The 57,671-nt window shown below is 66.1% G+C and carries 54 protein-coding genes and 2 tRNA genes (2 of these 56 running past the window's edge); 16 read left to right on the plus strand and 40 right to left on the minus strand.

What is annotated here, in order from left to right:
- Positions 1-35, minus strand: partial view of an MmcB family DNA repair protein gene (locus ACM9HJ_RS16085; protein WP_416572767.1) — the 5' portion only. Its footprint begins 475 nt before the window's first position; 35 of the gene's 510 nt are visible here — the first part of the coding sequence; the start codon lies at positions 33-35; the stop codon falls past the left edge of the window.
- Between the two features lie 54 nt (positions 36-89).
- Positions 90-374 (minus strand): hypothetical protein, encoded by a 285-nt coding sequence (locus ACM9HJ_RS16090; RefSeq protein WP_416572768.1) that lies wholly within the window; start codon positions 372-374, stop codon positions 90-92.
- A 169-nt stretch (positions 375-543) separates the two neighbouring features.
- Between ACM9HJ_RS16090 and ACM9HJ_RS16095 the strand changes: the two genes are divergently transcribed.
- Both ACM9HJ_RS16095 and ACM9HJ_RS16100 read left to right on the plus strand, forming a co-directional pair.
- On the plus strand, positions 544-1,056 hold the full coding sequence (locus tag ACM9HJ_RS16095; protein ID WP_416572769.1) for a VanZ family protein: 513 nt from the start codon (positions 544-546) through the stop codon (positions 1,054-1,056).
- A 45-nt stretch (positions 1,057-1,101) separates the two neighbouring features.
- Complete coding sequence (locus ACM9HJ_RS16100; RefSeq protein ID WP_416572919.1) at positions 1,102-2,844, plus strand: tetratricopeptide repeat protein; 1,743 nt, start codon at positions 1,102-1,104, stop codon at positions 2,842-2,844.
- A gap of 58 nt (positions 2,845-2,902) precedes the next feature.
- On the opposite strand, the gene ACM9HJ_RS16105 is transcribed toward ACM9HJ_RS16100, so the two are convergent.
- From ACM9HJ_RS16105 to ACM9HJ_RS16195, 19 genes are all read right to left on the minus strand, one after another.
- Positions 2,903-3,124, minus strand: a complete 222-nt coding sequence (locus tag ACM9HJ_RS16105) for a PIN domain-containing protein (RefSeq protein ID WP_416572770.1) — start codon at positions 3,122-3,124, stop codon at positions 2,903-2,905.
- A complete protein-coding gene (locus ACM9HJ_RS16110) occupies positions 3,018-3,251 on the minus strand; it encodes a hypothetical protein (protein ID WP_416572920.1) in 234 nt (77 codons plus the stop codon). Before ACM9HJ_RS16110 ends, ACM9HJ_RS16105 begins: the two co-directional genes overlap by 107 nt.
- Positions 3,252-3,307: 56 nt before the next feature.
- Complete coding sequence (locus ACM9HJ_RS16115; RefSeq protein ID WP_416572771.1) at positions 3,308-3,541, minus strand: antitoxin; 234 nt, start codon at positions 3,539-3,541, stop codon at positions 3,308-3,310.
- A gap of 30 nt (positions 3,542-3,571) precedes the next feature.
- Complete coding sequence (gene lpxB / locus ACM9HJ_RS16120) at positions 3,572-4,753, minus strand: lipid-A-disaccharide synthase (protein ID WP_416572772.1); 1,182 nt, start codon at positions 4,751-4,753, stop codon at positions 3,572-3,574.
- Positions 4,750-5,568: an LpxI family protein gene (locus tag ACM9HJ_RS16125; RefSeq protein ID WP_416572773.1), complete on the minus strand. Its 819-nt coding sequence runs from the start codon at positions 5,566-5,568 to the stop codon at positions 4,750-4,752. The genes lpxB and ACM9HJ_RS16125 overlap by 4 nt, the downstream gene beginning before the upstream one ends.
- A gap of 7 nt (positions 5,569-5,575) precedes the next feature.
- Positions 5,576-6,364, minus strand: coding sequence for an acyl-ACP--UDP-N-acetylglucosamine O-acyltransferase (lpxA, locus tag ACM9HJ_RS16130; protein ID WP_416572774.1), 789 nt, complete (start codon positions 6,362-6,364; stop codon positions 5,576-5,578).
- A gap of 125 nt (positions 6,365-6,489) precedes the next feature.
- Positions 6,490-6,963: a 3-hydroxyacyl-ACP dehydratase FabZ gene (fabZ, locus tag ACM9HJ_RS16135; RefSeq protein ID WP_416572775.1), complete on the minus strand. Its 474-nt coding sequence runs from the start codon at positions 6,961-6,963 to the stop codon at positions 6,490-6,492.
- Positions 6,941-7,990: a UDP-3-O-(3-hydroxymyristoyl)glucosamine N-acyltransferase gene (gene lpxD / locus ACM9HJ_RS16140; protein ID WP_416572776.1), complete on the minus strand. Its 1,050-nt coding sequence runs from the start codon at positions 7,988-7,990 to the stop codon at positions 6,941-6,943. Before lpxD ends, fabZ begins: the two co-directional genes overlap by 23 nt.
- A gap of 108 nt (positions 7,991-8,098) precedes the next feature.
- Complete coding sequence (locus ACM9HJ_RS16145) at positions 8,099-8,704, minus strand: OmpH family outer membrane protein (protein ID WP_416572777.1); 606 nt, start codon at positions 8,702-8,704, stop codon at positions 8,099-8,101.
- A gap of 14 nt (positions 8,705-8,718) precedes the next feature.
- The gene (bamA, locus tag ACM9HJ_RS16150; protein WP_416572778.1) at positions 8,719-11,046 is read right to left on the minus strand and encodes an outer membrane protein assembly factor BamA; all 2,328 of its coding nucleotides are present in this window, start codon (positions 11,044-11,046) and stop codon (positions 8,719-8,721) included.
- Between the two features lie 17 nt (positions 11,047-11,063).
- Positions 11,064-12,215 (minus strand): RIP metalloprotease RseP, encoded by a 1,152-nt coding sequence (gene rseP / locus ACM9HJ_RS16155; protein ID WP_416572779.1) that lies wholly within the window; start codon positions 12,213-12,215, stop codon positions 11,064-11,066.
- Positions 12,216-12,240: 25 nt separating this feature from the next.
- Complete coding sequence (locus tag ACM9HJ_RS16160; protein ID WP_416572780.1) at positions 12,241-13,419, minus strand: 1-deoxy-D-xylulose-5-phosphate reductoisomerase; 1,179 nt, start codon at positions 13,417-13,419, stop codon at positions 12,241-12,243.
- Entirely contained in the window at positions 13,419-14,330 is a 912-nt protein-coding gene (locus ACM9HJ_RS16165; RefSeq protein WP_416572781.1) for a phosphatidate cytidylyltransferase, read from the minus strand. The genes ACM9HJ_RS16160 and ACM9HJ_RS16165 overlap by 1 nt, the downstream gene beginning before the upstream one ends.
- Positions 14,331-14,334: 4 nt before the next feature.
- Positions 14,335-15,075: an isoprenyl transferase gene (locus tag ACM9HJ_RS16170; protein WP_416572782.1), complete on the minus strand. Its 741-nt coding sequence runs from the start codon at positions 15,073-15,075 to the stop codon at positions 14,335-14,337.
- Positions 15,076-15,115: 40 nt separating this feature from the next.
- The gene (frr, locus tag ACM9HJ_RS16175) at positions 15,116-15,676 is read right to left on the minus strand and encodes a ribosome recycling factor (protein WP_416572783.1); all 561 of its coding nucleotides are present in this window, start codon (positions 15,674-15,676) and stop codon (positions 15,116-15,118) included.
- A 1-nt stretch (position 15,677) separates the two neighbouring features.
- Positions 15,678-16,400: a UMP kinase gene (gene pyrH, locus ACM9HJ_RS16180; protein ID WP_416572784.1), complete on the minus strand. Its 723-nt coding sequence runs from the start codon at positions 16,398-16,400 to the stop codon at positions 15,678-15,680.
- Between the two features lie 114 nt (positions 16,401-16,514).
- The gene (tsf, locus tag ACM9HJ_RS16185; RefSeq protein WP_416572785.1) at positions 16,515-17,438 is read right to left on the minus strand and encodes a translation elongation factor Ts; all 924 of its coding nucleotides are present in this window, start codon (positions 17,436-17,438) and stop codon (positions 16,515-16,517) included.
- Positions 17,439-17,575: 137 nt separating this feature from the next.
- The gene (gene rpsB / locus ACM9HJ_RS16190; protein ID WP_416572786.1) at positions 17,576-18,349 is read right to left on the minus strand and encodes a 30S ribosomal protein S2; all 774 of its coding nucleotides are present in this window, start codon (positions 18,347-18,349) and stop codon (positions 17,576-17,578) included.
- A gap of 366 nt (positions 18,350-18,715) precedes the next feature.
- On the minus strand, positions 18,716-19,696 hold the full coding sequence (locus ACM9HJ_RS16195; RefSeq protein ID WP_416572787.1) for a tetratricopeptide repeat protein: 981 nt from the start codon (positions 19,694-19,696) through the stop codon (positions 18,716-18,718).
- 319 nt (positions 19,697-20,015) lie between these two features.
- On the opposite strand from ACM9HJ_RS16195, the gene ACM9HJ_RS16200 reads away from it, so the two are divergent.
- Entirely contained in the window at positions 20,016-20,585 is a 570-nt protein-coding gene (locus tag ACM9HJ_RS16200; protein ID WP_416572788.1) for a hypothetical protein, read from the plus strand.
- Positions 20,586-20,701: 116 nt separating this feature from the next.
- Here ACM9HJ_RS16200 and ACM9HJ_RS16205 read toward each other — a convergent pair whose 3' ends face one another.
- The 4 genes from ACM9HJ_RS16205 to dnaE all read right to left on the minus strand — a co-directional run bounded on the left by ACM9HJ_RS16205 (position 20,702) and on the right by dnaE (position 28,151).
- The gene (locus ACM9HJ_RS16205; protein ID WP_416572789.1) at positions 20,702-21,325 is read right to left on the minus strand and encodes a hypothetical protein; all 624 of its coding nucleotides are present in this window, start codon (positions 21,323-21,325) and stop codon (positions 20,702-20,704) included.
- A 144-nt stretch (positions 21,326-21,469) separates the two neighbouring features.
- Positions 21,470-23,041 carry a calcium-binding protein gene (locus ACM9HJ_RS16210; protein ID WP_416572790.1) on the minus strand — a complete coding sequence of 524 codons (1,572 nt, stop codon included), beginning with the start codon at positions 23,039-23,041 and terminating at the stop codon, positions 21,470-21,472.
- A 145-nt stretch (positions 23,042-23,186) separates the two neighbouring features.
- A complete protein-coding gene (locus tag ACM9HJ_RS16215; RefSeq protein WP_416572791.1) occupies positions 23,187-24,656 on the minus strand; it encodes a hypothetical protein in 1,470 nt (489 codons plus the stop codon).
- 3 nt (positions 24,657-24,659) lie between these two features.
- The gene (dnaE, locus tag ACM9HJ_RS16220) at positions 24,660-28,151 is read right to left on the minus strand and encodes a DNA polymerase III subunit alpha (RefSeq protein ID WP_416572792.1); all 3,492 of its coding nucleotides are present in this window, start codon (positions 28,149-28,151) and stop codon (positions 24,660-24,662) included.
- Positions 28,152-28,300: 149 nt separating this feature from the next.
- Between dnaE and ACM9HJ_RS16225 the strand changes: the two genes are divergently transcribed.
- The 11 genes from ACM9HJ_RS16225 to ACM9HJ_RS16275 all read left to right on the plus strand — a co-directional run bounded on the left by ACM9HJ_RS16225 (position 28,301) and on the right by ACM9HJ_RS16275 (position 43,440).
- Positions 28,301-29,176 (plus strand): helix-turn-helix domain-containing protein, encoded by an 876-nt coding sequence (locus tag ACM9HJ_RS16225; protein WP_416572793.1) that lies wholly within the window; start codon positions 28,301-28,303, stop codon positions 29,174-29,176.
- Positions 29,177-29,403: 227 nt separating this feature from the next.
- Complete coding sequence (gene fliF, locus ACM9HJ_RS16230) at positions 29,404-31,059, plus strand: flagellar basal-body MS-ring/collar protein FliF (RefSeq protein ID WP_416572794.1); 1,656 nt, start codon at positions 29,404-29,406, stop codon at positions 31,057-31,059.
- A gap of 12 nt (positions 31,060-31,071) precedes the next feature.
- A complete protein-coding gene (locus tag ACM9HJ_RS16235; protein WP_416572795.1) occupies positions 31,072-31,821 on the plus strand; it encodes a hypothetical protein in 750 nt (249 codons plus the stop codon).
- Positions 31,822-31,857: 36 nt separating this feature from the next.
- The gene (gene fliN / locus ACM9HJ_RS16240; RefSeq protein WP_416572796.1) at positions 31,858-32,184 is read left to right on the plus strand and encodes a flagellar motor switch protein FliN; all 327 of its coding nucleotides are present in this window, start codon (positions 31,858-31,860) and stop codon (positions 32,182-32,184) included.
- A gap of 4 nt (positions 32,185-32,188) precedes the next feature.
- Positions 32,189-33,088, plus strand: coding sequence for a motility protein A (locus ACM9HJ_RS16245; protein WP_416572797.1), 900 nt, complete (start codon positions 32,189-32,191; stop codon positions 33,086-33,088).
- A 50-nt stretch (positions 33,089-33,138) separates the two neighbouring features.
- Positions 33,139-34,683: a sigma-54-dependent transcriptional regulator gene (locus tag ACM9HJ_RS16250; RefSeq protein ID WP_416572798.1), complete on the plus strand. Its 1,545-nt coding sequence runs from the start codon at positions 33,139-33,141 to the stop codon at positions 34,681-34,683.
- Positions 34,684-34,743: 60 nt separating this feature from the next.
- Positions 34,744-36,858 carry a flagellar biosynthesis protein FlhA gene (flhA, locus tag ACM9HJ_RS16255; protein WP_416572799.1) on the plus strand — a complete coding sequence of 705 codons (2,115 nt, stop codon included), beginning with the start codon at positions 34,744-34,746 and terminating at the stop codon, positions 36,856-36,858.
- 202 nt (positions 36,859-37,060) lie between these two features.
- Positions 37,061-38,068, plus strand: a complete 1,008-nt coding sequence (locus tag ACM9HJ_RS16260; protein ID WP_416572800.1) for a GTPase — start codon at positions 37,061-37,063, stop codon at positions 38,066-38,068.
- Positions 38,065-38,859: a MinD/ParA family protein gene (locus tag ACM9HJ_RS16265; RefSeq protein WP_416572801.1), complete on the plus strand. Its 795-nt coding sequence runs from the start codon at positions 38,065-38,067 to the stop codon at positions 38,857-38,859. Before ACM9HJ_RS16260 ends, ACM9HJ_RS16265 begins: the two co-directional genes overlap by 4 nt.
- Before the next feature lie 22 nt (positions 38,860-38,881).
- Entirely contained in the window at positions 38,882-42,067 is a 3,186-nt protein-coding gene (locus ACM9HJ_RS16270; RefSeq protein ID WP_416572802.1) for a hypothetical protein, read from the plus strand.
- Positions 42,068-42,144: 77 nt separating this feature from the next.
- Positions 42,145-43,440: a DUF3422 family protein gene (locus ACM9HJ_RS16275; protein ID WP_416572803.1), complete on the plus strand. Its 1,296-nt coding sequence runs from the start codon at positions 42,145-42,147 to the stop codon at positions 43,438-43,440.
- A 6-nt stretch (positions 43,441-43,446) separates the two neighbouring features.
- On the opposite strand, the gene ACM9HJ_RS16280 is transcribed toward ACM9HJ_RS16275, so the two are convergent.
- The 12 genes from ACM9HJ_RS16280 to ACM9HJ_RS16335 form a co-directional block, all read right to left on the minus strand.
- Entirely contained in the window at positions 43,447-44,268 is an 822-nt protein-coding gene (locus ACM9HJ_RS16280; protein ID WP_416572804.1) for a hypothetical protein, read from the minus strand.
- A 6-nt stretch (positions 44,269-44,274) separates the two neighbouring features.
- Positions 44,275-44,853 carry a tyrosine phosphatase family protein gene (locus ACM9HJ_RS16285; RefSeq protein WP_416572805.1) on the minus strand — a complete coding sequence of 193 codons (579 nt, stop codon included), beginning with the start codon at positions 44,851-44,853 and terminating at the stop codon, positions 44,275-44,277.
- A gap of 1 nt (position 44,854) precedes the next feature.
- Entirely contained in the window at positions 44,855-45,235 is a 381-nt protein-coding gene (locus ACM9HJ_RS16290) for a hypothetical protein (protein ID WP_416572806.1), read from the minus strand.
- Between the two features lie 66 nt (positions 45,236-45,301).
- A complete protein-coding gene (locus tag ACM9HJ_RS16295) occupies positions 45,302-45,652 on the minus strand; it encodes a hypothetical protein (RefSeq protein WP_416572807.1) in 351 nt (116 codons plus the stop codon).
- A gap of 125 nt (positions 45,653-45,777) precedes the next feature.
- Positions 45,778-45,853, minus strand: a tRNA-Lys gene (locus ACM9HJ_RS16300).
- Positions 45,854-45,881: 28 nt separating this feature from the next.
- Positions 45,882-45,957, minus strand: a tRNA-Lys gene (locus ACM9HJ_RS16305).
- A gap of 145 nt (positions 45,958-46,102) precedes the next feature.
- Complete coding sequence (rodA, locus tag ACM9HJ_RS16310) at positions 46,103-47,254, minus strand: rod shape-determining protein RodA (protein ID WP_416572808.1); 1,152 nt, start codon at positions 47,252-47,254, stop codon at positions 46,103-46,105.
- Complete coding sequence (mrdA, locus tag ACM9HJ_RS16315; protein WP_416572809.1) at positions 47,251-49,161, minus strand: penicillin-binding protein 2; 1,911 nt, start codon at positions 49,159-49,161, stop codon at positions 47,251-47,253. The genes rodA and mrdA overlap by 4 nt, the downstream gene beginning before the upstream one ends.
- Positions 49,162-49,172: 11 nt before the next feature.
- On the minus strand, positions 49,173-49,670 hold the full coding sequence (gene mreD, locus ACM9HJ_RS16320; RefSeq protein ID WP_416572810.1) for a rod shape-determining protein MreD: 498 nt from the start codon (positions 49,668-49,670) through the stop codon (positions 49,173-49,175).
- A 23-nt stretch (positions 49,671-49,693) separates the two neighbouring features.
- On the minus strand, positions 49,694-50,572 hold the full coding sequence (gene mreC, locus ACM9HJ_RS16325) for a rod shape-determining protein MreC (RefSeq protein WP_416572811.1): 879 nt from the start codon (positions 50,570-50,572) through the stop codon (positions 49,694-49,696).
- 113 nt (positions 50,573-50,685) lie between these two features.
- On the minus strand, positions 50,686-51,723 hold the full coding sequence (locus ACM9HJ_RS16330; RefSeq protein ID WP_054167055.1) for a rod shape-determining protein: 1,038 nt from the start codon (positions 51,721-51,723) through the stop codon (positions 50,686-50,688).
- Positions 51,724-52,025: 302 nt separating this feature from the next.
- The gene (locus ACM9HJ_RS16335; protein ID WP_416572812.1) at positions 52,026-53,588 is read right to left on the minus strand and encodes a 2-isopropylmalate synthase; all 1,563 of its coding nucleotides are present in this window, start codon (positions 53,586-53,588) and stop codon (positions 52,026-52,028) included.
- A 534-nt stretch (positions 53,589-54,122) separates the two neighbouring features.
- Between ACM9HJ_RS16335 and ACM9HJ_RS16340 the strand changes: the two genes are divergently transcribed.
- Both ACM9HJ_RS16340 and ACM9HJ_RS16345 read left to right on the plus strand, forming a co-directional pair.
- A complete protein-coding gene (locus tag ACM9HJ_RS16340) occupies positions 54,123-54,893 on the plus strand; it encodes an MlaE family ABC transporter permease (protein ID WP_416572813.1) in 771 nt (256 codons plus the stop codon).
- Entirely contained in the window at positions 54,890-55,699 is an 810-nt protein-coding gene (locus ACM9HJ_RS16345) for an ABC transporter ATP-binding protein (RefSeq protein WP_416572814.1), read from the plus strand. The genes ACM9HJ_RS16340 and ACM9HJ_RS16345 overlap by 4 nt, the downstream gene beginning before the upstream one ends.
- Before the next feature lie 115 nt (positions 55,700-55,814).
- On the opposite strand, the gene ACM9HJ_RS16350 is transcribed toward ACM9HJ_RS16345, so the two are convergent.
- The 3 genes from ACM9HJ_RS16350 to ACM9HJ_RS16360 all read right to left on the minus strand — a co-directional run.
- The gene (locus tag ACM9HJ_RS16350; RefSeq protein ID WP_416572815.1) at positions 55,815-57,020 is read right to left on the minus strand and encodes a DUF2336 domain-containing protein; all 1,206 of its coding nucleotides are present in this window, start codon (positions 57,018-57,020) and stop codon (positions 55,815-55,817) included.
- 14 nt (positions 57,021-57,034) lie between these two features.
- Entirely contained in the window at positions 57,035-57,541 is a 507-nt protein-coding gene (locus tag ACM9HJ_RS16355; protein ID WP_416572816.1) for a MarR family transcriptional regulator, read from the minus strand.
- A 125-nt stretch (positions 57,542-57,666) separates the two neighbouring features.
- On the minus strand, positions 57,667-57,671 hold the final stretch of the coding sequence (locus ACM9HJ_RS16360) for a twin-arginine translocase TatA/TatE family subunit (RefSeq protein ID WP_416572817.1). Its footprint extends 199 nt past the window's final position; the window shows 5 of its 204 coding nt (coding positions 200-204); its start codon lies off the right edge, out of view; the stop codon is at positions 57,667-57,669.

Consider the following 57,671-nt stretch of genomic DNA (forward strand, 5'->3'; position numbering starts at 1 on the left):
GGATCAACAGCAACGGGTTCGGGCGAATTGTTCATGAGTACGGATCATGAACAATTCTACCCGTCCGGGCAAGTCGGATCAGATCGCTGTTAGCAGCGGACCGACAGGACCGAGACACCGCCCATGCTGGAGGCACGGACAACCGGCGTCAGCCCCGCCATCAGCAGGCGATTGCGGACCCCTTCCACCGTTTCGGTGGGACGGGTCAGGGTGATGCGGGTATCACGGTGGCCCAGCGCCCGGCTGCGCTCAACAGCAGCCAGGATCTGGTCGGTCAGCACATCGACCCCGTCGAACACGGGATCATTGGCCGGAGGCGGCGTCGAGGCCGCATTCGTTTCGAAGGACGGGGTGGACAGAGAGGCAGCCACCATGCCATTTGCCGGATTGAGGGCTCCGGTCGCCACTGCGGGATACATGCAAGGTCCCTGGGTTCGAGCGGCTGACGACTTCGCCGTCAGCAGGCCCTTTATTACAATGATATTTGTTAAAAAATAGGCAAGAGGCTGCTGCAAATTTGCGCGACGAGATTGCAAAATATGCATGCATGCCGCACTACTCCATCCGGCTCGCGACAGGCGCGGAATTCCGCTATTCTCTGGGCCGTTTCGCCGCCGGGACGATCGGAGTCTGACCCTGCCCGCCAATCTGCTGAACCCGCCGGCCCCGATACGGCACCTGATCGGTGCCCTGATCCTGGGCATCGCCATGCTGCTCCTGCCCTGGATGGCGGTGCAACCAGCGCTGGCCCCCCCCGGCGACGGGTTTTCCGATAAGATGATGCATGCCGCCTGCTTCGCCGGGCTGGCCGTCATCGGCCATTGGGCCTTCCGTGGTCGCGCCGCACGTCTGGCGGTGATGCTCGCCCTACTATCCCTGGGGATAGGAATTGAATGGGCCCAATCCCTGGTACCGGGACGGGAAGCGAGTTTTGTCGACGTGGCTGCAGATGTCACAGGTTTGATCCTGGCAAATATCCTTTTGCAGCGCTGGTCGCTGGCACGCGATATGCTATCTCCAGACCACCCGGCAGAATCGGGATCGGCAGGCGATTGACCCGCCCTTCATGCGGGCATGGAAGGATGGTGCTGAGTGGTTGCTATGGGTTTCCGGTCGCCGAAGGCGGCCCTGAATGCGATGGTGCTGGTGCTGGCCCTGACGGGTGCCGCCTCGGCCCAACAATCCTCCACTCCAGCCCAAGCCCCCAGCAGCAGCCATCAGGCCAACAGCAGCGCCGTCGCCCGTTACCTGATGGGCCGCATTGCGCAGAATGCCGGTGCCTGGGATATCGCCAGCGCCAATCTGGGGGCCGCCCTGAAGCAGGACCCGGAGAACCCCTCCCTGCTGCGCCGCACCTTCCTGCTGTCGCTGGGCGAGGGCAAGGAGGATGAGGCGCTGGCCCTGGCCCGCCGTCAGGTCGCCATGGAACAGGGCGGCAGCTTCGTGGCCCATGCCCTGCTGGTCGCCGACGATCTGCGCGCCGGCCGCACCAAGGAAGCCGCCGCCCGCGTCGCCAAACTGCCCACCGACGGCATGTCCCCCTATCTGGCTCCCCTGCTGGCCAGCTGGATCGCCGTGGCGGAGAAGGACTATGACCGCGCCGTGACGCTGCTGGACCCGCTGGGCAGCCATGACGGGTTCAAGACCATCCGCACCCAGCAGCTGGCCCTGATCGCCGACATGCGCGGCGACCGCGACGCGGCCTTCCAGTCCTATTCGGAAGTGGCCAAACAGGGCATGCCGCTGCGCCTGGCCTTGCTGATCGGCAATTTCCAGGAACGCTCCGGTGCGGCCGACGCGGCCCGCAAGCTCTACCGCTCATATCTGGACGCCAATCCCGACAGCATGGCGATGGAAGACGCGCTGGCCCGGCTGGACAAGGGCGGCACCCCCGCCCCGCTGGTCGGCACCGCCGCCGCCGGCCTGGGGGAGGCCCTGTTCCAGCTGTCATCCGCCCTGCACCAGGAAGGGGCCGCCGAAATGGCCCTGCTCTATGGCCGCGTGGCCCTGCGCCTTGACCCCGGCCAGCCACTGGCCCGCATGCTGGTCGGCGACATCCTGATGACCCGCGACCGGGACGAGACGGCACTGGCCGAATTCCGCACCACCACCGGCAGCCCCGGCATGCTGTGGATGGCCCGCCTGCGCCAGGTCGAGGTGCTGCGCCAGCTGGACCGCGAGGACGAGGCGGCGGCCTTGCTGCAGAAGATGGCGGTGGAACGCCCCACCCGTACCGACGCGCTGCTGCGCCTGGGCGACATGTACCGCGTCACCAAGCGCTTCGACGAGGCCCTGACCGCTTATGATGCGGCACTGGCCCGGGTGAAGGAACTCCGTCCGAGGGACTGGACGCTGCAATATGCCCGCGCCATGACCCTGGATTCCAAGGGCGACTGGCCGGCGGCGGAAACGGCGCTGAATGCGGCGCTGGCCTTGCAGCCGGACCAGCCCAGCCTGTTGAACTATCTGGGCTATTCCTATGTCGATCGCGGCCAGCGCCTGGAAGAGGGCAAGGCCATGATCGAAAAGGCGGTGGCCCAGCGTCCCCGCGACGGCTTCTTCACCGACAGCCTGGGCTGGGCCCTGTTCAAGCTGGGCAAGGTGGAACAGGCCGTGGAGACCCTGGAGAAGGCGCTGGAACTGGAACCGGCCGACCCGTCGATCAACGATCATCTGGGAGACGCCTACTGGGCCGCGGGCCGCAAGGACGAGGCCCGCTTCCAATGGTCCCGCGCCGCCCATCAGGCCGACAAGGATGACGGCCTGCGCCGCTCCGCCCAGGCCAAGCTGAAGAACGGCCTGGTGGCGACGGTGAAGGCGGAGAATATTCCGGCGGCGCCGTGAGGGGTCCAACCCGGCCTGCGATGGGCAATCCCGTTGCAGGCCGGCACCCCATGCCCGATCAGTCGGGCCGCAGCCAGTTCTCATATCGCAGATTTGGCACCCGACTGAATTCACCGACATTATCTGTGACAAGGATCGCCTCAATCGAAAGGGCATGGGCCGCGATCCAAAGATCATTGGCACCGATGATTTGCCCTCGCCGCTCCAGTTCGGCCCGAATATGTCCGTAGATAGTCTCGACTGGCGGTGACAGAGACAGGGTATCGATGGAAGAGAGCACCGCATTCACTTGGGGCAGTCAGGCGGGGCGAATCCTTCCGTAGGGCACCGAACCGTATCTCGCCCGCCACGATGACGCTGGTCACCACCTTCCCATCACCAAGCTGCAAAAGCCGTTGGGCCGCCATTCCCGCCGGATGGCGGATAATGTCGGACAGGATGTTGGTGTCCAGGAGATAGAGGCTCACAGATCAACCGGCTCGGGCGCTGGGTCTGCGATTTCACCGATCCCTTCATCAAGATCGGACAATGTCGCCAGCACGACAGCCAGGGATGGACGCGCCAGCGGCTCGATGACCAGACGGTTGCCCTCCTTGCGCAAAACCGCCTCCGTCCCGGGAAGCTCGAATTCCCGTGGAATAGGTATCGCCTGCTCGTGGCCGGTGCGCAAAAGTTTGACGTGGCGTTCGGCCCGCATCGTGCGACCTCCTGTCGGGGACAGAGAAGTTCAGGATAGGCCCGACCGCCCATTGCCGTCCACCACCCCCAGCACCGCCGCCGCGGCCCGCTCGCTGGGCGTCCTCTCCCCGCCCTGGCCCAGCCATTGCGCCACCTGAGCCACACCCTCCACCTGTTCGCGGCGGGCGTCTGGATCGGTCAGCAGCACCGACACGGCATCGGCCAGCTTGTCCGGCGTGCACTCATCCTGCAGCTTTTCCGGCACCAGCATGCGATCCAGCATGATATTGACCAGATTGGCATATTTCACTTTGATCAGGCGGCGGTAGAGCCGGTAGGTCAGCGGGTGGATGCGATAGGCGATGACCGAGGGCAGGCGGGACAGCGCCAGTTCCAGCGCCACGGTGCCGCTGGCCGCCAGCCCGACATCGGCCGCTGCCATGGCGTCATACTTGTCCACGTCCCCTTGCACCACCAGCGCCAGCACCGGCCAGGTCGCCGCAGCCTCAGTCACCGCCCGCGCCACCTTGCCCAATGTCGGCACCACCACCCGCAATCCCGGATGCCGATCCTTCAATAGGGCCAGCGTGGCGGCGAAGTCTGGCAGCAGCACCTTGATCTCGCTGCGCCGGCTGCCGGGCAGCACGCAGAGCAGCGGCGTATCGGGGGCGATGCCATGACGGGCGCGGAAGGTCGCGCCGTCGCCCTTCTCCACCCCCGCCTCCACGATGGAATGGCCGACAAAGGTGGCGGGCAGGCCCACCGCCTCGAAATAGGGCGGCTCGAACGGCAACAGCACCAGCAGATGGTCCAGAAACGACGCGATCTTCTTCGCCCGACCGGGACGCCAGGCCCAGACGGTGGGCGCCACATAATGGATCAGCTTGATGCCGGCATTGGCGCGCCGCACCTTCTTCAGCACCCGGAAACAGAAATCCGGCGCGTCGATGGTAACCACCGCATCGGGCTTCAGCGACAGGATGTTGTCGGCCGTCTGGCCGATACGACGGATCAGACCCGGCAGCTTGGGCAGCAGTTCGGCCAGCCCGAACAGCGTCAGTTCCTCCATCGGGAACAGGCTGTCCAGCCCCTCTTCGATCATCCGTTCCCCACCGACCCCGGCAAACCGCACCTGCCCGCCCGTCGCCTGCTTCAGCGCCGCCATCAGCCGGGCGCCCAGCACGTCGCCGGACGGCTCCCCGGCGATCAGGAAAATCAGGGGGGCGGTCATGGTGCCACCCCCTTGATCCACAGCCCAACCGCATCCGCCGCCGCCACACCCGCCTCACGCCCCACGAACAGCGTCCCCCCGGCCTCCACCGCGATCCCGGCATAACCGCCGGCCACGCAGGCGGCCACCGTATCCGGACCGATGGTGGGCAGGTCCAGGCGCCGATCCTGGCCCGGCTTGGCGCATTTCACCAGCACGGGCCCCGGCCCCTCCCGCCTCAGCGCCGCACAGCGCGCGATCAGCGCATCCGTGCCCTCGATCGCCTCCACCCCCAGCACCAGCCCCTGCTGCACCACCACCGCCTGCCCCACATCGACCACCCCCAGCGCACGGGCCACGGACAGGCCGTGGGCAATGTCAGCCAGCCCCTGCTCATCGGGAACTGTAGAGGTCAGCACACCGTCGGGCGTCAGCAGGTCGGCGATCAGCGACTGCACCGCCACCACCTTGAACCCTTCCTCCTCCAGCAGCCCGGCCACGGCGCGCAGCAGCCCGTCATCGCCCAGGGCCTTCAGGCCTAAGCGCGCGAAGAAGCGGGTGGCGTACCAGTCCGGCCGCAGGTCGATCAGCGACGGGCGACGGACACCGCCAGCCAGCACGATCTCCGTCACGCCCTCCGCCCGCAGCCGTTCCAGCATGGCCCCTGCCGCCCCCATGCGATGGATGGCATGGGGCATGTCGGGCGCCAGCCAGGCCTCAGCCCCCCGCCCCTCCAGGGCGATGATGAAGAAGGGCCGTCCGCCGCGTCGGCAGGCCTCGGCCACCTGCCGCGGCAGGTCGCCGTCGCCGGCGATGATGCCCAGCCGCGCCGCCATCAGCCGATCAGCGCGGCAAGGTCAGGGCGCGGCTGCCCCGGTCGGCCAGGAAGGACAGGACATCGGCCACGGCCTGCACCCCGCCCGCCTCATCCGTCACGGTGGCGATCCGATCGGCCATCTGGCCCTGGCCCTCGAACAGCTGGCGGAAGGCGCCGCGCAGCGCGTGGATATCGTCCTTGGCGAAGCCCCGGCGCTGCATGCCCACCAGGTTCAGCCCGGCTAGGAAGGCGCGGTCGCCCTTGACCAGACCATAGGGGATGACATCCGCCTCCACGCCCGACATGCCGCCGATCATGGCATGCGCGCCGATGCGCACGAACTGGTGCACGGCCGACAATCCCCCCAACACCACATGGTCGCCCAGCACCACATGCCCGCCCAGGGTGGCATTGTTGGCCAGGATGACATTGTTGCCGACGATGCAGTCATGGCCGATATGGACGCCGACCATGAACAGGCCACCATCGCCGACCCGGGTCACCATGCCGCCACCCTCGGTGCCGGTATTCATGGTGACATTCTCACGGATGCGGTTATTGGCGCCGATGATCAGTTCCGACGGCTCGCCCTTGTATTTCAGGTCCTGCGGCGCATGGCCCAGCGAGGCGAACGGCCAGACCACCGTGCCCTCGCCGATACTGGTGCGGCCATCCACGGCCACATGGCTGATCAGGCGCACATAATCGCCCAGCACCACGTTGGGCCCCACCACGCAGAAGGGCCCGATCTCCACGCCCGTACCGATACGGGCACCGGGATCGACGACGGCACTGGGATGGATGTTCGCGCTCATGGTCCGGAACCTCGTTTCTTGACATGCGAAGGGGCGGTCACCCGCCCCTTTACACCCGCCTTACCAGCGGGTTTTGACAAAATTGCGTCCGGCCCGTCCGCATCCGCCAAGCGGGATGCAGGAGATCAGGTACCGTCCGCGATCATGGCCATATAGGTCGCCTCGGCATGGACCTTGCCGTCCACGAAGGCCTCGCCCTTGAATTTCCAGACATTGCGACGGTTCTGGATCTTCTGGACCTTGATATGGATCTGGTCACCGGGGCCGATGGGCTTGCGGAACTTCGCCTCCTCGATCCCCATGAAATACACGAGGCGGCCTTCCGCCTCCTGCCCCAGGGTCTGCATGACCAGGATAGCGGAGGTCTGGGCCATGGCTTCCACGATCATGACGCCGGGGAACACCGGCTTCTGCGGGAAGTGGCCCTGGAACACCTGCTCGTTCATCGTCACGTTCTTGATGCCGGTGCAGCTCTCACCGGGGACGATGTCCTTCACCTTGTCGACCAGCAGCATCGGATACCGGTGCGGGATCAATTTCATGATCGCGTTGATATCCAGCTCGGTCGCCACGACCTTATTCGTTTCCGTCTCGCTCATCGCCCCGTCCACTCTTCCCCTGCGCCATGCGCGTCATCATCGCAACCTGGCGGAAATATTGCCGCTTGGGCTGTGCCGGCGTGCCGAACACCTCCGTCATGGGCGGCACATCCCGCATCACGCCGCTCTGTGCGGCGATGCGGGCGCCCGCCCCGATGGTCAGATGCCCTGCGACCCCCGCCTGCGCCGCCAGCACGGCATGATGGTCGAACTTCGTGCTTCCCGAGATGCCGGACTGGGCCACGATGACGCAGCCGGCCCCGAGCGTGACGTTGTGCCCGATCTGGACCAGATTATCAATCATGCAGCCCTTGCCGATCACCGTATCGGGCCCCGCCCCCCGATCGATGGTGACATTGGCCCCCACCTCCACATCATCCTCGATGATCACCCGGCCCAGCTGCGGCACCCGCACATGGCCGGTGACGTCCATGGCAAAGCCGAACCCGTCCTGCCCGATGCGCGCACCGGGATAGATCACCACCCGGTCACCGACCAGACAATGGGAGAGCGAGGCACAAGCGCCGATGACGCTGTCGGCCCCAACACGCACGTTGCGGCCGATGACGGCATTGGCGGCGACGCGGGTGCGGGCTCCGATCCAGGCGCCGGCCTCCACCACCGCACCGGCCGCCACATCGACCCCCTCGCCCAGCTCCGCCGAGGGATCGACATGCGCGGCCGGTGAGATCAGGCCGGTCGATGACGGCACCGGATAGAAGGCCTGGGCGCACAGCGCGTAACTGCGATAGGGCTTGTTGGAGACCAGCAGCGCCATGCCCGCCGGCGCCTTGTCGGCCAGCGACGGATGCACGACACAGGCCGCCGCCTTGCTGGCCTGGAACGCCTCGACATATTTGCGGTTATCCAGGAAGGACAGCTGCCCCTCCCCCGCCTGGTCCAGCGGCGCCACGTCGAACAGTTTCAGGTCCGGATCGGTACCCGGAGCCACCGTGGCACCGCAACGGGCGGCCAGCTCGGCCAGGGTGAAGGGACCGGCACGGTCGAAGAAGCGGGGATCGGCCATGGGAAATGTCCTTGGAAACAAGCGTAAGTCAGGTCGAGCCGCAGGCGAGCCCTGACAGGAACGGATTTCCAGCAATGCTGTCAGGGCTCGCCTGCGGCTCGACCTGACCTACTGTGTAGGCGGCGGCACCGTCACCGGCACCTGCGGCAGGCGGCTGTTCAGGCGCTCCAGCACCTCCGCCGTGATGTCGCCCGCCCCGCCCGCCTGATAGACGATGAACTGGCGGGAGATGACCAGCGTGGCGCCGGTTTCCTTGGCCACTTCCGCGATCACCTGGTCCAGGGTGTTGATCACGCTGTTGCGGGCCTGGTTGAAGGCGATGTCCAGGCGGCGGGTGCGTTCCTGCAGCGCGCGGCCGGTGGCCGACACCTGGGTCTCGAACTCCGTGCGCTTGCGGTCGAACTCTTCCACCGAGACGGTCTGGCGCAGGCGGGCCAGCTCCTGTTCGGCACCACGCAGCGCTTCCTGCTGCTGCGCCACGTCGCGCTGCAGCTGTTCCTTCTGCACGTCCAGTTGCTGCTGGATGGTGCGCATGGAGGTCGCCTGCTGCAGGATGGTGGGGATGTCGACCACGGCCACCTGGGCATAGGGCAGGCGACGCACCGGTTGCTGCACCTGCTGTGGCTGCCCCATGATTTCCTGGGCATAAGATGCCACCGGCCCGGCCACAAGGGCCAGGCCGGTGAGAAACAGGGCGGTGAGGCGGTGCGCCAAGGCCCCGTCCCCCGTCAGAACCGGGTGCCGAAGCTGAACTTCAGCGTCTCGGTCTGGTCATACGGCTCCTTGGCGATCGGATAGGCCAGATCCAGGCGGATCGGGCCGAAGGGCGACTTCCACGACACGCCCACGCCGGCCGACATGCGGACCTTGTTGCTGTCGCGGAACACGTCGCCCACGCCCGGCGTCTCCTTCGCGGCCGTCAGGGTACCGGCATCGTAGAAGGCGTGCGCCTTCACGCCCAGCTCGTCCGGCAGGCCCAGCTTGGTGGTCAGTTCCAGGCTGGCGCGGCTGAAGATGGTGCCACCCAGCGCGTCGCTGTTCTCCGGATTGTCGGGGTCGGGCACGTTGCGGGGACCGATACCGCCGATCTCGAAACCGCGCAGCGTGTCGCCACCGATGAAGAAGCGGTCATTGATGCGCAGGTCCTTGCCCATGCCCCAGATGTAGCCGGCTTCCGTCGTCAGGCCGATCACCACCTCCTCGAACGGCTCCCAATACTGGCCCGCGGTGATGCGGTTGCGCAGATAGCGGGTATCGCCGCCGACACCGGCGAATTCCACCGACCACAGGCCGTAAAAGCCGCTGGTCGGCTCGATCTTGCTGTCGCGCTCATCATAGAGCAGCTGGCTTTCCACCGACGAGGTGATGGTGGTGCCCAGCTGGTCCTGCAGGAACAGGGACGAGCCGAAATAGATGTTGTCGATCTTGTTCTGGACCAGCGAGTAGCTGATACGCTGGCGCAGCTTTTCCGACAGCGGATAACCGGCGCGCAGCACAACACCGGTCGATTCCAGGTCGTAGGAGATGGTGTCGCGGTTGTCGCGCACCACGCGGAACAGGTCGATGCCGGCCGCCAGGTCACGATCCAGGAAATAGGGCTCGGTGAAGCCCAGATCGACCTCGAAGCTGCGGCTCGACAGCAGGGTCGACAGGCGCAGATCCTGACCCTTGCCCAGCAGGTTGCGCTGGCGGATGGAGAAGTCCAGCAGCGCGCCGTCGGTGGAGGAGTAGCCGGCACCCAGCTGGATTTCACCCGTGGGCTGTTCCTCGACCTCGATGGTGATGACCGACTGGTCGCGGGTGCTGCCCTCGGCCGTCTTCACTTCCACACCGCTATCCAGGAAATAACCCAGATCCTTGATGCGCTGTTCGGAGCGCTTCAGCTTGGAGATGCTGAACGGGTCGCCTTCAACCAGCAGCATCTCGCGGCGGATGACCTTGTCCAGCGTGTTGTAGTTGCCGACAATGTCGACACGCTCCACGAAGACGCGCGGGCTTTCCTTCAGCTCGAACACCAGATCGATGGTCTGGTCTTCCTGGTTGCGCTCCAGCAGCGGGTCGATCTCGACGAAGCCGTAGGACAGGTCACCCAGGCGGTTCGTCAGCTCGGTGATGCTCTCCTCGATCTTGTCGCCATTGTACCATTCGCCCGAATAGGCATTGATGGCTTCATAAAGGGGCTGGATGTCGATGTCGGGGATTTCCGACACGATTTCGATCTTGCCGAACTTGTAGCGCTTGCCTTCATCCACCGTCACGGTGATGAAGAATTCCTCGCGGTCGGGCGTCAGCTCGGCGACGGAGGTCAGCACCTTGAAGTCGGCATAGCCGTTGCGCAGATAGTGCCGGCGGACCTGTTCCTGGTCATAGCGCAGGCGCTCGGGATCGTAATTGTCGTTGGACGACAGGAACCGCCACCAGCGCGATTCCTTGGTGATCATGATCTCGCGCAGCTCGTCATCATCGAACACGTTATTGTTGACGATGTTGATGGCCTGCACGCCCGTCATCTGGCCTTCTTCGATCTCGAAGATCAGGTCGACGCGGTTCTGTTCCAGCTGAACGATCTTCGGCTCGATGCGCGCGGCGAAGCGGCCCTTGCGGCGATAGAGCTCCTGGATGCGCTCGACGTCGTTCTGCACGCGGGTGCGGGTATAGACGGTGCGCGGGCGCAGCTGGACCTCGGGATTGATATCCTCGGTCTTGATGCGCTTGTTCCCCTCGAACCCGATGCGGTTGATGATGGGGTTTTCCACCACCTGCACCAGCATCACCCCGCCTTCGCGCCGGATCGACACGTCGGCGAACAGGCCGGTCGCAAACAGCGACTTCAGCGACTGGTCGATCTTGTCGGGATCGAAGGCGTCACCCGGCTGCACGGTAAGGTACGACCGCACGGTTGCGCCCTCGATGCGCTGCGAGCCTTCGACACGGATTTCGCGAATGATGCCACCATCAAACGCCTCCTGGGCCATGGCGCCGGTCGACAGCGCGATGACGGATGTTGCGGTGCCGCCCAGCAGCAGGCACAGCGCGAACCTGGAAACCGAGACCAACTGTTCCCCCAAAAAGGCTAAGACAGGACACCCTTGACGAAGTCCACGACACGCAATTGAACGAGATCGTTCCACGTGGCGAAAACCATCAAGGTCAATACCAAAGCCAGACCGACCCGGAAACCATATTCCTGAGCCCTCTCGCCAAGAGGCCGTCCGCGAACGGCCTCCACTGCGTAATACAGCAGATGTCCCCCGTCCAGCATCGGAATGGGAAACAGGTTGATCAGGCCCAGATTGATGGACAGCACGGCCACGAACCAGATCATGGTCACGAAGCCCGTCTGGGCGACCTGACCCGACATCTGCGCGATGCGCAGCGGCCCGCCCAGCTCGGCGGTGCTGCGCATGCCCATCGCCATCTGCCATACGCCGTCAAGCGTGCCTTCCGTCATCTGAACCGTCTGCTTGGCAGCCTCCCAAAGGGCCGTCAACGGTGTCTGGCGGCGGTATTCGTCACTGACACGCATTACCCCCAGCCGGCCTATCGTATGGATGTTGCCGAAACGGTCTTCCATCTTCTCGGGGCGCGGCGTGACGGACAGTTCCAGCTGCTTCGGCGCGGCTCCTTCGGCCTCCACCCGCTCCACCACCATGGAGACGGTGCGGCCGGGATTCATGACGATGACGCCCAGCACGTCCTCGAACCGCGGGGTGTCGCGGCCGCCCATGCTGATGATGCGATCGCCGGCCTTCATCCCGGCCTCCGCCGCCGCCCCTTCGGGCAGAACCTCGCGGATGACCGGCGGGGTATAGGGTTGACCATAGACCATGAACATGAAGGCGAGCGCCAGGATGGCGAACAGGAAGTTCGCCGCCGGTCCCGCCACCACGATGGCCATGCGCTGCCCCACCCGCTTGTGATGGAAGGAGACGGCACGGTCGGCCGCACTCATCTTCGACAGGCCGGCACCCGGCGTGCTTGCCGCCCCGGCATCGCCGAACATCTTCACATAGCCGCCCAGCGGGATCAGGCTGAACTTCCAGCGCGTGCCGTGGCGGTCGGTGCGCCCGAAAATCTCCGGCCCGAAGCCGATGGAAAAGACTTCCACCCGCACGCCATTGCGACGGGCGACCAGGAAATGGCCCATCTCGTGCACGAAGACCAGGATGGTCAGCACGACCAGGAACATCACCCCGTAATTCCAGATGAAGCCGAAGACTTCCATAAACAGCGCCTCCAGGGGCCCAGGCTCAATTCGCGCGAGATAAGACGGCAATTTCGGCAAAGGCGTGGCGACGCGCTTCCGCGTCTGCCGCTTCCACTTCCGCCAGCGTGCCCAGGGGGCCATGCACCAGGGTGGAGAGGCACTTTTCCACGACACGCGGAATATCCAGGAAGCCCAGATTTCCGGCCAGGAAGGCGGCCACCGCCACCTCGTTCGCCGCGTTCAGGATTGTAGGGGCCGCCCCACCGCTTTGCAAGGCGCGCCGTGCCAGCGCAAGGGCCGGAAAACGGGCGGGATCGGGCGACTCGAAGGTCAGTTGCGCCGCCTTCACCAGATCCAGCCGATCGCCGGGCGTGGCCACCCGGTCGGGCCAGGCCAGGGCCACGGCGATGGGCGTGCGCATGTCGGGCGTGCCCAGCTGCGCCAGCACCGATCCGTCGACATATTCGACCAGGGAATGGATCACCGATTGCGGATGCACCAGCACGTCGATCCGGTCCTCGGGCATGGCGAACAGGTGGTGGGCCTCGATCAGCTCCAGCCCCTTGTTCATCATGCTGGCACTGTCGACGCTGATCTTGGCCCCCATCGACCAGTTGGGATGGGCGCAGGCCTGGGCGGGCGTCACACCCTCCATGGCCTCACGCGTCCAGGTGCGGAACGGCCCGCCCGACGCGGTCAGGATCAGGCGGGAGATACGTTCCCGCCGGGCCTCGTCGAACACCTGGAAGATGGCGCTGTGTTCGCTGTCCACCGGCAGCAGCGTGGCACCGCAGCGGCGCACCTCCGACATCACCAGATCACCGGCGCAGACCAGCACCTCCTTGTTGGCCAGCGCCACCGTGGCACCACGCCGCACCGCAGCCAGGGTCGGGGCCAGACCGGCGGCACCGACAATGGCCGCCATCACCCAATCGGCCTCGGGCCGGCTGGCTGCCTCCACCACGGCGGCGGGGCCGGCAGCCAGTTCGATCCCCGTCCCGCCCAGCGCGTCCTTCAGGTCGGCATAGGCGCTCTCGTCCGCCACCACGGCCAGGGCCGGGCGCAGCAGGCGGGCCTGTTCGGCCAGCTTGGCCACGTTGCGGCCGGCGACCAAAGCCTCCGTCCGGAATCGCTCCGGATATGCGGCCAGCAGTTCCACCGTGTTGGAGCCCACCGATCCGGTGCTGCCCAGCACGGTGACGCGGCGGCTCGTCTCAGCCATCACCAAAATCGCACCCATTCCCCGGCCGTCAGCTCGAACAGCGCGTAAAGCGGGGCCGCGAACAGCAGCCCGTCGATCCGGTCCAGAATACCACCATGGCCGGGGATCAGGTTGGAACTGTCCTTCACATCCACCCGGCGCTTCATATAGCTCTCGAACAGGTCGCCCGCCTGCCCCGCCACGGCCAGTACCGCGCCGATGGCGGCGTAGACGGCGATGGCGGCGATGGTCACATGATGCGGCACATCGGTCGCCGCCGGCGGCACCAGCCAGCCCGGCAGCCAGTCCCCGCTCTGCGCCGCCCCGAACAGCCCGCCCAGCAGTGCCGCCGACGCCATGCCGCCGATCAGCCCGGCCCAGGTCTTCTTCGGGCTGATGCGCGGCGCCAGCTTCGGCCCGCCGATGGTGCGGCCGGCCGCATAGGCACCGATATCGGTCGCCCAGATGGACAGCATCAGGAACAGGAACAGCGCCAGCCCGTAGGGGCCGCTTTCCAGGCGCAGCCACAGCATGGAAAGGAAGGGCAAGCCCAGATAGAGCGATGTCAGGGCAAAGAACCCATTGGACCGGATACGCAACCTTGGCCGCCACCAGGGCATCACGATGGAAGAGCACACACCCAGGAAAATCAGGACAGCGAACGCCAGCCAATGGTCATGGTCGATCATCAGGATAAGCAACGGGCCCAGGACCATGAACCCGGCGTTGGGGAAGCTCAGCCAACTGCTACCCGGTGCCGTCAACCGGACAAATTCCCAGACAGACAGGGCCGCCAGCACCAGCACCAGCAACTGGAACGGCATCCCGCCCCACCAGACGGCGGCCAGCACCGGCGGCGCTAGGGCGATGGCCGACAGGGCACGGACCTTCAGGTCGGATTTGCGCTTGGGCGGCGTCGGGCTGTGGGTCACGATATCAGCGGCTTCCGGCCGTGGCGCCGAAACGCCGGTCGCGCCGGTGATATTCCCGGATCGCATCCTCCAGATCGCGCTTGGTGAAATCGGGCCACAGCGTATCCAGGAACACCAGCTCCGCATAGGCCAGCTGCCACAGCAGGAAATTGCTGATGCGCTTCTCCCCGCTGGTGCGGATCATCAGATCGGGATCGGGAATGTCGCCACCCGTGGTCAGGTGCCGGGCGAAACTGTCGGGCGTGATGTCGGCGGGGGTCATCTCCCCCTTCTCCACCGCAACGGCCAGGGCGCGGGCCGCATCCACCAGTTCCTGCCGCCCGCCATAGGACAGGGCCAGGACCAGGGTCATGTCGGTATTGGCTTCCGTCAGGCCCTCGGCATTATTGATCAGCGCCTGGATGTCGTTCGACAGGCGCGACCGGTCGCCGATCACCCGGAACCGGATGCCGTTCTTGTGCAGCCGGGCGATCTCACCGCGCAGATAGAAGCCCAGCAGTTGCATGAGGGTGGAAACCTCATCCTCCGGCCGGCTCCAGTTCTCGGTGGAGAAGCTGTAGAGGGTGAGGTAGCGCACGCCCATTTCGCGCGCACCCTCGATCACCTGGCGGACGGCATCCACGCCCTTCTTGTGCCCCGCCGTGCGCGGCAGGCCGCGTGCCGTCGCCCAGCGTCCATTGCCATCCATGATGATGGCGATGTGGGCGGGCGGCGGCGGATAGACGGATGTGTCGGGGCCGGGCATGGATGCAGGTGCCTTGAAAAACGAAGCGACCGGGAAACGATCAGACCTGCAGGATTTCCTTTTCCTTGGTCGCCAGCGACTCGTCGATCTTCTTGATATGGGCGTCGGTCACGGCCTGGACCTTGTCGGTCCAGGTCTTCTGCTCGTCTTCCGACAGATCGCCGTCCTTCTGCATCTTCTTCAGCGCGTCATTGCCGTCGCGGCGCACATTGCGCACAGCGACACGGGTCTGCTCGGCATATTTGGCGGCGACCTTGCTCAGTTCCTTGCGGCGCTCGGAATTCAACTCCGGGATCGGCACGCGGATGGTGGCGCCCTCGGTCTGCGGGTTCAGGCCCAGGCCGCTGTCACGGATCGCCTTCTCCACCGACTTCACCGTCGACCGGTCGAAGACCTGGACGGAGATCAGGCGCGGCTCCGGCACGGAAACATTGGCCACCTGGTTCAGGGGCACCGTGGTGCCATAGGCCTCGACCACGACCGGTTCCAGCAGGTTGGCGGACGCGCGGCCCGTGCGCAAACCGGCGAATTCCTTGCGGAGCTGCTCAAGCGCGCCATCCATGCGACGCTCGATATCCTTGATCAGATCGGGAGCGGCCACCTTATGCCTCTTCGGTTATGATGGTGAATTTACCCTGTCCGGCCATCACCTCGGCGAAGCCGCCATCCTTCTGGATGGAGAAGACAAGGATGGGAATCTTGTTCTCGCGGGCAAGTGAAATCGCCGACGCGTCCATCACCTGCAGGTCCCGCGACAGCACGTCCAGATATGTCAGGCGATCGTAACGGATGGCGTCCTTCACCTTCTTGGGATCGGCGCTGTAGACGCCATCCACCTTGGTGGCCTTCAGCATCGCATCGCAGGCCATTTCGGAGGCGCGAAGGGCGGCAGCCGTATCGGTGGTGAAGAAGGGATTGCCGGTGCCGGCGGCGAAAATCACCACCCGGCCCTTTTCCATATGGCGCTCGGCGCGACGGCGGATATAGGGCTCGCAGACGCTGTCCATGGGAATGGCCGACTGCACGCGGGTCTCAACGCCGGCCTTTTCCAGGGCGTTCTGCACGGCCAGGGCATTCATCACCGTGGCCAGCATGCCCATATAGTCGGCGGTGGCGCGTTCCATGCCGGAAGCCGCACCGGAAATACCGCGGAAGATGTTGCCGCCGCCGATGACGGCGCAGACCTCGATCCCCATGTCGATCACGGACTTGATCTCCGTCGCCATGCGGCTGACGACGTTGGGATCGATCCCGTACTCCCTGTCCCCCATAAGGGCTTCACCTGAAAGCTTCAGAAGAACGCGCTTGTATCGGGCTTCGGGCACGGGCTTGTCCTTTCGATTGGAAATCCGGTCTTCAAACAATCATATCGGGGCCGGCGGACCGGCCCCGACAGAATAACGTTCCAGAGCCGGCACGAGGTCCGGCTCCGGACCGCCTCAGCCGGCCATGGCGGCCACTTCGGCGGCGAAGTCGGACTGTTCCTTCTCGATGCCTTCGCCCAGCTGGAAGCGGACGAAGCCGGTCAGGGCAACCGGGGCGCCGACGGTCTTGGCGGCGTTCTCCACGACCTTGCGGATCTTGGTTTCGCCGTCGATGACGTACAGCTGCTCCAGCAGGACCACTTCCTCATAATACTTGCGGACGCGGCCTTCGACCATCTTCTCGATGATGTTTTCCGGCTTGCCGCTGGCGCGGGCCTGCTCGACCAAGACGGCGCGCTCGCGGTCCAGGTTGGCGGTCGACACGTCGGCGATGTCCAGCGCGTCCGGACGGGCGGCGGCGACATGCATGGCGATCTGCTTACCCAGCTCAGCCAGGGCCGCTTTGTCACCGGTCGACTCCAGGGCGACCAGCACACCGATCTTGCCCAGGCCCGGGACCAGGGCGCCGTGCACGTACGAGGCCACAACACCGTCGCTGACGGTCAGCTTGGCGACGCGGCGCAGGTTCATGTTCTCGCCGATGGTGGCGACCAGGTTCGGCAGCTCGTCGGCGACGGTGCGGCCGGTGCCCGGATAGGCGGCGGCCTTCAGGCTGTCCAGCGTGCCGTCGGTGTCCAGCGCCAGCTTGGTGACGGTGGCGACGGCGGCCTGGAAGGCGTCGTTGCGGGCAACGAAATCGGTCTCGGCATTCAGCTCGACGGCGGCGCCGGACAGGCCGTTGGCGGCAACGCCGACCAAGCCTTCGGCGGCAACGCGGCCGGCCTTCTTGGCGGCGGCGGCAAGGCCCTTCTTGCGCAGCCAGTCGATGGCGGCTTCCAGGTCGCCGCCGCTTTCGGTCAGCGCCTTCTTGCAGTCCATCATGCCGGCGCCGGACTTCTCGCGCAGGTCCTTCACGAGGGCAGCGGTGATCTCGGCCATTTTCGCCTCTCTAAATCGTCGGGGTGTGACGGGATATCTTCTAGCACAGGGTCATGGCGGTTTCGCGCCAAGCCCGGACAGCACAACGGCCGGACAGCACCCGAATTCGGATGCGGCCCGGCCGTCGCACCTCAAACTCAGGCCTCGGCGGCCGCTTCGGCGGGCAGGGCCTCTTCTGGAGCCACTTCCTGGCTGCCGACATCGATGCCGGCGGCCGACATCTCGGCCTGCAGGCCGTCCAGGACGGCGCCGCTCAGCAGCTCGCAATAGGTCTCGATGGCGCGCAGGGCGTCGTCGTTACCCGGCACCGGGAAGGTGATGCCGTCGGGCGAGCTGTTGCTGTCCAGGATGGCGACGACCGGGATGCCCAGCTTGTTGGCTTCCTGGATGGCCAGGCTTTCCTTGTTGGTGTCGATGATCACCAGCAGGTCGGGCAGGCCGCCCATGTCACGGATACCGCCCAGCGCGCGCTCCAGCTTGTCGCGGTCGCGCGTCATGTTCAGCAGCTCCTTCTTGGTGCGGCCGGAGCCTTCACCATGGGCCAGAGCCTCGTCCATTTCCTTCAGGCGGCGGATCGACTGGGAGATGGTCTTCCAGTTGGTCAGCATGCCGCCGAGCCAGCGATGGTTGACATAGTACTGGCCGCAGCGCTTGGCGCTCTCGGCAACCTGCTCCTGCGCGGCGCGCTTGGTGCCGACGAACAGGACGCGGCCGCCGCCGGCGACGACGTCACGCACGGCCTGCATGGCGCGGCCCAGCAGCGGAACGGTCTGCTCCAGGTCGATGATGTGCACGCCGTTGCGGGCGCCAAAGATGTACGTGGACATCTTCGGGTTCCAGCGACGGGTGTGGTGACCGAAGTGGACGCCAGCTTCCAGCAGCTGACGCATGGTAAAGGTCGGCATAGCCATGGGAAAACTTCCTTTTCCGGTTCTTCCTCCGCAGGCGACGTCCGCCTGGCACCATGCCAGCCGAACACCGGATCGATATGACGGCCTGCCCTGACAACCAGCGTCCGGGTAAAAGCCGACACACCGCAAGCCCACGTGTGGGATTAACGACGGGGCGTGAGATAGCGCAGCCGGCGCGCCAATGCAACCCCACCCGGCCGCGATTTCCGCCCGCCCGCCCCGCCATGGCCGCATGGCGGGGTGTTTTTTGCGTTCCGCTGATCGTAACCGATCATCGACTTCAATCGCCGGCGCCACCATTCGGTGGCTTGGCTACGCGCCACAGGGTGCCGCGGCGGCAGTCGCCGCCGTGCCGGCTTCGCCGTCTTATCCCGCCGCTTTCAGCGCCTTCAGCGCCGCCTGGGCCTCCTTGTGCTTGGGCTCCAGAACCAGGGCGCGGCGGAATGCCTTCTCCGCTGTGACCTTGTCGCCCATGGCCTGATAGATCTGCCCCAGCCGCCAATGCGCTCCTGCCCGATAATTGGTGCCGCCGATCCAGGCCGATCCCGACAGGAAGCGCAGCAGCGAATCACGCCCGGCCTCCAGCCTTTGTCCGGTCACCGCCGTGGCCCGCCCGCGCTGGTACAGCGTGAACGTATCGGCCGGGTCCAGTGCCGCCGCCTTGTCGAGTGCGGCGAACGCCGCGTCATTGTCACCCAGCCGGCCCAGGCGCGTGCCGGCCCCGGCCAGGTCGGATGCATCGGTCAGCTTGGCCACCGCCTCCATCAGGCGGGCCTTGCCACCGGCCTCATCCTCATTGCTGAACGCCTGATTCGCCCGCAACAGCAGATACTGGCCCTCGTCCAGCGGCTGCATCTGCCGGATCGCCGCTTCCGCCTTTTCCTTGTCGCCACCGGCGATCGACGGTGCGACCAGATGGAACTGCGCCACGCAGTTGATGGCCGGGATGCTGCGCGGATCGCGCGTCCGCTCCCCCTCGCACAGCGACAGCAGGTCCGCCGCCGCCGACTTCTTGGAGAACAGCGAGGCATCATCGATGCGCCGCGTGGCCAGCACCATCCGCGCCTCCAGCACCGCGCGGTCGTCGGGCGTCTCGGCCGCCAGCTTGGCCCCCAGGGGCAGTCCGGCCTCGAAATCGCCGAAGCGCTGATAGACCAGCAGCAGGTCGCGCGCCGCCGCCTTGTCGCCGGGATCGGCCGCCAGACGATCCTTCAGCGGCTTGGCCGCCACCTCTTGCCGGTCATCGGGTTCGACCAGGGCGGCATAGTCGGCGGGGACGGTCTGGGCATTGGCGACGCCAGCCGAAGCCAGCAGAACCAGCGTGGCCGCGAACGGGATGAAACCCAACCCCGGGAAGCCAGGCTTCCCGGGGTTGGGTACGGCGGCGACTGCCGCCGCGCCACCCATGCGGCGTAGCCAAGCCCACGGATGTGGGCGCCGGCGACTGAGGTCCGGTGATCGGAAACGATCACCGGAAACGGATATACGACGCATGGGTTCGTCCGAAAAGGTTAAGCGGGATTAACGATTTGGCCGGTCGCTGTGGCGGATTGATGGCGTTATGGTTCCAATTCCGCGATCATTGGTGGTGCAGGTCCGCCATGCCTTGGCAAGCGCCGCGCCCGTGGCTATGGTCCCCCCCTTCCCAGGCCATACACCCATGATAATGACCGCCCCAGTCCGCCCGACCGACACCTCCCCCGACCTGTTGACGGGCTTCCTGCGCCAGCAATCCCCCGGCCGCGAGCCGCCTGTGCCCCTGTGGCTGGAGGCTGACGGGCTGCCCGACGTGCCGCGCCGGCTGCTGGCCCATGACCATGGCATGACGGCGACGCTGGAGGCGTTCTGGGGCGAACAGATGCGTCTGTCCGTGCTGCACACCGAAGAGGTGGGCACACTGCTGCGCCGCCACGTCCTGCTGTCCGGCGCCGACAGCGGCACGCCGGCCGAACTGGGGCTGATCGAGATTCGTCTGGACGCACTGCCGCCCGGCGCCCTGTTCGCGGTGCGTCAGCGGCGCATCCCGTTCGGCGCCATCCTGTCGGCCTGCGGTGTGGGTTTCAAAAGCCGGCCCGCCGGCTTCCTGCGTCTGGTCGCCAACGAGGACCTGTCGCGCCTGCTGCGCGTCACACCGGGTGCCGCCATCCATGGCCGCGCCACCACCCTGTTCGCCCAGACCGACGGCAAGGTCCTGGCCAATGCCGTGGAACTACTGAGCGGACACCAGCCGGGGTAATGCCAACCGGAGGCGCCTGGCCCATGCGGTTATAGGCCGGCGACCGCCGGCCCGCACCTCATGGCGCGCAAGCCAAGCCCACGGATGTGGGCGCCCGGCGCCTGAGGGAACAAAAACTATCTCCTCAACACCACCGCCGCCGACGCCACACCGAAGCCCAGCGACACCAGCGCGATCAGGAAGGACAGCCAGAAGGCCATCCGCACCTCACCCAGCGAGGCATCCATATAGGTCTGGTACTGGGCGATGACCGGGTCGTTGGTGCGCGCCGCCGGCACTTCCGCCGCCAGCACGCCGTCCTGCTGGACCTTCCAGTTGGCATCCACCCCGGCACCCAACCGCACCGACCGTGTCACCGCCTCGAACCCGTCGGCCAGGGCCGCATGGGTTTCGCGGATGCGCGTGGCCCGTTCCGGATCGACGGGGTCCAGTGCCGCACCCAGCCGGTCGGCCAGGGCACGGAATTCCGGGACGCGGGCATCCAGGCGCTGGCCCGTCTTCTCCCGCGTCGGTTCGTCGAAGATCATCAGCAGCGCATCACGCTGCAGGGCGCGGCTGGTGGAACGCAGTTCCCCGGCCGCCGCCAGCACCTCCTGGGCATGGTCCAGCCCGCGCAGAGCCGGCCGGACCAACAGCAGGCCGGTGGCCAGAAGGGCCACCAGTACCGGAACAAGACCCGCCGCCAAGGCCGGCAGAATACGACCGCGCGGCTGTTCCAGGTCCCAGAAAGGCTTACTCATCAAACACAGCTCCAGTCATACCGGCGGTCATCATCCATGACCGCCGGAGGCCAGCGACCGCTGGCCCGCCGCACGTGCGGCGTAAGCCAAGCGGCCGGATGGCCGCGCCCGGCGCCTGAGGGAACCGGAAAGTGAGTCCTGCTTCTACCCGATCCAGCTGCTGTCCGCAGCCGTGAAGATGCGGCCTTCCGCCAGACCCCAGCCCAGCAGATGCACCAGCGGGTTCATCCCCGCCGCCGCGATGTCCGGATGTCGTTCCAGGTACGCACTGACATCGAAGGATGCCGAAGGATCGCGCGCTTCCCGCCACCCATTGTTCATGAAATGGTCCAGCGCCCGCACCCCGGCGGCCTTCACATCCGGGTTCTGTTCCAGATACCAGTTGGCATCGAACAGGGCCGTGGGGCTGCGCCCCTCCGCCTTTCCGTGCAGCGTGTAGTGCTGATAGCCGTTGCGGAACACGCCCGCGGCCACCGCCGCCGCCACGTCGGGATTGACCGCCAGATAGCCCTGCTCGCTGTAGCCCAGCGGCAGGTTGGCCGACATCGCCTCTTCCATGCCGGTGATCAGCAGCACGCGGTCGGAGAGATACAGGAACTCCACATTGGCCAGTTCGCTGACGATGGGGTTGCCCCAGGCCTTCACCCCCATGGCCACCGACCCATTGGCCATGCGGGCCAGATAGAGCTGGTCGATGGTCAGGTTCAAGCCCACGGCATCGACACCCGCCCCGCCATCCAGCAGATCCGGCCCGCCATTGCCCACCAGCCGGTCGGCACCGGCACCACCGCGCAGCGTGTCGCCATACATACTGCCGACCAGCAGGTCGTTGCCGGACGTGCCCTGGGGAATGTCGGTGGTGCGATAGCCGATGCCACCCGGCACCGCCACGAAACGCGACAGGTCGAAGCTGCCCTTCAGATCGACGGCAGCATCGTACCCGGCCTTGCTGTCCAGCCCGATCATGACGCGCACGCCGCCATCGATGGCCTGCACATGCACCTGCCCGTCGGTCAGGCCGGCACCATTGCCCTGACCGATGGCGGACACGGCCTTGACCTGCAAGTACTGCCCCACATAAGTGGCGAAGGTCAGCATGTCGCCCTGGGCGAAGTCGGTGACCGTATCGACCGTATCGAATTCCGGCGCGTGGAATTCGAAATGGTCCTGCCCGGTGCCGCCGGTCAGGATGTCGGCGCCCTTGCCGCCCATCAGCGTGTCGTTGCCGCCGCCGCCATTCAGCGTGTCGGCGCCATCACCGCCATACATCACCTCCTGGCGCGAGGAGCCGGTGACATTGTCGGCCAGGGCCGAGCCTTCCACCCAGGCGCGCTCGATATTGCGCAGGATGTCGGTGCCCTGGTCGCTGGTCAGCGTGCCTTCGCCGATGATGATTGCCGCGACCGGCGCGGTGGTGGCATTGATGCGGTGATAGAGGATGTCGTCGCCATCGCCGCCATCCAGCGTATCGTCGCCCAGCCCGCCTTCCAGCACGTCGTCGCTGGCACCGCCCAGCAGGATATCGGCCCCCGGCCCGCCATGCAGTTCATCGATGCCGTCACCACCCGACAGGCTGTCATCGCCGGCATCGCCATTGAGGATGTCACTGCCACCACCGCCATTCAGCGTGTCGTTGCCCGTGGTGCCGTTCAGATTGTCGTCGGTATTGCCGCCATTGATGACGGAGCCGGCCGCAGCCGCCGCAGAGAGGATCATATTGCCCACCCATTCCCGGAACGGCCCCCCGCTCCAGGTGATGCACCCCTGCCCGCGCAACCTAGGAAACACCGGCAGGGATGGCAAGCCTATTCACGTGAAGGCGGGGCCGGGGGTGGCGCCCGTCTTCACAATGGAAACCACGTCAGCCGACCCAGCCCCCGTCGGCGGCGGTGATGATCCGCCCCTCGCCCATGCCCCAGCCGATGAAATGCACCAGCGGGTTCATGCCGGCACCCGCCACATCGGGATTGCGCTCCAGATAGGCGGAGGTATCAAAGGCCGCCGACGGGTCGCGCCCTTCCCGCCAGCCATGATTGACATAATGATCCAGCGCCGTCGTCCATCCCTGCGCCACGGCCGCCGCCACGTCGGGATTGCGCGTCAAGTACCAGTCCACGTCGAACAGCACGGAAGCGGACCGCGCCTCCCCCTTGCCGAAAGCCATGTAATGGCCCAGCCCGCTGGCGAAGCCACCGGCGGCGACGGCGGCGGCCACGTCGGGATTGGCGGCCAGATAGCCCTGTTCGCTGAATCCCAGCGGCAGGCCGGCACCGGGCGCCTGCGTGGCGGCCGGGGTCAGCACCACGACACGGTCGGTAAGATAGAGCAGTTCCACATCGCTCAGCCGGTCGGTGACGGCCACGCCCGCCTCGTTCGTGGTGACCAGGGTGCTGCCATCGGCCTGGCGGGCGATGGTGACATTGGCGAAGCTGGCCTTCATGCTGGCCGCATCGATCCCCAGCCCGCCGGTCAGCGTGTCCGCACCGGCCCCGCCGAACAGGCGGTCGTCGCCGGCGCCACCCGACAGCGTGTCGGAAAAGCGGCTGCCCGTCAGCAGGTCGTCGCCCGCCGTACCCGTCAGGTTGCGGGGCGTGGCCAGGCGCACCTGCCCGCCCACCGCCTCGAAATCACCCAGCACGAAATTACCGGACAGGTCCACGCCCATGTCGTAGCCGGCGGTGCCGTCCAGCCCGACCAGCACGCGCACACCGCCCGTGATGGCCTGCACCTGCGCCTGCCCGGCCAGCAGGCCGGCACCGTTGCCCGCCGATACGGCACTGATGGGCAGCGACACCCACTGGCCCGACTGGCTTTGATGGAAGACCAGGGCGTCATCGGTGGAGAAATCGGTGATCAGATCGTACCCGCCGACATCCGGCCCGTAGAACCAGAACTGGTCCTGGCCCGTCCCGCCGGTCAGCCTGTCGAGATTGGCGCCACCGATGATCGTGTCGTTGCCGCCGCCGCCATTGATCGTGTCGATGCCGGTCAGCCCGTCCAGCCGTTCCGGACGGTCGCTGCCGACAAGGCTGTCATTGAACCGGGCGCCGGACAGGTTCACCTGTTCGATACCGATCAGCGTGTCGGTCTCCAGCCCCGTCACCACGATGCTGTCGGCATTGATGGTGATGGTCAGAAGCGCGTTGTCATTGACGCGATGGTCGAAGACGACGATGTCGTATCCCGCCCCGCCATCCAGCGTGTCGTTCCCGGCCCCACCGTTCAGCGTGTCGTCATCGGCGGTCCCGGTCAGCCGTTCGGCATTGGCCGTACCGGTCAGGGTGCGGCCGGGGGCGGCCTGGGGGCGGCCAAGGGGAAGATGGTCGGCCATGGGTCACAGCTCCTGCACTTCGATGACGCCGGGGATGGATTTGAACGCCCCCCGGCTGGCGGCATTGATCGATACGGCCCCGGGGATGGCGATCTCCACCTCGCGCAGCGCGTCCAGCTCCACCGCTAGGGTGACCTTGCCCCGCCCGGCCGGCAGCCGACCCAGGGTAGTCTTGATGGCCGGTACGGCATGCACATCATCCAGCAGGATGCGCAGGCCCGCCGCGCTCTTGGAGACCTCGTCCTCCAGCGACAGCACGCCATGGCAGGTCAGGCGCATCTCCTCGCCATTCTTCTGCGCATCGACGGACAGCAGCACCGCGCGACCCGCCTCCAGCATCTCCCGGCTCTGGGCCAGCGTCTCGGCGAACAGCGTCACCTCGAAGACGCCGGACGCATCGGATAGCGTTACGAAAGCGAAACGATTGCCGCTTTTTGCGGTTCGTTCCTGTTTGGCAACAATAATGCCAGCCAGTTTGAACCGGGTGGACTTGGCGTCGCGCATCTGCCGTGGCAGGTCGGCAAACTTCACCACCTTCATCCGCGCCATGGCCGGGGCGAAACTGTCCAGCGGGTGGGCCGACAGATAGAACCCGATAGCCTCGAATTCGTGCCGCAGCTTTTCCAGCGGTTCCCAGTCCGGCACCTTGGGCAGGTCGGGCGCCTTCATCGCCTCCGATCCGCCGAACAGGTTCCCCATGCCGCTGTCACGCTGCTGCGCCTCCGCCTGGGCGTAGCGGACCACGGTTTCCAGGCCTGCGAAAAGCTGCTGGCGGTTGCGGTTCATGCTGTCGAAAGCACCCGCGCAGACCAGCTTTTCCAGCATGCGCTTGTTCAAGGCCGAACTGTCGACGCGGCGGGCGAAATCGAAAATGTCCTTGAACGGGCCGTTGGCCGCGCGCTCCCGCACCACCAGTTCCATGGCCTGCGGGCCCACGCCCTTCACGGCGGCCAGGGCATAGCGCACGGCGCGGCTGCCATCGGCCAGCGTCTCCACCCGGAAGCGCGGTTCCGAGGCGTTGACATCGGGCGGCAGCAGCCGGATGCCCAGCCGCACCAGTTCCTGACGGAACTGGTTCAGCTTGTCGGTATTGCCCATATCGTAGGTCATGGTCGCCGCCATGAACTCGACCGGGTAATTGGCCTTCATGAAGGCCGTCTGATAGGCGACCAGCGCGTATGCAGCGGCGTGCGACTTGTTGAAGCCGTATCCGGCGAACTTGTTCACCTGGTCGAAGATCAGGCCGGACTGTTCCTCCGGCACGGCCAGTTTTTCGGCCGAACCGCTGATGAACTTGGCCCGTTCCTTCTCCATCTCCTCCTTGATCTTCTTGCCCATGGCGCGGCGCAGAAGATCGGCGCCACCCAGCGAATAGCCGGCCAGGACCTGGGCGATCTGCATCACCTGTTCCTGATAGACCATGATGCCGAAGGTTTCCTCCAGGATGGGCTGGAGCGACGGATGCAGATAGTCCGGCTTCTCCTGCCCGAACTTCACCTTGATGTATTTGGGGATATTATCCATCGGGCCGGGACGGTAGAGCGACACCAGCGCGATGATGTCCTCGATCCGGTTCGGTTTCATGCGGCGCAGCACGTCGCGCATGCCCGAACTTTCCAGCTGGAAGATGCCGGCACTCTCGGCCCGCCCCAGGATGGAATAGGATTTGGCATCCTCCATATCCAGGTCCAGCAGGTCCAGTTCCGGCCCCAGGTCCCGCACATGGTCCACAGCCGTCTTCAGCACGGTCAGCGTCTTCAGGCCCAGGAAGTCGAACTTCACCAGCCCGGCCAGTTCCACATATTTCATGTTGAACTGGGTGACCGGCATGTCGGACCGCGGGTCTCGATACATCGGCACCAACTGGTCCAGCGGCCGGTCGCCGATCACCACACCGGCGGCATGGGTCGATGCGTGGCGGTACAGACCCTCCAGACGCAGCGCGATGGTCAGCAGGCGATCCACCGTCTCATCCCCGCGCCGCATCTCCTGCAATTGCGGCTCCCCGTCCAGGGCCTGTTGCAGGGTCACCGGATTGGCGGGGTTGTTGGGGATCAGCTTGCAGATACGGTCCACCTGGCCATAGGGCATCTGCAAGGTGCGCCCCACGTCGCGCACGACCGCGCGGGCCTGCAGCTTACCGAAGGTGATGATCTGCCCGACCTTGTCGATGCCGTACTTGCCCTGGACGTACTTGATCACCTCTTCGCGCCGGTCCTGGCAGAAATCGATATCGAAGTCGGGCATCGATACGCGTTCGGGGTTCAGGAAGCGCTCGAACAGCAATCCGTAACGGATGGGGTCCAGATCGGTGATCAGCAGCGACCAGGCCACCAGCGACCCCGCACCCGAACCACGCCCCGGACCCACGGGAATGCCCTGGTCCTTGGCCCATTTGATGAAGTCCGACACGATCAGGAAGTAGCCGGGGAACTTCATCTTGATGATCGTATCCAGCTCGAAATCCAGCCGGGCACGGTATTCCTTCTCGATCCTCTTCTTCTCGTCCTCCGCCATGCCGCTGGTATAGACATATTTGTTCAGGCGGAAGGTCAGGCCGTCATGGGCCTGGGCGCGCAGTTCGTCCGGTTCCTCGCGGCCATTGGCGCTGGCAAACGGCGGCAGGATCGGATTGACCTTGCGCGGCATGTAGGCACAGCGCCGGGCGATCGTGACCGTATTGTCCACCGCCTCCGGCAGGTCGGCGAACAGCTCCCGCATCTCGGCCGGCGACTTGAAATAATGGTGGGGGGAAACGCGGCGGCGCTCCTCCTGCATCACATAGGCGCCGTCGGCGATGCAGAGCAGCACATCGTGCGCCTCGTACATGTCGGCGGACGCATAATAGGCATCGTTGGTAGCGACCAGCGGAATGTCGTGGGCATAGGCAAGGTCGAGCAGGTCCGGCTCCACCTTCGCTTCCGCCTGGGCCAGCGGCCCCTCGACATGGCGCATCAGCTCGATATAGAGCCGGCCGGGGAACAGCGCCTTCAGCTTTTCAAGCAGGTCCAGCGCATGCGGCTTCTGCCCGTCCAGCAGCAGGCGGTTCAGCCCGCCGCCGGTACCGCCGGTCAGGCAGATCAACCCGTCGCTCAGGCCCGCCATATCGTCCAGCGACACTTGCGGCAGCAGCCCCGTCTCCGTCTGCATGAAGGCGACGGAGACCAGGCGCATCAGGTTGCGATAGCCCTGCTCGGATTGCACCAGCAGCACCAGCTGGTCCGCCCCCGGACCCATCACCCGCCCGCCCACCTTCTTCTGCGGGCCGAACGGTGTGATCCACATCTGGCAGCCGATGATCGGCTGGATACCGTCATCCGACGCCGCCATGGCGAATTCCAGGCCGCCGAACAGGTTGCCCGTATCGGTGACGGCGACCGCCGGATAGCCGTGCTTCTTGCACAGCTTCACCAGTTCCTTGGTCTTGATCGCCCCTTCGGCCAGCGAATAGGCGGAATGGACACGCAGATGGATGAAACCGGGATCGGCGGACATGGAATTTCCGGCGGCGGGACGGGACAGGCGACCTTAGCGCGGATGGGGGACGGATTGCGACTCTGTCGGCTGCCTATTACCTGCCATGTAATCGACAGAACCCCTTTGCCCATGTGACAAATCCCCACCACCCCAGCCCAGGTCCCGCCATGCCCAGCCCGCTTCCCCGCCGCCGCGTCAACAATGCCGAGGCTTTCGGGCCGCTGCTGAAGCGCTGGCGCGCCTCGCGCGGGATCAGCCAGCTGGACCTGGCGCTCACCTGCAATACCAGCCAGCGGCACCTGTCCTTCCTGGAATCGGGCCGGTCGCGGCCGTCGCGGGGCATGGTGTTGCAACTGGCCACGGCCCTGTCGGTGCCGCTGCGCCACCAGAACGCCCTGATGCTGGCCGCCGGCTTCGCCCCGGCCTGGGACAATTCCCCGCTGGAGGCACCGGAAATGGCACCGGTGAAGGCGGCCATCACCCATATGCTGGACACCCAGGCGCCGTTTCCCGCCGTGGTCGTGGACCGGCACTACAACCTGATCCAGGCCAATGCCGGTGCCCAGCGCCTGCTGGGCTTCCTGGCCGGCCCCGCCATCGCCAGCCTCCCCAATCCCAACCTCGTCCGCCTGCTGCTGTCGCCCGACATGCGGCATCTGGTGGAGAATTGGGAAGAGGTGGCGGCCTGGATGATCCGGCGCATCAAGGGGGAGGCACTGCTGGAGGACCCGTTGCAGACGGCGAACCAGGACCCGTTCGCTGATCTGCTGGCTGATCCCGCCCTGGCCGGGCTGGCCACTCCCTTCACCGATGGCGCCCCCGACGCGCCCACGCTCTATACCCGCTTCACCAAGGACGGGGTGCGGCTCTGCCTGTTCTCCATCATCGCCATGGTGGGCACGCCCCTGGACGCGGGGCTGCAGAACCTGCGGGTGGAACTGTTCTATCCGGCGGATGAGGCGACGACGGCCTGGTTCCGCGCGTCACCTGACATCGCCTTCCCGCATCCGCGTCTGGCATCGCCCTTGCTCTTTCCCGGATGAACCCAGGAAAGCGACGGGGGTTGTTGCATTCCGCATCGCCCCCTGCACCTAACCCAATGAACATTGCATGGAACGTGCTGTTTATGTCACAGTGCCGGCGAATCGGGCAAAAATTGCCCAGTTGACACCGCCATTCTTCACGAGATGGATGCAAAGCTCCTCGTAAAGGCGGGAAAACGCTGTACTTTGTGGCCTGAAGCGCCCTTGCCTGACAGGAGTTGATCGACGTGGAGTCGTTTCTGCAAACCTTGCGGAATCTCGGCACCCTGCGCCTGGCGGGGATCGGGGCCGCCGTTCTGATCACCATCGGCGCCATCGTCTTCTTCGCCGGACAATGGTCCACGCCGGCCCTGTCGCTGCTTTATACCGACCTGACGCCCGCCGATGGCGGCGCCATCGTGCAGCAGCTGGAAGCGCAGCAGATCCCCTACAAGGCGTCGCCCGACGGCACCCGCATCGAGGTGCCGGCCGAACAGGTGGGCCGCCTGCGCATGATGCTGGCCCAGCAGGGCATCCCCAGCGGCGGCAGCGTCGGCAACGAGATTTTCAATCAGCCGGAAGGGCTGGGCACCACCGCCTTCATGCAGCAGATGCAGCAGCTGCGCGCCAAGGAGGGGGAGCTTGTCCGCTCCATCCAGACCTTGCAGCAGGTGCAGGCCGCCCGCGTGCAGCTGGTGCTGCCCAAGCGCGAACTGTTCGCGCGGCAAGCGCAGACCGCCACCGCGTCGATCCTGTTGAAGCTGAAGCCCGGCCATCCCTTGTCCAAGGAACAGGTCGCGGCCATCCAGCAGCTGGTCTCCACCGCCGTACCGCAGCTGGAACCGGCCAACGTCTCCATCGTCGATGACAAGGGCAATCTCCTGTCGCGCGGCCTGCGTCCCAACACGCCGGAGGCCATGGCCGCCAGTGCGGAGGAACGCCGCCTGGCGCGCGAACGCGAACTGAGCCAGACGATCGAGGAACTGCTGGGCCGGTCCGTCGGCCATGGCCGCGTGCAGGCACAGGTGTCGGTCGAGATGGATTTCGACCGCATCACCACCAACAGCGAGACCTTCGACCCCGAAGGCCAGGTGGTGCGCGGCACCCAGTCGATCACCGAGAACAGCGAGGCCAACAACCGCGACGGCGTCGATCCCGTCACCGTGGCCAACAACCTGCCCAATGCCGATGGCGCCAACAACATCGCCGGCGGCAACAGCGAGAAGAAGAACCGTTCCGAAGAGACGGTGAATTACGAAATTTCCAAGACCACCAAGGTGCATGAGCGCGAGACGGGCCAGATCCGCCGCCTGTCGGTCGCCGTGCTGGTGGACGGCACCTACACCACGGCCGCCGACGGCACCCGCACCTACACGCCACGCAGCGAGGCCGAGCTGGCGCAGTTGCAGCGGCTGGTGCAGTCGGCCGCCGGCGTCGACCCCTCGCGTGGCGACAATGTCGAAGTGATCTCCATGCAGTTCTCGCGGCCGGAGGATGAGCTGGCGGGCCTGGAAGAGACGATCTTCGGCATGCCCAAGGCCGACGTGATCCGCATCGCCGAGACGCTGATCCTGGCCATTGTCGCCATCCTGGTGATCCTGCTGGTCATCAAGCCGCTGGTCACCCGCGCGCTCGACCGCTCGCCGCAGCTGGATGAGGAGCCCGATCTTCTGTCCGATGGCAGCGGCATGCCGCAGCTGGCCGGCCCCGGCGGCGGTGCATTGGCCCGCGAACTGGCCATGGAGGCGGCCCAGGCCAACGAGGAGCTGGAGCAGATGATCGACATCAACCGGGTCGACGGCCGCGTCCGCGCCTCCTCGCTGCGCAAGGTGGGCGAGATCGTGGAGAAGCATCCGGAAGAGGCCGTGTCGATCATCCGCAACTGGCTCTATCAGGAAAATTGAGGCGGCTGATCCATGGCCACCATCCAGAAGTTCCTTTTCGAGCAGGATTTCGAAGACGGGTTCGGCAACCCGGCGGGCAAGGCTGCCGCCATGCCGGAGCCGGAGCCCGAACCCGATTTGCCGCCGGCACCGCCCCCTCCCCCGCCGCCGCCCACCTTCAGCCTGGAACAGCTCCAGCAACAGGTGCGGCTGGCCAAGGAGCAGACCCGCGCTGCCGCCTTGGCCGAGGGGATCGAGCAGGGCAAGGCCCAGGCCGAAACCCAGGACCAGCAGGAACTCGCCGCCGCCTTGCGCGCCGTGGAGAACAGCCTGAAGCAGCTGGTCAATGTCCAGAACAGTCAGGCGCAGCTGCGGCAGGAGAACACCGCCCGCATCGCGCTGGCCATCATGCGCAAGCTGTGGCCGGGCCTGGTGGAACGCCAGGGCCTGACCGAGATCGAGGGCGTGATCGCCAGCTTCCTGGAGGAACTGGTGGAGGAGCCCAAGCTGGCCTTCCGCGTCAATGAACGCTGGTTCGACGAGCTGCGCGGCCGTATCGGCGACATGGCCATGCGCCACGGCTTCGGCGGGCAGGTCAATGTCCTGGCCGACCCCAAGCTGCGCGAGATGGATGTGAAGGTCGACTGGACCGCCGGCGGGGCGGAGCGGGACGTCGCCCGCCTGTGGGCGGAGATCGAACGGCTGTCCGGCGACCTGCTGGCCGATTTCCCCGGCGGTCCCAACCAGGTGATGGCCGCCCCCCGGCGGGAGGCGGCACTGTGAACATGAACGACATGACATCCGGGAACGGGAACTGAGATGGCTGCCAAAGACGACATGTCGTTGAGCGATTTCGAGAATGGCCGCGGTGGCGGCGGGGAGCTGGAAGCGCTGCCCGTCGTGAAGGACCTCGAGTCCGTCTATGACATCCCCGTGCAGATTTCCGCCGTGCTGGGCAAGACCAACATGCAGGTCAGCACCCTGATGCGCCTGAACAAGGGTGCGGTGGTGGAACTTGACCGCAAGGTGGGCGAGGCCATCGACATCTATGTGAACAACCGGCTGGTGGCGCGCGGCGAAGTGGTGGTCGTGGAAGACCGGCTGGGCGTGACCATGACCGAAATCATCAAGACCGAACGCGCGTGAGGCCATGAACGACCGCGCCCCCGCCCGCAACCGACCGGCCGCACCGCCGCCACCGCCACCGCCTCCCGCGGCGGCCCCGGCGCCCGTGCCGCCGCCGGCCAAGGCCCCACCCCTGCCACGCATGCGCCGCCGGCTCGACCTGGCCACCATCGTCGGCCTGTCGTCGGGTCTGTTGCTGGTGCTGGCAGCACTGACCATGGGTGGTGGCGGGATCGCGTCCTTCATCGACGTGCCATCGATACTGATCGTGCTGGGCGGCACGGCCGCCATCACCAGCATCTCCTTCTCCCCGTCCGACATGAAGGCGGCGGGCAAGGCCCTGTCCTCCACCATGGTGGCCAGCACGCCCGACCCGCGCGCCGCGGCGCAGACGGCCCTGTCGCTGGCGGAATTCGCCCGGCGCGGCGGGCCGCTGGGCCTGCAGCCGCTGATCAAATCCACCCGCACCTGGCCGGTCCTGTCCAAGGCCGTGGAACTGATCGTGGATGGTCTGCCGGCCGATGATGCCGAACGCATCCTGCGCACGGAGATCGAGGCCAATCTGGCCCGGTCGCGCACGGCATCGGCTGTGATGCGGCGTGCGGCGGAGGTGGCGCCGGCCATGGGCCTGATCGGCACGCTGGTCGGTCTGGTGCAGATGCTGGGCAACCTGTCCGATCCCTCCACCGTGGGGCCGGCCATGGCCGTGGCGCTGATCACCACCTTCTACGGCGCCATCCTGGGCTCCATGGTCTTCTCCCCCATCGCCGCCAAGATCGACCGCAATGCGGAGCAGGAGGCACTGGTGGACGGGCTCTATCTGCTGGCTGCCGGATCGGTGGCGCGACAGGAAAATCCGCGCCGGCTCGAGGTGCTGATCAATACCGTGCTGCCGCCGGAACATCGCGTGGCGGCCTATCAATGACTGCGTATTTCGAATTGAACGACCGGACCGGTGAGTGAAAGGGTAGGACGATGCGTCTTCTGATCGTGGGAACACTCGAAGGCTATATCAGCGCCGCCGGCAAGATCGCGCTCCAGAAGGGCGCGAAGGTCGCGCATACCGACAGTATCGATGGGGCGTTGAACGCCCTGCGCACCGGTCAGGGCGCCGATCTGGTGATGATCGACGTGAAGCTGGATGTGCGCATCCTGGTCGACCAGCTGAAGAACGAACGCTTCGCCGTGCCCGTCGTCGCCTGCGGCGTGGGCACCGATGCCCAGGCCGCCGTGAAGGCCATCCGGGCCGGTGCGAAGGAATACATCCCCCTGCCGCCCGACGCGAACCTGATCGCCGCCGTGCTGGAGGCTGTGGCCGAGGAAAGCCACGCCATCGTCAGCCGCGACCCGGCCATGGCCGCCACCCTGGGCCTGGCCGACCAGATCGCACCCAGCGACGCATCCGTCCTGATCACCGGGGAAAGCGGCACGGGTAAGGAACTGATGGCCCGCTACCTGCATCGCAAGAGCCGGCGGTCGGGCGCGCCCTTCGTGTCGGTCAACTGCGCCGCCATCCCCGAAAACCTGCTGGAAAGCGAGCTGTTCGGCCATGAGAAGGGCGCCTTCACCGGTGCGGTCGCAAGGCGCATCGGCAAGTTCGAGGAGGCCAATGGCGGCACCCTGCTGCTGGACGAAATCTCGGAAATGGACCTGCGCCTGCAGGCCAAGCTCTTGCGTGCCATCCAGGAACGGGTGATCGACCGGGTGGGCGGCAACACGCCGGTCAAGGTCGATATCCGCATCCTGGCCACCTCCAACCGCGACATGCTGTCGGAAGCCAAGGCCGGGCGGTTCCGCGAGGATTTGTATTTCCGCCTGAACGTGGTCAGTCTGGCCCTGCCGCCGCTGCGCGACCGGCCGCATGACATCGCGCTGCTGGCCCAGCATTTCGCCACCAAATATTCCGAAGCCAACGGCCTGCCCGAACGCAATGTCGGCCCCGTGGCCATGGCCATGCTGCAATCCCATCACTGGCGCGGCAATGTGCGCGAGCTGGAAAACACCATGCATCGCGCCGTGCTGCTGTCGCGCGGCACGGAGATCGGAACCGACGCCATCCTTCTGACCGGCGCCGAACCCGGCTATGCGCCGCAGCCGGCCCCGGCACCCCAGCCCGCCCCCGCCGCCTATCAGCCGCCCCCGCCGCCGGCCATGCCCGGCGCCTCGCGCGCGGCCAGTTCCTACGGCAACGCCTCGATCTATTCGCCGCAGCCTTACGCGCCGCAGCCCTATCCCCCCCCGCCGCCGGCCCCGGTGATCCCGGTGGCCGAACCCGGCAACGCCTTCGTTCCGGGGGCTGGTTCCGCCACCCAGGCGCTGGTCGGCCGTACCGTGGCGGATGTGGAGCGTGACCTTATCATCGATACCCTTAAGCATACGCTGGGCAACCGCACGCATGCCGCCAATATCCTGGGTATTTCCATCCGCACCCTGCGCAACAAGCTGAAGGAATACAGCGAGGACGGCGTGCCCGTGCCGCCGCCGGCCGGCGGGGTGGAGGATGACCGCGCGGTGGGGTGAGCCTGCCATTGATGTGATTGCCCAACCCAAGCCCGTGATCAGGACCAAGACCACCACCCCATGACCGACCAACCGCAGACCAACATCGGCTCAGCCCAGGATGCCCTGCGCCTCATCGGCCAGTCGCTGAAACGCGGCGAGGTGGGGTTTGCGCTGGCCATCCTGACCATCGTGGTGGTCCTGATCATTCCCCTGCCCACGTTCCTGCTGGATGTGGGCCTGACCATTTCGTTCGCGTTCTCCGTCCTGATCCTGATGGTGGTGCTGTCGATCCAGAAGCCGCTGGAATTCAGCTCCTTCCCCACCATCCTGCTGGTCAGCACCATGCTGCGCCTGGCGCTCAACCTCGCGTCGACGCGCCTGATCCTGGGCCATGGGCATGAAGGGGTGAACGCCGCCGGCCACGTCATCGCGACGTTCGGCCAGTTCATCATGGGCGGCAATTTCATCATCGGCGTGACCGTGTTCGGCATCCTGATGCTGGTGAATTTCAGCGTCATCACCAAGGGTTCGGGCCGTATCGCCGAAGTGGCGGCCCGTTTCACCCTGGACGCCATGCCCGGCAAGCAGATGGCCATCGACGCCGACCTGTCGGCGGGCCTGATCGAGGAAAGCGAAGCCCGCAAGCGCCGCAAGGAACTGGAGGATGAAAGCCAGTTCTTCGGCGCCATGGACGGTGCGTCCAAGTTCGTGCGCGGCGATGCCGTGGCCGGCCTGGTCATCACCTTCATCAACATCATCGTCGGCATGATCATCGGCATCGGCCAGAAGGAGATGGAGTTCCTGGAGGCCGGCCAGACCTACACGCTGCTGACCGTCGGTGACGGCCTGGTGTCGCAGATCCCGGCCCTGCTGGTCTCGCTGGCCGCCGGTCTGATGGTGTCGAAGTCGGGTTCCACCGGCTCCACCGACAAGGCGGTGTTCGGACAGCTGACATTCTATCCAACAGCATTGGGCCTGACGGCCGGCGTGGTTCTGGCCATCGGCCTGCTGCCCGGCATGCCGAAGATCCCGTTCGGGCTGCTGGCCATCGGCCTGGCCGCCGCCGCCTATTACCTGCCCAAGACCAAGATGATGCGCGAGGCGATGGAGGCGGAGCAGGAGACGCAGGCCGCCGCCGCGGCCCCCGCCCCCGTGGCGGACGAACCCATTTCCACAGCACTGGCCATCGACCTTGTCCGCCTGGAACTGGGCTATGGCCTGCTGTCGCTGATCAATTCCGAAGCAGGCCACCGCCTGACCGACCAGATCAAGGGCCTGCGCCGGCAGCTGGCGGGTGAGATCGGCATCATCATGCCCGCCGTGCGCATCCAGGATAATCTCCAGCTGCCGCCCAACACCTACCTGATCCGCATCAAGGAGATCGAGGCCGGCCGCGGCGATGTGCGCCCCAACATGCTGCTCTGCATGGACCCGCGTGGCGACCGTATCGGCCTGCCCGGTGAGGCGACGACGGAGCCGACCTTTGGCCTGCCCGCCATGTGGATCGACGGCGCCTATCGCGAGGAGGCCCTGTTCAAGGGCTATACCGTCGTCGATCCGCCGACCGTGGTCACCACGCATCTGACCGAGATCATCAAGGACAATATGGCCGACCTGCTCTCCTACGCGGAGACGCAGAAGCTGCTGGACGAGATGAGCAAGGAGAACCAGAAGCTGGTGGGCGATGTGGTGCCGGCCCAGATCACCATCGGCGGCTTGCAGCGCGTGTTGCAGAACCTGCTGGGCGAGCGTGTGTCGGTGCGCGACCTGCCCACCATCCTGGAGGGTGTGGCGGAGGCGACCGCCTATACCCGCAACATGACCCAGATCACCGAACATGTGCGCGCCCGTCTGGCCCGGCAAATCTCCGACAGCAACACCAACGAGATGGGCTTCATCCCGCTGGTCACCCTTTCCCCGGAATGGGAACAGGCCTTCGCCGAGGCCATCGTGGGCGATGGCGACGAGCGGCAGCTGTCCATGGCACCGTCGCGCCTGCAGCAATTCATCACCGCCGTGCGCCAGTCGTTCGAGAAGTTCGCCATGCAGGGCGAGGCGCCGGTGATGCTGACCTCCCCGCTGATCCGGCCCTTCGTGCGCTCGATCATCGAACGTTTCCGCCCGGCCACCGTGGTGATGTCGCAGAACGAGATCCACCCGAAGGCCAAGATCAAGACGCTGGGGCAGATCTGATGGCGGGGATGCACGACACTATCGTAGGTCAGGTCGAGCCGCAGGCGAGCCCTGACATTTTTCCGACACCGTCGTTTGTCAGGGCTCGGCTTGCGCCTCTACCTGACCTACGGCCGCAGCACGCTAGGGAATTCGCGAAGAACGCTGTAATACTGGTAGCCAGGATCAACATGGGCTGGAGGGCCGGGAAGGCGGGGTCGGCATGCGTCTGAAATCGTTCCATGCGCCATCCATGCAGGAAGCCATGCAGATGGTCCGCGAGGTGCTGGGCGATGACGCGATCATCGTGGCCACCCGCGAGGAGGAGGGCGTCGGCGTCCGCGTGACCGCGGCCATCGAGGAGGATGAGGGCCTGCTGGCCACCCATGCCCCCGTGGCCGCCCCCAGCCCCCTGCGCTTCATGGAACCGGAGGGGCCGGAGCCGATCGACATCGTCGCCGAGGCATTGCTGCGCCATGGCGTGCCGGCGGAGCTGAACCAGCGGCTGGTCGACAGTCTGGAGGATTTCGACACGCGCGACCCGCTGATGGCCATGGCCGCGGCGCTGGATGCCGTGTTCAACTTCCAGCCCCTGCCCGATGGCCGTTCGCCCCGTCCCGTGATGCTGGTCGGCCCGCCCGGCGGTGGTAAGACCCTGACCGTCGCCAAGCTGTGCGCGCGCTGCGCCCTGCAGAAACGTCCCGTCGGCGTCATCTCCACCGACACGATCCGCGCCGGCGGCATCGAACAGTTGCAGGCCTTCACCCGCGTGCTGAAGCTGCGCCTGATCACGGTGGAGGACCCGCTGGCCCTGTCCGACGCGGTGGAAGTGTCACGGGGGATGGAGCAGGTGCTGATCGACAGTGCCGGCCGCAACCCGTACAACGCGCAGGACATGAAGGACCTGAAGGAATTCATCACCGCGACCGAGGTCGAGCCCGTGCTGGTGCTGCCGGCCGGCCTGGACGCGGTTGAGGCGGTGGAGATCGCCAAGGCCTTCCGCGCCTTAGGCGCCAAGCGCCTGCTGGCCACCCGCATGGATATGGCGCGCCGTTACGGCAGCCTGCTGGTCGCCGCGCACGAGGCTGGCCTGGCTTTTGCAGATGTGAGTGCGACGACAAAAGTTGCCGACGGGCTGACTGCCCTGACGCCGACAATATTGGCCAAGATGATGATGCCGGAACTGCAAGCCGAACAGCGGCGAGCCAAGCAAACGGGGACCCACGCATGACCGACCTGTCCGCGATGATGGCCGCCTCCGCCAATGTCACGCCGCTGCGCCAGCGCAATATCCTGGCCGTCGCCAGCGGCAAGGGCGGCGTCGGCAAGACCTTCTTCTCCATCTCCCTCACGCACGCGCTGAGCAAGCTGGGCCGCAAGACCCTGCTGTTCGACGGCGATCTGGGCCTGGCCAATGTCGATATCCAGCTGGGCCTGATGCCCAAGCGCGACCTGGGCCAGGTGATCGACGGCATGGTGACCCTGGCCGGCTCCACCACCCGCTATCCCGAAGGCGGGTTCGATATCATCGCCGGCCGTTCCGGGTCCGGCAGTCTGGCCAATCTGCCCCCGGCAAAATTGACCCAGCTGCGCAACGACCTGACCGATCTTGCCCGGTCCTACGACAATATCGTCATCGATCTGGGCGCCGGTGTGGATCGCAATGTCCGCACCTTCACCGCCCCCGCCGGCATCTCGCTGGTGGTGACGACGGACGAGCCGACCAGCATCACCGACGCCTATGCCTTCCTGAAACTCTCCTATCAGGCCAATCCCCTGGCCGACCTGCGCATCGTGGTCAACATGGCGCAGACCCGGCTGGAGGGCGACAAGACGTACGAGACGCTGCTGGCCGCCTGCCGCAAGTTCCTGGGGAAATCGCCGCAGCTTGCCGGCATCATCCGTCGCGACATGAAGGTGCGGGAGAGCATCAAGACCCAGACGCCGCTGCTGGTCCGCTCCCCTACCTCCGACGCCGCGCATGACATCATGGCGCTGGCGCAGAAGCTGACGGCCGGCTGATCCGGCGGGCGGGCCGCATCCCATGTCCGCCCCCCTTCCCCCCGGCATCGCCGCCGCGAGTGCCGCCGCCGGCACCTCGCCGCCCACACCCGGCCTCGTCCCGCTGGCCGATGTGCTGATCCGCACTCTTCCGGACAAGCTGGCGGGGCTGGACCGGGCGTTGGTCCTGTCCGGACAGGTCGTGTCGCAGGAGGATGGCAAGGCCACGATCCGCACCGCCGCCGGCGAGGTGGAGGTGGAAACGCCCTCGCCCCTGCCCACCGACCGCCCCGTCACCCTGCGCATCCCGCCGCAGGTACCGGGAACCCCGGCCCGGGCTGCCGCCCTGGCCCCGCCACAGGTGCAGACCCCGGCCCCGCCGGTCGGCACGCCAGCCACCGACAAGGCAACCAGCCCGCAGGCGCCGACCGCGCCGGCACCCCAGCCCCTGCCGCAGATCCAGCCCGGCGCCACCATCGCCGCCATCGTGGTCGCCGCCGCCCAGCCGCGCCCGACCGTTCCACCCCCGGTCAGCACGCCCAACGCCACGGCGGGAAGCACGCCAGCGGATTTGCTGGCCGGCGGGCCGGACAAGCCCCCTTTGCCGACAGCGCCCCCACCGGCGGCAAGTTCCCCGCTCCCCGGTCCACCCGTGGCCGCCCAGCCCCTAACCGCCGCACCTGCCCCCCTCCCGACCACCACCCCGGCACCGGGCGCCAGCCTGCCCCCCCTGGTCGGCCTGCTGGACGAGGTGGCAACGCCAGCCACCCCCTCGCCCCTTCAAACGGGCCCGGTCACGGCACAACCGGTGCCCACCCCACCCCCGGCGACAGGAACCGGCACGATACCGGCCACCCAGCCCGCCCCTTCCCTGCCCCCCCTCCCCGCGGCACCCGCCGAAGCGGCGGAGCCGGCCCCGGCCCGGCAGGAGGTTCGGGCCGACCCCGACGCGGCACGTCTGGCCCGGCTGGCGCGCTACAACATCCCGTCCACCCCATCCTCCGGCCTGTTCGCCTTCCGCGACCTGGACGGTCCGCCCGTGGCGCGGGAACCCATGGTGGAGGCCCGCCTGCGCGGCCCTGCCCCGCCACCACCACCCACGGCACCGGCCACCGGCGGGACACAACCGACACCGGTTCCCCTTCCCGGTCAGCCTTCGGCCCCGCCAGCCACCCCACCACGCGCCGGCGGCGACATCCCGGCCGCCGCCCAGCCCGGCAGCAACCCCACCACCCCCGCACAAGCTGTTCCCCAGGGTGGGGCAGCCCCGGTCGATCTGGCGCGCCTGCGCGACGGCGCCGCCCCCTCCCCACCGACGACACCGCCGACGGGCGGAGAACCCGCACCAAGTCCGCTGCCAAAACCGGGAGCCGGATCGCCGCCGCAGGCCACCCCATCGCCGCCACCGGTTCCGCAGGAAGCGCGCGCCCGCGACGCGGCACCGCCCCCCACCCCCACCGCGCCACCGACGGTACCGCCCCCGGCGACGGATGGCGCCCCCCGTCCCGCCCCGCCGCAGCCCGCCCTTCAGCCGGAACCGGTACAGATCGCCCGCGCCCGCGATCCCCTGCCGCCGTCGCCCCCCACAGCCCCACCGACCGGGGGTGAGCCCAAACCACCCCAGATGCCGGCCCCGCCGGCGCCGGCCGGTCTGGAGCAGACGCCCCCCCAGCAGGTCGCCCGGCTGCGCGACGGCGCACCCCTGTCACCACCGACCGCTCCCCCCACCGGCGGCGATCCCGCCCCGACGCAAGCCCCCCGCCCCACCACCGCACCGCCCCCGGTCCAGGAAGCGCGTGTCCGCGACGCCAACCCGCCTTCCCCGCCGACCGCGCCGCCAACCGGCGGCGATCCGACACCCACGCGACCCACCCAGCCCCTTCCGGAGCCCAACCCCCAGCTGGCCCGCGCCCGTGGCGACGCACCAACCCTGTCACCACCACCGGCACCGACCGCCCCACCGACGGCGGGTGAGCCGACACCCAACCCTGCGCGCCCGGCACAGGCGGCACCGGAACCCGGCATCCAGACCGCCCGCGCCCGCGGCGATGCGCCCGTGGCTGTCCCACCGCCACCACCGACGGCACCGCCCACGACCACACAACCACCCGCCCCATCCCCCACCCGACCGGCCCAGGCCAGCCCGGAACCGGAGATCCAGCTGGCCCGCGCCCGCGGCGACACCCCATCGCCGCCCACGGCACCGCCGACGACCGGCAGCCCCGCTACCGCCCCGACCACACCCCCCCGCCCCGCCCCCCTGCCCAATGGCCAGCCCGTGCAGCTGCGCATCCTGACCGTGGAGACGAACATTCCGCAGCCGGCTGCCGGCAGCAGCATGATGGGCCCGGTCCTGGACCTGCCCGACGCTCCGCCGCCCAACACCATCACCGGCACCCTGGTGGGCAGCACGGCGCAGGGCCAGCCGGTGGTGGCTACGCCGCAAGGCACGCTGGTGCTGCGCGCCCGCACCGACCTGCCGCCCGGCACCAACCTGACCCTGGCGCTGGAGGTGCCGCAGAACCGCGACCTGGCCGGCATGCTGCCGGCACTGGACCCCGCCCAGGGCACGGACTGGCCGGTGATGCGGGAGGTGATGGCGACGCTTCTGGCCGCCGACCCGACCGTGGCCCGCAATGTCGCAGCATCCATCCTGCCGCAGCCGGGCAAGCGCCTGACCACCAACCTGACCTTCTTCCTGGCCGCCTTGCGCGGCGGGGATGCGGCCGGCTGGCTGGGGGGTGAGGCGACGGAGGCGCTGCGGTCACGCGGCGGCAGCCGGTTGCTGGACCGGCTGCGGGAGGATTTCCAGGCGGCTGCAAGGCAGGCGGCGGAGCCCACGCCCGATGGCTGGCGCGCCATGCCCATCCCCTTCGGCACCCCCGATCAGGTGATGCGCGCCCAGCTGCATGTGCGCGGCGCCACCGATCAGGATGGGGAGGATGGACGCGAGGGAGAGGGACGCGGCCCCGCCAAGCGCTTCCTTCTGGACCTGAATTTCACCCGCATCGGGCCGATGCAGCTCGATGGTCTGGTCTGGCCCGGCCGCTTCGACCTGATGATCCGCACGCAAGGCATGCTACCGGCCGAACTGCGCCAGTCGATCGGCACCATCTTCCGCGACAGCCTGGAAAATGTCGGTTTCGCCGGCACCATCGGCTTCCAGACCGGCGCCCATTCCTGGGCCCGTGTCCAGGCGGCCACACGCGGTTCCGGCGTGCGTGCGTGAACAAGATGTCTCATGGCGCAGCCGCAACGCCCCACGCATAGTTAACCAAAATCAGAACGGTTGACCGGGGGAACTTCATGGCGGTGGGGCTGGACGGGCGCCTGGATGGGCGGGACCATCCGCAGCGGGCGCAATTGAATGACGAGCTGCACGCGCGGCCGCATATGCGCATCACCACGCCGGCCCGCCTGACCCATATCGCCCACCTGACGGGGGAGCTGGGGGCCGACCACGCCCATCTGCTGGACCTGTGCCGGGCCGTGGGCCTGCCGCTGCCGGGGGCGGAACTGCGGCAGGTACAGCTGCTGGTCGATGGCCGCACGGTGAAGTGGGAGCGGCATACCGAATTCACCGCCATCACCATCGCCGAGATGGGGCCCGCCGACAGCGCCGACTGGTCCGCCCTGTCGCCGCGTCTGGCCGACTGGACGGCCCGTCTTCCCGGACTGCGGCTGGTCGCCTGCCATTTGCGGCTGGAAGCCGATGCGGAACCGCGCCACGGCCCGGAAAGCCTGGCCGCCATCTTCCCGCGCGGGGAGTTGCTGGGCAGCGAGGTGGCGGGTGGGGAGGCTTTGGTCTGGACCGATTTCCGCCTCTGCCCCGACGGCTTCACCCGTATCCTGGTCCGTGACAAGGGCCTGTCGCCCAGCCATGCCGGCCGCGTGGTGCAGCGCCTGCTGGAGATCGAGACCTACCGGATGACGGCCCTGCTGGGCCTGCCCCTGGCACGCGAGGCGGGGCCGGAACTGGCCAGCCTGGAACAGCGGCTGGAGGGCATCGTCACCCGCACCGCCACCGCCCGCGACATGGCGGAGGAACATGGGCTCTTGGATGCGCTGACCCGTCTGGCGGCGGAGGCCGAAACCCTGTCGGCCCATTGCCGCTACCGGTTCGGCGCCACCATGGCCTATGCGGAGCTGGTGGAACGCCGCGTCGAGGAGCTGCGGGAGGAACGCATCCCCGGCCTTCAGCGCCTGGGCGTCTTCCTGGAACGCCGCTTCCGCCCCGCCGTGCGGACGTGTGAGGCGGTGTCGCGCCGTCAGGCCGAACTGGCCGCCGGCATCAGCCGCGCCAGCAGCCTGCTGCGCACCCGTGTGGACGTTCAGCGCGCCGAACAGAATGCCGAAATCCTGAAAAGCCTGGAAGCCCGCGCCCGCACCCAGCTGCGCATCCAGGAGGCGGTGGAAGGCCTGTCGGTCTTCGCCATCTCCTATTACCTGCTGGGGCTGGTGAAATATGTGGTGGAGGGGCTGCCCACCATCGCCGGCCTGCCGCCCAAGGCGCTGATGACCGGCATCGCCGTGCCCACCGTGGTGGCCGCCGTGTGGATCGGCGTGCGGCGACTGCGGCGCGCGGTGACGGCGGAAGATTAGGAAAAGCTAATATATTTTAAATATTTTATTGTTTCCGATTTCTATTTTAATTGTATTTGGAAGATCATTACGGTATGGAACAAATATCAATCTAAATTCCCTCTGCCATGAAAAAGATTTATCTTTTACAAAAGGAGAAACACTACCAATGTCCACCTCTTCATATTTTCCAGATATTGTCCTATAATTTACTATACCACCACTCATTCTATGAAATATTTCTGAAAATACTCTCTTATCTCCATCCACATCCACAAGGCCAACTTTAACTAAAGCCTCTGATAGATTTCGAATACTTTCTACACCTAATGCTATAGAGTCAACGTACTGCACTTCCGAATACTTATTCCACATTTGGCGCAGCAGCGGCAGCGGACCAAGGGATGCACACCAAATAAATACGTCCGGCATCAATGATTCAAATCTTACGTTTTTCAACAGAATATCGTCGTTGCCCCCCGCCGGAATGGCCAGCATGCCCGAATTTCCTCCAGGTTTACGACCAAATACATGCATACCACCTGGAGCATTTGGCGCTAAGTCCGCTGAATGAATTCTGTCAATAAAAGCATTGGCTTTCCCCTCCATCGGATCGCCTATCCATTTTCTTTCAAGAGATCTATAATAGCTTAATTTACGAATTTGCACAGACCCAGAGGTAAAATATTTTTCGTCGCCAGGGGATACGAATTTATACAAATCAACAAGACCAATCTCCAATCTATGCTTCGGAGATATAGAATATATACTACATTCGTGATCCGATTCTGATTCAGAGACACTCCACTGGAGAAAGCTTCCGAATTCTGAATAAAAATACTCGCTCATTTTATATCACCCCATATGCGCGATTTCCCGGCCGCGATGGTTCTCCGACAGGAAGCGCAGCCAGTCGGGCTTGCCCACCGCGTGCTTGGCATAGACCTCGCGCAGCGCCTCCAGCAGTTCCGCCCGCCGGCCCAGCATGTCGCCGCCGATCTCCAGCATGCGCAGGTTGGGCCAGGCCTGGGGCCGGATGCGCACCACCTCCGCCAATGCCTCTCCAGCATGCCGGTCTGGGCGGGCCTGGGCCAGGATCAGGGTCATGGCGGCGGTGGAACGGGAAATGCCCATATGGCAATGGACCAGCAGATGGTCGCCCGCCACCGCCTTGTCGGTCAGACGCCGGCCGAAATGCAGCACATTTTCCAGATCGCGCGCCACCGGCGCCGTCTGGTCGGGCAGTTCCTCCACGATATCGTGGAAGCGCAGGTCGATGCGGTCATGCGGGCCGTAATCATCGAATTCGATCAGCGGCTCACGCGTCGGGTCCAGGATGGAGACCAAGTGCGTGACCCCGGCGGCGGCATGGGATGGCAATTCCTGGATGCCGCAAACGGTCAGGCGATAGGGAACGAAGGATGGAAGCGACAAGTCATTTCTCCGGTTCACCCGGCCTCTCCCCCTTGGGGGGCGTCGGCAGGGCGGTGATGCTGCGGATCAGGATGCGCTGGCCATCGACACCGACATGGCCCCAATTGGCACACAGCATGCCGTCGCTGCGCGGGATGAAAGCCAATTGTGCCTGGCTGCCGACATTCAAGGTGACGGCCGACAGGCTGAGTTCGACGCGGTAGCGGCGGCTGGCACCCAGGGTGACGATCAGGATACGGTCACCTTCCGACGTCCAGCCATTGATGCGGCGTGATTCGATACAGGTTTCCCGGCCGGTCACGGCATCGGGTTGGCCTTCCTGGGCCGGCACCGGCCCAACGCCCAGCAGGGCCAGCATCCCCAACAGGATATGGCGACGCATGATGCGTCCTCCTTCCAAGCTCTCTCTCGCCCCATGCGCCCATGGTGACGCCAGATCGCGGCCGGATCAAGGTTCGCCACCACGGCCGCGCCAGACCGTGATCGACCTTATGGCGAACCAGCGCCCGCCGACCACGACATGGCCGACCGCGGCGCAAAGCTGCCGGTCGGTGCGCGGCACGAAGGAGACCGCCCCTTGCAGGCGCAGATCCTCCTCCGGCAGCAGGCCATCCAGCCGCACGCGATAATAATCGCCGGGGCCGATGGCGATCAGGATGCTGTCATGGTCGATGAAGGACCAGCTGCCGATGCGGTTGGCATCGACACATTGCCAGACCGGCGGCGGCTGGCTGGCGGCATGCGCCGCACCGGCCCCCGTGAGGCACAGCACAACAAGAATGGCGGCGAGACGAGCCATGGCCCGCACTCCAGCACCCCACCCCCCTGTTCAACAGGTGGGCATGCGCCGGCAACCGGAAAAGCCGCACCCATCGCAGGGGCGCGCCATCAGTCATGCATCATGTTCGGGAGAGGGGGGAAGGTTGGTGGGCGCACAAGGACTCGAACCTTGGACCCGCTGATTAAGAGTCAGCTGCTCTACCAACTGAGCTATGCGCCCAACCTTCGTCAGCGAAACCAGGGTGGATTGGTGGGCGCACAAGGACTCGAACCTTGGACCCGCTGATTAAGAGTCAGCTGCTCTACCAACTGAGCTATGCGCCCAATCCACATCCGCCGTTTCGCGGCCCGCCAGGGCGTTCACCGTGGCGAGGCGCGCTGTTTAGCAAAGCTCCCTGCCCTTGTCGACAGGTTTGATGACAGGTTTGGTGTTTTTTTGAACGACCGAGCCCCGCGCTTCGATCATGCCTCACAAATCGCCCAGGCCCCGCCGCGACATGCGCACATCGCGATGCACATGCACCGACATCAGCAGCCCGAAACCCACCATCACCGCCAAGGTCGCCGTCCCACCATAGGAGATCAGCGGCAGCGGCACGCCCACCACGGGGATCAGGCCCATGATCATGGCGACATTGATGAACAGGTACAGGAACAGGTTGACCGTCAGCCCCAGCGCCAGCAGCCGCCCATATTGGTGCCGGCAACGCCCGGCGATGATGAAGCCGAACAGCAGCATCAGGCAGTACAGCACCAGGAAGCTGATCGACCCGACCAGCCCGAATTCCTCCGCCAGCATGGTGAAGATGAAGTCGGTCTGCTTTTCCGGCAGGAAATTCAGATGGCTCTGCGTGCCCTGCAGGAACCCCTTGCCCATCAACCCGCCGGACCCGAAGGCGATCTTCGACTGGGTGATGTGATAGCCGGTACCCAGCGGGTCGCTGTCGGGGTTCAGGAAGGTCTCCACCCGGTCGCGCTGATAATCATGCAGTGCGAATTCCCAGCCCAGCGGGATGGCGATCATCACGGCAACGATGATCAGCGCGAATTTCCACCAGCGCACGCCCGACAGGAAGAACATCGCGCCCGACGCCATGATCAGCATCAGCGAGGTACCCAGGTTGGGCTGGGCCAGCACCAGGGCCACCGGCGCCCCGACGATGGCCAGCGGCACCAGCAGGAACGGGATACGGCCCGTATCCTCCAGCGAGGCGCCATGGAAATAGCGGGCCAGCGCCATGACCAGCGTGACCTTCATGATCTCCGACGGCTGCAATTGCACGAAACCCAGATCGATCCAGCGCTGCGCCCCCTTGCCCATCGACCCGAACAGGTCCACGCCGATCAGCAGCACCATGACCAGCCCATAGAGCGGGTAGGTCATCTTCATCCACACCCGGATGTCGATCATGGCGATGAACAACATCAGCGCCAGACCGACACCGAAGCGCAGCATCTGGCGCGAGGCCCAGGGGTCGATCTGGCCATTGGCCGCCGAATAGAGCATGGCGAAGCCGACACAAGCCACCAGGGTGACCAGGAACACAAAGGACCAGGGGATCTGGGCCAGCTTCTCGGTAAAGGAAAGCGCGCCGCTGTCGGCGGAAACGTCGAGCGTCACGGCGGTCCTCCCGTCGGGTCCTGCGGTGCCGGCGTGGTGTCGGTGGCCGGTGGCGGCTGCTGCGCCACCGTGGCCCGCGCCGCCTCCAGCATCTGGCATTCCAGCAGGATGTCGCGGGCGATGGGAGCGGCCACGGAACCGCCGCCGCCGCCATGCTCCACCAGCACGGCGCAGGCATATTTGGGCGCATGCACGGGCGCGAAGGCCACGAATAAAGCGTGGTCGCGCTCGCGCCAGGGCAGGTTCTCGTTCTTGATGACGCCGGAATTACGCTCCGCCATGGAGATGCGGCGGACCTGGGCGCTGCCCGACTTGCCCGCCATCTCCATCCCCGGCACATTGATGCGGGCGCGATAGCCGGTGCCGCCGGGCACATTGGTCACGGCATTCATGCCTTTCAGCACCGTGGCCAGGTTCTCCGGCTTCACATCAATGGTTGGCCAATCCGTCGTCTCGTTGAACTGGCCCTCAATGGATTTCAGCAGATGCGGCTGCACCGCCTTGCCACTGGCCAGCCGCGCCGTCATCACCGCCAGCTGCAACGGCGTGGTCAGGACATAGCCCTGGCCCATGGAGGCGATCAGCGTCTCACCCTGGTGCCAGGGCTGTTTCAGCGTCGCGCGCTTCCATTTCGGATCCGGAATAAGGCCCGGCCGCTCGCCCGGCAGCTCCAGCCCGACCCGGCTGCCCAGCCCGAACCGGCGGGCCATCTCGGCGATGCGGTCCATGCCGATACGACCGGCAATGTCGTAGAAATACACGTCGCAGCTGTTCATCAGCGCGCCGACCATGTCCTGCGTGCCGTGCCCGCCGCGCCGCCAGCAATGGAACCGGTGGCTGCCCAGCTCCATATGGCCAGGGCAGAACACCCGATGCTCGGCATTGATGATGCCCGATTCCAGCGCCGCCAGCGCCGTCAGCATCTTGAAGGTCGATCCCGGCGGATATTGCCCGGCGATGGCCTTGTTGATCAGCGGCGTGCGCTCATCCTTCAGCAGCGCCTGATAGGGCTCGTACCCGATGCCCATGGCGAACTGGTTGGGATCGAAGCTGGGGCTGGAACACAGCGCCTGGATGCCGCCGGTATGCACATCCATGACGATGGCCGCCGCACTCTCCTCCGCCGACAGGCGCTGGTGCATGTAATGCTGCAATTTGGCATCGATGGTCAGCGCCACCTCGCGCCCCGGCTGGCCGGGATCGCGCGACAGCTCGCGGATGACGCGGCCGACCGCATTCACCTCCAGCTGCCGGTTGCCGGCCGACCCGCGCAGGGCCGTGTCGTACTGCTTCTCGATCCCGCCCTTGCCGACCTTGAAACCCGGCAGGGTCAGCAGCGGGTCGGTCGACCCCTCCACATCCTTCTCCGCCGCCGCCCCGACATAGCCCAGCACATGGCTCAACGCCTCGCCGAACGGATAGGAGCGGACCTGGCCGACATCGATGGACACGCCCGGCAGGTCGGGCAGGTTCACCTCGATCGCCGCCACCTGATCCCAGGTCAGGTTCTCCTTGATGGTGATCGGCGCGAAGGAACGTGACCGCTGGATATCGCGCTGGATGCGGCGTTCATCCACCTCGGTCAGCGGGATCAGCTTGCCCACCTCGTCCAGGATCTGCTGCACGTCGCCGGCGCGTTCGGACACGATGATGGTGCTGAAATTCTGCTCGTTCACCGCCAGCGGCACGCCGAACCGGTCGGTGATCAGGCCACGCGGCGGCGCCACCAGCCGCAGGGAAATGCGGTTATCCTCCGCCAGCACCGTGTACCGGTCGCTCTCCACTATCTGGAGATAGTACAGCCGGCCCATCAGCGTGACGACGGCAGCGCCCTGCAACCCGCCCAGCACGATGGTGCGGCGGGACAGCATGCGCTGCCGTTCGGCATCCCGGTCAAAGGCCGACATGGATCAAAACCTCAACTCAAATAGGCGCGGTGCAACCGTTGCAGCAGCCAGGCCATCAGCGGGAACAATGCCACGCCCAGCAGGGCCTGCACCAGTACCGGACGCGCATCCAGCAGGCTGGCGGTCATCAGGGCGAACACGGCCCATTGTACCGCGCCCGACCCCGCCGCCACCAACCCGAAACCGATCCACAGCATCAGGAAGGACCGGCCCAGGAAGAAGCGGCGCTGGGTGATGAGCAGCCAATAGGCCAGGACCAGCACCATGGACGTCATGCCGATGGGCGTGCCGCCGATCAGGTCCTGCAGCAGCCCGATGGCGAAGACCACCATGGGGCGTAGCAGATCCGGCCGATGGATGACCCAGTAGAACAGGCACATCAGCATCAGCGGCACCGTCACCATGGCATATCCAGGCAACGGCAAGGGCACCATCCCGACCAGCATGGCCAGGACCGTGACGCTGAAGGGCACCAGGTTGCGTGCCGTACGATCGAGTTGGGAAAGCATTCCGCCGGCCAAAGCCGTGGTCCTCACTTCATCGCGCCCGGCTGTGCCGCTTCGGCGGCCACACCGCCATTGGTGCCGAAATCGACCACCTGCACATGCTCGATACGGGACAGATCGGCGATGGGCATCACCCGCGGCTTGCCATCGGCCCCCATCTCGACAATGCCCACCGGCAGGCCGGGCGGGAACAGGCCGCCATGGCCGGAGGTGAAGACGCGCTCACCTTGCGTCACCTCGCTGTTGGGCGGCAGGTACGTGAGCAGCGGATGGTCGGAATTGTCACCGGCCAGCATGGCGCGCTGACGGCTGGTTTCCAGCACCACGGGGATGCGGGCGTTCAGATCGGTGATCAACAGCACGCGCGACGACCAGTCGCCCACCTGCACGATACGCCCGACCAGCCCCTGACCCGACATCACCGCCTGCCCGCGTTCCACCCCCTCGCGCACGCCGACCGTGACCACGACGGTGCGCACGAAGGCGCCGCCGGGATCACCGACGACACGGCCCGTCACCACACGCGCAGCGGGATCGGGCTTGTAGGACAGAAGCGAGCGCAGGGAACGGTTCTCCGCATCCAGGCGCAGCGTCGCCTGTTCCCACTGCCGCAGGCGCGCATTCTCTTCCCGCAGGCGGGCATTCTCGTCATGCAGGTCGACAAGCTGGCGGAAATATTCAAGCCCGTCGGCCACGCTGGCGGCCGGGCGGGACATGACATTCAGCACGGGGGAAACGGCGTCGGTGACGCGCGTGCGGGCCTGTTCGACGGCCGTGCCATTGACATGGCCGATCATCATCAGGGCGATGGCCGCCAGGATCAGCAGCGGGAAGTAGAATCGCTGCACCATCCCCCACAGGGGGGCCGCGATACGTACGACGGATCCGCTATTGCGTGTCTTCACCGGGGATTGGTGTCCCGTGGTCGGGTAACCCGCCATAACGACGGGTTACGGTACAATATGAAACTAACGCTTCAACGCGATGCTGTAAATATCGGATTGCTATACGCTATCCGTCAGTACATGCGGATCAGCACGTTGCGCAGGCTTTCCTCTTCCAGCGCCCGGCCCGACCCCAGCGCCACACAGGACAGCGGATCGTCGGCGATGGACACCGGCAGGCCGGTGGCATGGCGCAGGACATAGTCCAGGTTGGCCAGCAGCGCGCCGCCACCGGTCAGCACGATGCCCTTGTCCACGATGTCGGCGGCCAGTTCCGGAGCGGTGTGCTCCAGGGCGACCTTGACCGCCTCAATGATCTGGCTGACGGGCTCGGCCAGGCTCTCGGCGATCTGGCGCTCGCTCATCACCAGTTCCTTGGGAACGCCGTTCATCAGGTCGCGGCCCTTGATCTCCATGACGCGGCCTTCGCCATCTTCCGGCGGGCAGGCGGAACCGATTTCCTTCTTGATGCGCTCGGCCGAACCCTCACCCACCAGCAGGTTATGGTGACGGCGGATATAGCCGATGATGGCCTCGTCCATCTTGTCGCCGCCGACGCGGGCGGAACGAGCATGGACGGTGCCGTTCAGCGACAGAACGGCCACTTCCGTGGTGCCGCCGCCGATATCGACGACCATGCTGCCCGTCGGCTCGGTCACCGGCAGGCCGGCGCCGATGGCGGCGGCCATGGGTTCCTCGATCAGGGAGACGCGGCGCGCACCGGCGGCCTCCGCACTCTCCTGGATGGCACGGCGTTCGACGGCGGTGGAGCCGGACGGCACGCAGATGACGATTTCCGGGCTGGCGAAGCTGCGGCGGTTATGAACCTTGCGGATGAAATGCTTGATCATCTCTTCCGCGACTTCGAAATCGGCGATGACGCCGTCGCGCAGCGGACGGATGGCCTGGATGTTGCCGGGCGTACGGCCAAGCATCAGCTTGGCCTCGTCACCCACGGCCAGGACCTGCTTCTTGCCCCGCAGGTCGCGGATGGCGACCACCGACGGTTCATTGAGGACGATGCCGCGACCCTTCACATAGACCAGCGTATTGGCCGTGCCAAGGTCGATCGCCATGTCGGCGGAGAACATACCGAGCAGGTTTGAAAACATGGGTGAAACGTATCTCTAGCGATGTCCGGATTTTGCCGCCCTTGGTGCGGTCGGACCCCGGATATGCCGAACCGCGTTTGTTGCATAGACCATTTGGGGCCGGACCCTCAAGCCTTGAAAGCCACCGGCATGGAATTTGTACCCGCTTTCGCGCTGCGCTGCCGCATGGCGGCTGTCCGCGCCCCATATGGCGGCTACCCTGGGTAAGCGACCCTCAAACATCATGGCGAAATCATGGCAAAACCCCCGCCGGTAGGGTTTCCGGCGGGGGTTTGACTCAAGTCGCGGATTCGGAGTCGAGGTTAGGCCGACAGCGCCACCGGCGCCGTCTTCAGCCGCTTGGTGATCAGCTTGTTCAACGCATGGACATAGGCTCGCGCACTGGCCACCAGCGTGTCGGCATCCGCCCCCTGCCCGTTCACGGTCTTACCTTCCTCTTCCAGGCGCACCGTCACCTCCGCCTGGGCATCGGTGCCCTGGGTCACGGCGTGCACCTGGTAAAGCTGCAATTTGGCTTCATGCGGGAAGGCCAGCTTCAGGGCGTTGAACACCGCATCCACCGGGCCGTTGCCGAAGGCCACCACCGGCGGGATAGGCCGACCGTCGATTTCCAGCTCCAGCACGGCATGCTGCGGCCCGCGCGAGCCGGCGACGACATGCAGCGCTTGGAAACGAACACGGTCATGCTGGCGGCCGACCTCGTCATCCATGATGGCGACGATGTCCTCGTCATAGATGTCCTTCTTGCGGTCGGCCAGATCCTTGAAGCGGCCGAACGCGTCGTTGATCGAATTCTCGCCCAGATCGTCATAGCCAAGCTCCTTCAGCTTGGCGCGGAAGGCGGCGCGGCCGGAATGCTTGCCCATGACCAGTGACGACCGGTTCAGACCCACCGATTCCGGAGTCATGATCTCATAGGTCTCGGCATGCTTCAGCATACCGTCCTGATGGATGCCGCTCTCATGGGCGAAGGCGTTGGCGCCGACGATGGCCTTGTTGGGCTGCACCTGGAAGCCGGTAATGGTGGAAACCAGGCGGGAGATGCGGGTGATATGCTCGGTCTTGATACCCGTGGTGCAGCCGATCAGGTCGTGGCGCGTGCGCAGCGCCATGACGATCTCTTCCAGCGACGCATTGCCCGCGCGCTCGCCCAACCCGTTGATGGTGCATTCCACCTGCCGCACGCCCACGCCGATGCCGGCCAGCGAATTGGCCACGGCCAGGCCCAGGTCGTTATGGCAATGGACGGAGAAGATGGCCTTGTCCGAATTGGGGACGCGGGTCATCACGTCCTTGAACATGGCAGCATATTCCTCCGGCAGGGCATAGCCCACCGTGTCGGGGATGTTGATGGTGGTGGCGCCGGCCTTGATGGCGGCCTCCACCGTGCGGCACAGGAAGTCGCGATCGGAGCGCGAGCCATCCTGGGCCGACCATTCCACATCATCGGTCAGGTTGCGGGCATAGCCGACATAATCGATGGTGCGCTGGAGCACCTCCTCCTCCGTCATCTTCAACATGTAGTTCATGTGGACGGGGCTGGTGGAGATGAAGGTGTGGATGCGCTTGCGCTGCGCCAGTTGCAACGCCTCGGCCGCGCGGTCGATATCGGCGCGCGAGGTGCGGGCCAATGCTGCGATCACCGAATTCTTCACGGTGCGCGCCACTTCACGCACCGCCTCGAAATCACCGTTGGACGCGATGGGGAACCCGGCCTCGATCACGTCGACGCCCATTTCCTCCAGCACGGTGGCGATGCGCAGCTTTTCTTCCAGGTTCATGGAACAGCCGGGGGCCTGCTCGCCATCACGCAGGGTGGTGTCGAAAATGATGACGCGGTTGCTGTCGCTGGTGATGCTGCTCATGTCCTGGTCCCTTGGGCATATCGGGCGCGGTCCTGTCAGGTACGGCGCCGATAGATCGAATTGTGATGCGAGCCTCAATCGGCGCCGGTGCGGCACCTTGTCCCCTGATCGCGGGCCGTACCGCGGCGAAGGCGGCACGACATCGGGCGCTCAGGGGGAAACTAGTCGTAGGGTGGCGGCCAGGACGGGGCGGCCGCTGCCGATGGAGTACACGCGCAAAGCGACAGCACGGGCGGATGCGCCCGTCATGTCCTGCTTCTGCGTCGTCTGGTCTGCCGCCATCCCGGGGGGACCTGTCCATCCTGAAGTGGTGGAGCCGGCGGGAACACCGACAGCTCGTTGCTTGTTTCGGTTTTAAGGCGAAATCACGCGTCCGGCAAGATGCTTCGCGTGGAAGAAACGCAAAGGCTCCATGCCATTGGCGATTGGGTGCGGCGCAGCACAGCGATGATCTCCGCCCCCTATACATTGACAGAAGACACCCCATTGTCTAGCGATGGGGCGGGTCACGCTCCCGAGCAGAAGGTCAGGTTCATGAATTTCCTCAGTGCGGTCGGTCGTGCCACCCTGAACTTCCTGGAGGCGGCGGGGCGTCTGGCCCTGTTCACGCTCACGGCGCTGATGCATTGCCTGCGCCCGCCCTTCTATTTCCGGCATATCGGCCGGCAGATGGTGGAGATCGGCTATTACAGCCTGCCCGTCGTCGGCCTGACCGCCGTGTTCACCGGCATGGTGCTGGCCCTGCAAAGCTATAGCGGCTTCTCCCGCTTCTCCGCCGAAAGCGCCATAGCCACCGTGGTCGTGTTGTCGATCACCCGCGAACTGGGGCCGGTGCTGGCGGGCCTGATGGTGGCCGGCCGCATCGGGGCCGCCATGGCGGCGGAGCTGGGCACCATGCGCGTCACCGAACAGGTGGACGCGCTGACCACGCTGTCGACCAACCCGTTCAAATATCTGGTCGTGCCGCGCCTGCTGGCCGGCACCGCCATGCTGCCGCTGCTGGTGCTGGTGGCCGACATCATCGGCGTGTTCGGCGGCTATCTGGTCGCCGTCTACCGGCTGGATTTCAACGCCGCCAGCTATATCAACAATACCTGGCAGTATCTGGAATTCATGGATGTGGTGTCCGGTCTGGTGAAGGCCGCCTGCTTCGGCTTCGTCATCTCCCTGATGGGCTGCTACCACGGCTACAACTCGCGCGGCGGGGCGCAGGGTGTGGGTGCCGCCACCACCAATGCCGTGGTGTCCGCCTCCATCCTCATCCTGGTCATGAACTATCTGCTGACGGGGATCTTCTTCTCATGAGCATGCCGCCGCTGGAGCTGACCCAAGACATGGACGTGCCCAAGATCGCGCTGAAGGGCGTGAAGAAGGCGTTCGGGCCCAAAGTGGTGCTGGACGGCGTGGATCTGGAGGTGGCGCGCGGCGAAAGCGTCGTCATCATCGGCGGATCGGGCACCGGCAAGTCCGTGCTGCTGAAAAGCATCCTGGGCATCCTGCAGCCCGATGCCGGCACCATCCGCATCGATGGTGAGGACACGACCCATATCGGCGGCCGCGACCGTGAACGCGCCATGGCCAAGTTCGGCATGCTGTTCCAGGGCGCGGCCCTGTTCGACAGCCTGCCCGTCTGGGAAAACGTCGCCTTCGGCCTGATCCAGGGGGAGCAGCGCCTGGGCCGCAAGGAGGCCAAGGAGCGGGCGGTGGCCACTTTGGGTGCCGTGGGCCTGAGCCCCGATGTCGCAGATCTGTCGCCCTCAGAACTGTCGGGCGGCATGCAGAAGCGCGTGGGCCTGGCCCGCGCCATCTGTACAAGGCCGGAGATCATCTTCTTCGACGAACCGACGACGGGCCTGGACCCGATCATGGCCGACGTGATCAACGACCTGATCGTGAAATGCGTGAAGGATCTGGGCGCCACGGCCCTGTCCATCACCCATGACATGGCCAGCGCCCGCAAGATCGCCGACCGCATCGCCATGCTCTACAAGGGCAAGCTGATCTGGGTGGGCCCGGTGTCGGAGATCGATAATTCCGGCAACGAATATGTCGACCAGTTCATCCATGGCCGCGCCGAAGGCCCGATCCAGATGCAGATAAGGGCTTTTTGAGTTCCCGCAGACGTCGGGCGGGCGCTCCGCGCCCTTGGCTTACGCGCCACGTGGCGCGGGCCGCCAATCGACGGCCTCCGACGGTCATGGGAAATGACCGTCGGTCAGTTCCCCCTCAATCCTTCGGCACGTTCCCGCGTAACGGAATGAACGGCATCCCCGCGATGTCCATGGCGGCATCGACCAGCGCGTCGTCCTTCTGGTCGAACAGCTGAAGCAGCAGGTTGTCCATCGCCCGCTCCTCCGACTGGCCGCAGTCGGCATAGATGCGGCCGAGCGCTTCCATCTGGAACACGTCCCGCCCTGCCTCGCCGCCACGATAGCCCAGCATCTGGGCCACGCGCATGGCCACCTGGAACGGCGTGAACAGGTGCTTGGGGATATGGGCATGGTCCAGCAGCGCCTTCATCCCATCCCACTTGCCCTCCAGCAGCAGGGCCAGCGCATTGGATTTGCGCACCCGCGACTTGGTGGCGATGGCGGCGGCGAAGAAGTCGAAATCCCCGGCGCACAGCGTGCGCAGCAGCAGCGCCACGCCCAGCCGCCCCTGTTCATGCAGATGCAGGGCCAGGGCACCGGCATCCATGCCGGGACGCGACACGGGCCGCAGCAGGGCCAGCGTGGCGGCATCCCGCCCATGTGCGGCCAGTTCCGCCGCGATCACCGGCGACAGCCGATGACGCTCCACCAGCAGGTCGCGCACCCGGTCCGACACATGCGCCACCAGCCGTTCCACGACGCTGGCCGGCAGTGCGGCACGCCCGGCCAGCGGCTCAGCCACCAGCGGCACATGCGCATAGCGTTCGGCAAGCGACTGGAGCGAGGCATCGGACAGTTCCGCGCCATCATTCCCCGCCAGGGTGGCGATGACGGCCAGGTTGCCGACATCGACCAGGGCACCCGACACGTCCTGCGACAGATGCTTGCGGGCGGCGATGGCCAACTGCTTGTCGGCGTGCCCCTGGCCGATCACCTCCAGCAGCAGGGCATCGGCCATGCCGTCGCCATGGCGCAGCAGCGGGAAGGCCACGGAGGTCAGGTCAAGCGCCAGGTCACGGGCCAGGTCGTCGGACAGGAAGGGGCTGTTATAGATCTGCCAGGCCACCGCCTCGCGCACCTGCTGGATGGCGTCATGCGCCAGCCGGGACAGGAGATCGCGCACCAGCACGCGCTCCCCCTCCCCCAGCAGCGCCTGCTCGGCCGTGCGCATCAGCTTGGACAGAAGCTGGATGCGCGCCTCCGGCGTGCGATCGCCGGCAAGCTGGCGCACATCGGCCGCCGTCAGGGCTGTCGGGCTGTCGTTCTTGCGTTCGCCGGTCATCCGTACCCCGAGCCTTATTCCATGTCGATCGCATCGGCGCGGATGACATCCGCCCATGCCTGTTCCAGTCGGCGCAGCAGCCGGTAGGCCGCCTGCAATTCCGCCGGCCCCTGTCCGTTCAGCGTCAACCCCTCGATATGGGCGGCCTCCACCCGGCGCAATTCCCGGCAAAGGGCGGCCCCGGCCGGCGTCAGCCGCAGATGCGCCGTCCGGCGGTCGCCATCGCCCTCCGCGTCCACCAGGCCCGCCGCCACCAGCGCCTTGAGATTGGCCGCCGCGGCGGCACCCAGGTAATAGCCACGGTCGACCAGTTCACGCACCGTCAGACTGGCCTCGCCGATGGTCAGCAGCATCAGGCCCTGCACCGGCGTCACATGGCTGCTGTCCAGCCGTTCCAGCTCGATCCGGACCACGTCCAGGAACCGGCGGTGCAGGCGTTCCAGCAGGCGCGGCAGGTCATGCATGCCGGCGGTCGGTGACGGCCCGTCATGGCGGCCATCGGTCGCTATCGTCGCGTCCACCCGGGCGTCCTCCCTGTGGCTGCCTTGCCCGTTTGTAGCACCGGCCGGCATCATGCCGCAAAAGCAAAGGCCGGCCACGATGCGCGGCCGGCCTTGCTAATTCGGGGTATATCTCCCGCTGCGGATCAGC

It is taken from the genome of Niveispirillum sp. KHB5.9 (genome assembly GCF_048066115.1).
In the GTDB taxonomy this organism is placed as follows: domain Bacteria; phylum Pseudomonadota; class Alphaproteobacteria; order Azospirillales; family Azospirillaceae; genus Niveispirillum.

Coding starts and splice junctions, on each gene's coding strand:
- ACM9HJ_RS16090 (WP_416572768.1), bottom strand. CDS start 374: ATGGTGGCTGCCTCTCTGTCCACCCCGTCCTTCGAAACGAATGCGGCC.
- ACM9HJ_RS16095 (WP_416572769.1), top strand. CDS start 544: ATGCATGCCGCACTACTCCATCCGGCTCGCGACAGGCGCGGAATTCCG.
- ACM9HJ_RS16100 (WP_416572919.1), top strand. CDS start 1,102: ATGGGTTTCCGGTCGCCGAAGGCGGCCCTGAATGCGATGGTGCTGGTG.
- ACM9HJ_RS16110 (WP_416572920.1), bottom strand. CDS start 3,251: ATGGCGGCCCAACGGCTTTTGCAGCTTGGTGATGGGAAGGTGGTGACC.
- ACM9HJ_RS16115 (WP_416572771.1), bottom strand. CDS start 3,541: ATGCGGGCCGAACGCCACGTCAAACTTTTGCGCACCGGCCACGAGCAG.
- lpxB (WP_416572772.1), bottom strand. CDS start 4,753: ATGACCGCCCCCCTGATTTTCCTGATCGCCGGGGAGCCGTCCGGCGAC.
- ACM9HJ_RS16125 (WP_416572773.1), bottom strand. CDS start 5,568: ATGGCGGCGCGGCTGGGCATCATCGCCGGCGACGGCGACCTGCCGCGG.
- lpxA (WP_416572774.1), bottom strand. CDS start 6,364: ATGAGCGCGAACATCCATCCCAGTGCCGTCGTCGATCCCGGTGCCCGT.
- fabZ (WP_416572775.1), bottom strand. CDS start 6,963: ATGAGCGAGACGGAAACGAATAAGGTCGTGGCGACCGAGCTGGATATC.
- lpxD (WP_416572776.1), bottom strand. CDS start 7,990: ATGGCCGATCCCCGCTTCTTCGACCGTGCCGGTCCCTTCACCCTGGCC.
- rseP (WP_416572779.1), bottom strand. CDS start 12,215: ATGGAAGTCTTCGGCTTCATCTGGAATTACGGGGTGATGTTCCTGGTC.
- ACM9HJ_RS16160 (WP_416572780.1), bottom strand. CDS start 13,419: ATGGCTGAGACGAGCCGCCGCGTCACCGTGCTGGGCAGCACCGGATCG.
- ACM9HJ_RS16170 (WP_416572782.1), bottom strand. CDS start 15,075: ATGCCCGGCCCCGACACATCCGTCTATCCGCCGCCGCCCGCCCACATC.
- tsf (WP_416572785.1), bottom strand. CDS start 17,438: ATGGCCGAGATCACCGCTGCCCTCGTGAAGGACCTGCGCGAGAAGTCC.
- rpsB (WP_416572786.1), bottom strand. CDS start 18,349: ATGGCTATGCCGACCTTTACCATGCGTCAGCTGCTGGAAGCTGGCGTC.
- ACM9HJ_RS16200 (WP_416572788.1), top strand. CDS start 20,016: ATGACCGCCCCAGTCCGCCCGACCGACACCTCCCCCGACCTGTTGACG.
- ACM9HJ_RS16205 (WP_416572789.1), bottom strand. CDS start 21,325: ATGAGTAAGCCTTTCTGGGACCTGGAACAGCCGCGCGGTCGTATTCTG.
- ACM9HJ_RS16210 (WP_416572790.1), bottom strand. CDS start 23,041: ATGATCCTCTCTGCGGCGGCTGCGGCCGGCTCCGTCATCAATGGCGGC.
- ACM9HJ_RS16215 (WP_416572791.1), bottom strand. CDS start 24,656: ATGGCCGACCATCTTCCCCTTGGCCGCCCCCAGGCCGCCCCCGGCCGC.
- dnaE (WP_416572792.1), bottom strand. CDS start 28,151: ATGTCCGCCGATCCCGGTTTCATCCATCTGCGTGTCCATTCCGCCTAT.
- ACM9HJ_RS16225 (WP_416572793.1), top strand. CDS start 28,301: ATGCCCAGCCCGCTTCCCCGCCGCCGCGTCAACAATGCCGAGGCTTTC.
- ACM9HJ_RS16235 (WP_416572795.1), top strand. CDS start 31,072: ATGGCCACCATCCAGAAGTTCCTTTTCGAGCAGGATTTCGAAGACGGG.
- fliN (WP_416572796.1), top strand. CDS start 31,858: ATGGCTGCCAAAGACGACATGTCGTTGAGCGATTTCGAGAATGGCCGC.
- ACM9HJ_RS16245 (WP_416572797.1), top strand. CDS start 32,189: ATGAACGACCGCGCCCCCGCCCGCAACCGACCGGCCGCACCGCCGCCA.
- ACM9HJ_RS16250 (WP_416572798.1), top strand. CDS start 33,139: ATGCGTCTTCTGATCGTGGGAACACTCGAAGGCTATATCAGCGCCGCC.
- flhA (WP_416572799.1), top strand. CDS start 34,744: ATGACCGACCAACCGCAGACCAACATCGGCTCAGCCCAGGATGCCCTG.
- ACM9HJ_RS16260 (WP_416572800.1), top strand. CDS start 37,061: ATGCGTCTGAAATCGTTCCATGCGCCATCCATGCAGGAAGCCATGCAG.
- ACM9HJ_RS16265 (WP_416572801.1), top strand. CDS start 38,065: ATGACCGACCTGTCCGCGATGATGGCCGCCTCCGCCAATGTCACGCCG.
- ACM9HJ_RS16270 (WP_416572802.1), top strand. CDS start 38,882: ATGTCCGCCCCCCTTCCCCCCGGCATCGCCGCCGCGAGTGCCGCCGCC.
- ACM9HJ_RS16275 (WP_416572803.1), top strand. CDS start 42,145: ATGGCGGTGGGGCTGGACGGGCGCCTGGATGGGCGGGACCATCCGCAG.
- ACM9HJ_RS16280 (WP_416572804.1), bottom strand. CDS start 44,268: ATGAGCGAGTATTTTTATTCAGAATTCGGAAGCTTTCTCCAGTGGAGT.
- ACM9HJ_RS16290 (WP_416572806.1), bottom strand. CDS start 45,235: ATGCGTCGCCATATCCTGTTGGGGATGCTGGCCCTGCTGGGCGTTGGG.
- ACM9HJ_RS16295 (WP_416572807.1), bottom strand. CDS start 45,652: ATGGCTCGTCTCGCCGCCATTCTTGTTGTGCTGTGCCTCACGGGGGCC.
- mrdA (WP_416572809.1), bottom strand. CDS start 49,161: ATGTCGGCCTTTGACCGGGATGCCGAACGGCAGCGCATGCTGTCCCGC.
- mreD (WP_416572810.1), bottom strand. CDS start 49,670: ATGCTTTCCCAACTCGATCGTACGGCACGCAACCTGGTGCCCTTCAGC.
- ACM9HJ_RS16330 (WP_054167055.1), bottom strand. CDS start 51,723: ATGTTTTCAAACCTGCTCGGTATGTTCTCCGCCGACATGGCGATCGAC.
- ACM9HJ_RS16335 (WP_416572812.1), bottom strand. CDS start 53,588: ATGAGCAGCATCACCAGCGACAGCAACCGCGTCATCATTTTCGACACC.
- ACM9HJ_RS16340 (WP_416572813.1), top strand. CDS start 54,123: ATGAATTTCCTCAGTGCGGTCGGTCGTGCCACCCTGAACTTCCTGGAG.
- ACM9HJ_RS16345 (WP_416572814.1), top strand. CDS start 54,890: ATGAGCATGCCGCCGCTGGAGCTGACCCAAGACATGGACGTGCCCAAG.
- ACM9HJ_RS16350 (WP_416572815.1), bottom strand. CDS start 57,020: ATGACCGGCGAACGCAAGAACGACAGCCCGACAGCCCTGACGGCGGCC.